This window comes from Lysobacter sp. DMC97 (assembly GCF_056313745.1).
The window spans coordinates 64,883-119,636 of sequence record NZ_JBQUZR010000007.1; the positions used below are offsets into that span (position 1 = coordinate 64,883).

Below are 54,754 nucleotides of genomic sequence, written 5' to 3' on the forward strand. Positions count from 1 at the left end.
GACGTCTCGAAGCGGAACGTCTCGAAGCGGAACGTCTCGAAGCGGAACGTCTCGAAGCGGAACGTCTCGAAGCGGAACGTCTCGAAGCGGAACGTCTCGAAGCGGAACGCCTCGAAGCGGAACGTCTCGAAGCCGAACGTCTCGAAGCCGAACATCTCGAAGCCGAACATCTCGAAGCCGAGCGCGTCGAAGCGGAACGTCTCGAAGCCGAGCGTGCCGAAGCCGCACTCCGCGAACAGGAACTGCTCGACCTCATCCGGATCGAGGACGAGCGCCTCGAAGCCGAGCGTCTGGAAGCCGAGCGTCGCGAAGCCGAACTGCTGGAAGCCGAGCGCCTGCTCGCCGAAGGTGGCGAGCCGGAGCCCGAGGCCCACGTCGAGCTGCCGGCGTTCGCCGACTTCGTCATTCCGGAAGAGCCCGCGCCTGCCGAAGCGACGCCGGTGGAGGCCGCGCTGGCCGAGCCCGCGCCGGCCGCGGACACCGCGCGCGCCGCCGATTCGGTCATCTCCGTGCTGCTGGCGCATTCCGCGGTCACCGACCCGGACGAAGCGCTGGACATGCGCGACCTGGACGAAGACCTCATGGACATCTTCGTCGAGGAAGGCCGCGACCTGCTCGACCACTCCGACCAGTTGCTGGTCAGCCTGCGCGAAGCGCCGGAAGACCGCGAGATCATCGCTGGCCTCCAGCGCGACCTGCACACGCTGAAGGGCGGTGCGCGCATGGCCGGCGTCATGCCGATCGGCGAACTCGGCCACGCGATGGAATCGCTGCTGGAAGCCGCGGCGGAACACCGCCTGCGCCTGGGCAGCGACGACATCCCGCTGCTGGAAACGGGCTTCGACCGCCTGCACACCATGGTCACCCGCGTCGGCGATCGCCGTGCGGTCGCAGTGCCGGATGCCCTGGTCGCCGCGTTCGACACCCGCGCTCTCGGCCACGCGCTGGAACTGCCGGCGCATCTGGCGTCCGCGCCGGAACCGGAGGTCGAGGCCCCGGCCTTCGCCGACTTCGAGGCGCACGCCGAGGCCGCCGAGCCCGTCGCTGCGCACGAGGTCGAGGTCGAGGACGAAGCGATCGAGATCGAGGAAATCGCGCTCGACGCCGCGCCGCTGGACACGGCCTTCGCCGAACCCGTGCCGGCCGAGCCGGTCGCTTCCGAGCCCGCCGCGTTCGAGCCGGTGCCGGTCGAGACCGCGCTGGTCGAAGCCGAGGACTTCGAGATCGCGTTCGCCGAGACCGCGCCCGCCGAGGCGGCGCATGGCGAGTCGACGCACGTCGAGGCTGCGACGCCGGAACCGGCGCTCGCCGAGGCCGAGACGGCCGACGCCACCGACGAAACGACGCTCGAAGCGCAGCCGGAAGCCGCCGAGGTACCGACGTACGCGCCGCTGCCGGGCCTGCGCCCGCTGTCCGCGCCGATGACCTTCGGCGATCGCGACGAGGACGACGCCAGCCTGCGCGGCAACCAGGAACAGGTCCGCGTCCGCGCCGAACTGCTCGATCGCCTGGTGAACTACGCCGGCGAGGTCGCGATCTACCGCTCGCGCCTCGAACAGCAGCTCGGTGCCTTCCGCGGCGCCACCTCCGAAATGGAGCAGACCACCGCGCGTCTGCGCGACCAGCTCCGCCGTCTGGAAATCGAAACCGAAGCCCAGATCATCGCCCGCTACCAGCGCGAGGGCGAGAAGCCGGATGCCGCGTTCGACCCGCTCGAACTCGACCGCTTCTCCACCCTGCAGCAGCTGTCGCGCGCACTCAGCGAAACCGCGACCGACCTTGGCAGCCTCCACACCACGCTCGACGACCTGACCCAGCAGTACGAAACCCTGCTGCTGCAGCAGTCGCGCGTGAGCTCGGAGCTGCAGGAAGGTCTGATGCGCACCCGCATGGTGCCGTTCGATACCGTCGTGCCGCGCCTGCGCCGCGTGCTGCGCCAGGCCGCCGCCGACACCGGCCGCCAGGTGCAGCTCAAGGTCGATGGCGCGCAGGGCGAACTCGACCGCAACGTGCTGGAGCGCATGACCGCGCCGCTGGAGCACATGCTCCGCAACTCGGTCGCGCACGGCCTGGAATCGCCCGCCCAGCGCACCGCCGCCGGCAAGCCCGCCGAGGGCGTCGTCGTCATCGCGGTGCGCAAGGAAGGGTCGGAAGTCGTCCTGCAGATCACCGACGACGGCCGCGGCCTCGACCGCAAGGCGATCCGCGAACGCGGCGAAGCCCGCGGGTTGGTGCGTCCGGGCATGGCGCTGTCGAATGCCCAGCTCGACGCGCTGATCTTCGAGCCCGGCTTCTCCACCGCCGAGGAAGTCACCCGCCTCGCCGGCCGCGGCGTCGGCATGGACGTGGTGTCCAGCGAAGTCCGCCAGCTCGGCGGCACGATCGACATCCGCTCCGAACCCGGCAAGGGCACCGACTTCATCCTGCGCCTGCCGCAGACGCTGGCGGTCACCCAGGCGGCGTTCGTGCGCATCGGCGAGACCACCTTTGCGGTGCCGATCGCTTCGGTCCGCGGCGTCGGCCGCATCCCGCGCGACGAACTCGCCAACGGCGCCACGACCTACCGCTACGGCAACGAGGAATACGCGCTGCACGACCTCGGCAAGCTCGTCGGCGAGACGCCGGCGAAGGCCGAAGGCCAGTTGCAGATGCCGCTGCTGCTCACCCGCTCGGGTGACCTGCACGTCGCGGTGACCGTGGACCAGATCGTCGGCAACCGCGAAATCGTGGTGAAGCCGATCGGCCCGCAGGTCGCGTCGATCCCCGGCATCTTCGGCGCCACGATCATGGGCGACGGCAGCGTCGTCGTGATCCTCGACGTCGCGCCGCTGGTGCGTCGTCTCGCCGCGCAGCCGGTAGAGATCGAGGAAGCGCCGGCCGTCGAACAGCGCGCGGTGCCGCTGGTCATGGTGGTCGACGACTCGATCACCATGCGCAAGGTCACCGGCCGCGTGCTGGAACGCAACAACTTCGAGGTGCTGACCGCGAAGGACGGCCTCGACGCGCTGGAACGCATGGTCGACGTCGTGCCGGACCTGATGCTGCTCGACATCGAAATGCCGCGCATGGACGGCTACGAGCTGGCCACCGCGATGAAGGCCGACGCGCGGCTGGCGAAGGTGCCGATCATCATGATCACCTCGCGTACCGGCGACAAACACCGCCAGCGCGCGATGGACATCGGCGTCGACCGGTATCTCGGCAAGCCGTACCAGGAGAACGAACTCATGCGCAACGTCTTCTCGCTGCTGGAGCCGGTGAGGTCCGATGCCTGAGTTCGCCGCCGCCGCTCCGCGCGTGGTCCTGCTGGCGCGTGCCGGCAAGGCCGCCGACAGCCTCGCCGAGGCGTTGCGCCAGGCCGGCGCGACGCTGCTGATCGCCGCCGATCCTGCCGACACCGATGAACCCGCGCTGCGCGCCTTGGCGCCGGAAGCGGTGCTGGTCGCGCTGGAACCGAGCATCGAGCCCGCGCTCGACCGTCTCGACGGCCTGCTGTCGGATCCCGACCTGACCGTGATCTTCGACGAGGCCGATCTCGCCGCGCATCGCGCCGGCTGGGACGCCGCGCGCTGGGTCCGCCATCTCTCCGCGAAGCTGCGCCGCGATTCCAACGTGCTGCCGCCCGGCGGCGAGGTCGAGCAGGACGACCTGCACCCGTCTCCGGGCAGCGTGCCCAAGCCGGCATCGGCCTACCAGGACTACGATTTCGGCGCCCTGGCGCGCGAAGCCGAAGCCCACGCCGGGCAGGTCCCGGTCGACGGCCTGCCGGTCGAGACGCCCGCGCCCGTGGCGGCGCCGGCAGAAGCGCCTGCGCCCGCACCTGCAGAAGCACCGGCACCGGCCCAAGTGGCCGCCGCGCCCGCGCCGGCCCCCACGCCCGCGCCGCCCGTGGCGGCACCGGTCGCACCGCCGCCGCTGCCCCCGATCGAAATCCCGGCGCCGACGCTGCCGCCGGTCGAGCCGCTGGCCGTCCCGCCGCCCGCGCCGCCGATCGCCATCCCGCCGCCGGCCGAACCGGTCGCACCGCCGCCCGCGCTGCCGTCCGAAGTGCCGCCGACCGTCACTGGCTTCGATCTGTCCGGCTTCGACCTGTCGGGCCTCGAACTGGCCGACTTCGACACGCCTGCCACGCCCGCCGCGCCGGAGCCGCCGCGCGAGCCGTCCGCCACCGAACGACCGTTCGCCACGCTGGGCAACTTCGAGCTGGAGCCGATCGCCCCCGCGCCGGCCGCGCCGGCCGAGGACAACGACATCGAAGAGGCGATGACGCTCGAAAGCATCGACCTCGATGCGGTCGAGCTGGAAGCGCCGGCGGCGCCGAAGCCGCTGCCGTCGTTCGACATCGGCAGCTTCGACGCCAGCGCCTTCGAAGGCCTGGAGATCGAGGAGGTCGCGCTCGACAGCACGTCCACGCCCGCGCAGGACGCGGCGCCGGCGATCGCGCCGATGCGCTTCGACGACGACGCCTTCTTCCTGGAAGAACTGTCCGCGAAGCCGGCCGCCGGGGACGATGCGCCGGCGGTGATCGATCCGCTGCCCGCCGCGTTCGACGCGCCGGCGGACTTCGCCTCGTTCGAGACCACCGCGTTCGACACCGCGCCCGCCACGCCCGTGCCGCCGCCGTTGCCGCGCCAGTCCGGCCCGACCGACGTGCTGTCGTTCGAGGAACTGTTCGCCAGCAGCATCGAAGCCGCGAAGCAGATCCCGGAAGCCGCCTCGCGTACGGTCGACGCCGCGCCCGGGCGCACCGAGGCCACGCCCACGCCGCCGACGTTCTCGTTCGAAGGCCTGTCGCTGGCCACGGACGATGCGCCGGCCGCGCCGGCCGAAGCGCCCCGCGAAACGCCGCGTGCCGCTGATCTCTCCGCGCTCGAAGCCCGCATCTCCGGCCTGTCGCTGGTCGACATGGACGAGCAGCAGGGCGGCGCCGGTGGTTTCGGCGCCGAAGCCGCCGCCGACGGCGCGGTGGTGATCGAGGCCGGCCTCGGCGGGCCCGATCCGACCCGCCAGATACTCGCGGCGCTGCCGGCCGAATTCCCGGCCGTGGTGCTGGTCCGCCTGCACCTGCAGGGCGGCCGCTACGACCGCCTCGTCGCGCAGATGGAGCGCGCCGCGGCGCTGCCGGTGGCGCTGGCCGAAGCTGGCGCGATCGCTTCGCCGGGCACGATCTACTTCCTGCCCGACGGCGTCGACGTGCATCCGGGCGCGGACGGCCTGGCGTTCATCGCCGACCCCGCGCCGGGCGCGCAGTTGTTCGCGACGCTGGCCCCGGGCCGCACCGTGCTGGTGTTCCTCAGTGGCGGCGACCCGCGGCTGATCGACGCCGCGATGGCCGCCTCCGCTGCCGGCGCGCTGCTGATCGCGCAGGCGCCCGAAGACTGCTACGACGGCGAAGCCTGCGCCGAACTGCGCCGCCGCGGCGCGGTCTCGGGCCTGCCCGTCGACCTCGCTGCCCGCCTGGCCGCGCGCTGGCCCAGCCGCGCGCAATCCTGATCGCTGAACTCCTCACCGGAACGGCACCGCACCCGTGAACAGTCCGCACGTCAACGACATCCGAGGCGTCCTCATCCAGATCGCCGGCTCGCAGCTGCTGCTGCCGAACGCCGCGACGGTGGAGGTGCTGTCCTACGCCGACCCGGACCCGATCGGCGACGTCCCCGACTGGCTGCTGGGCCAGATCCGCTGGCGCGGCTGGCGCCTGCCGCTGGTGTCGTTCGCGCGCATCGCCGGCACGCACACCCCGGGCTCGGCCATCGGCACCAAGATGATCGTGCTGAAAGCGCTCGGCGGCGACCCCAAACTGCCGTACTTCGCGCTGGTGGCGCAGGGCTTCCCGCGCCTCGTCACCATCACCCGCGACAACATGATCATCGCGACCGCGCACGAAGAAACGCTGCCCGACGGCATCCGCCTGCGCGTGATGTTCAACGACGACGTCGCCCTCGTCCCCGACCTCGACGCCACCGAACGCATGATCTTGCAGGTGCTGCGGCCGGCGGCCGCGGCGTAAGGTTCTTCGCGGCAAACGCCACGGGCGGCGAGGGCGCGACTGTTCCCGCAGCACCAGAAGTCGATCGCGCCACCTCGGAAGTATGTCCGCTCTTGCAACATTTCCTGTGGGAGCGACGGAAGTCGCGACAAGTCCCGGAAAGCCTTTCCGTAGCCCGTCGCGACTTCCGTCGCTCCCACAGGAAACTCTGTCGAGCATTTCGCGCGCGCCGCACCTGCACAACGCATCCGCCGCAAAAATCTTGCGCGAACCGAGCTTTTCGTAGGAGCGACGTGAGTCGCGACAGATTCCGGAAAGCCTTTCCGCAGCCCGTCGCGACTCACGTCGCTCCTACAAAAGCATGTGCTGTGTGAAGACGGGGTCCACACGCGCATCAGCGGCACACGCGCTCCGGCACGGCACCACGACCAGCAGATTCGCATCCCGCGCCAACAACCAACGCCCGTCGACACGGCGGAACACCGTGAGCGTGTGGCCCGCGCGTTCGATCGGCTCGTCCGCACCGGGCGGCGTCACCGTCACCGACAGCCGGCTCCACATGTAGGCCATGTCGCCCGACACGGCGATCTCCATGATCTCGGACGTGCTCTCGAACCTCGGGCGCGGTGTGCCGGGCAGCACACGCGACAGTTCCGCGAACCCGGCCTTGTCCATCGGCGGACGACCGGGCACGAGGAACACCGCATCGTCGGTCATCAGGCCGAGCACGGTATCGACATCGCCGGCCCGCGTCGCGGCCTGCCAGATGTCGACGAGGGCGCGGATCTGGTCTTCGTCGCTGGGCATGTCTTTCGCGCTCGGGAAGAACCTGATGCCATTCAGCCCTGTGGCGCGCGCACTCAGTAGGGTGGCGGTGAGCGCAGCGAACCCCACCATGGATCGCAGCCCACGTAGGGCGCATAAGCCGAAGGCGTCATGCGCCATTGTGCCTCATAGATGATCGGCGAGTGGCCAAAGGTGAATGACGCTTCGCTTATGCACCCTACCTATGCGCCTTACGGCCTCTGCTACCTGCTAGCTGTTCTGCTCCAAAAGTGTCTGCGGCATCATTGAGAGAAGCTTATTTCTTAGTTCCTGTGAGTCTCGATATATCAATATTTTCTTCGATAGCAGGTCGAATGGAAGGTCTTGGTGTTGGCTCACTAGTATGACGTCTTTGTCTAAAGCATGGGCGATGCCAAGCTCATAGAAAACGTTAGGGTTTCGACCGCTTATGTTTGCAATGACAATTCGTGCTCGGGCAATTGAATCGAGAATGTGAGTAAAAATATCACTATGAATATTTATTTCGTCCCCTCGGCTTGCAGTGAATCCGACGGAGGTGACGGCCTCGCAAATGGCGTCGTAATCCGCAGAGTAGTCTTCATGGAACGGTGTTAGCACAAACACGGATTTCGACATTTCCCGCAGCAACTCTGGATTTACTCCATGGCGAGATAGGAAGTCGTGTTGTCGATTCGGATCGTCGCGTTCAATTCCAGTCTGCGCGGAAATAAGTATGTGGTTGACTTCTTTCCATCGGGCGGGGTCGCCAAGAAACCTATTATTTATATCGGTTAGCTGCCGATCGACGTGTGCCTGAAACTCATCGATTTGAATTCGAGCGGACTTAATTTCTAACTCTTTTATGGAGAGGTACTTTTTTACTAATAAAAAAAGTAAAGCGCTGAAAAAATAGATTCCAAAGAAGATGGTCGCGGCAATATAGATTGATGTCTCTTTCATGGCTCAGCCTAGAAGAGTCGTTGCGAAGTAGAGGCAGGTGCCAGAAAGACTGGCGTTGGCGGTAAAGCAGAAAAAGAACTTCCACCCAAATGATGTGTTCGTCGCTTCATCCGCAAGCCGCCAAAGAAGCGTGCTTATCAGTGTTGCTAATACATATGCAAGAACCAAAGCGTAAAATCGCTCTGTCTGAAGAGTCTTTTCGTTCGCGGCGCGGATGAAGAGTGCTGTAATTATGAACATGATATCCAGTGGCAAGGCCGCTAATGCCTTGATATGTCCAATGAAGTCTGGTCTGTTAAGCACGTAAAGCTTTAGCGCCTGCTTGATCAGGATGAGAATGCAGGCTGCAATAAGGGGCCAGTCGGGGGTCATGTAGTGAGTTGCCGGAAAATGGTAACTACCAATGGGTCCCCGGGTGGGGCATTGCGCGGAGGCTGACATGGGCAACCTCGCCGGTCAATCTGGAAATTCCAAATAAGGCTGTATGGATTCTGTGGCATACGCACTATGTTTCGTTTTTGAGCAATGCGCGGCATCGAACCCCACACCTCTTGCCGTCTTCTGTCGTCCCGGCATGTACTCGCCGCTCTACTTCAATCTGCGCGGTATATCAATTCCGCCCGGTGGGCCAAGGGCCCACCCTACAAATCCCCGAACCGCGCCTGCAACGCCGCGATCGCCGCCAGTCCCGCGGTTTCGGTGCGCAGGACGCGCGGGCCGAGGCGGAGGCCTGTGAAGCCGCGCTCACGCAGCACGGCACGGTCCTTCTCCGACCACCCACCCTCCGGGCCGATACCGATCACCACGGTCGCCGACGCCGGCATCGCCAGCGAGGCCGAGCGGTGTTCGCCCTGCGGGTCGAGCGTGAGTTTCAGTGCGTCCGCCGGCAGCGCGGCGGCGGCCTCGGCGAGATTGCGTGCGGGCAGCAGTTCGGGAATGCGCGCGCGGCCGCTCTGTTCGCAGGCGGAGACCACGACGCTGCGCCAGTGCGCCATGCGCTTGTCGAGGCGGTCGCCGTCGAGCCGCACTTCGGTGCGGTCGGCGAACACCGGCGCGATCGCGGACACGCCCAGTTCGGTCGCCTTCTGCAGGATCAGGTCCATCTTCTCGCCGCGGGCGATGCCCTGCAGCAGCACCAGCCGCAGCGGCGATTCGTTGTCGACCGCGCGCGCGTCGCCGACGACGGCGTCGACGCCACGCTTCGTCGCCGCGGCCAGCGTCGCGTCGTGATCGTGGCCGTCGCCGTTGAACAGCACGCAGGCCTCGCCCTCGCGCAGGCGCAGCACGCGCACGAGGTGCGCGGCCGCATCCTCGGGCAGGGCCACGCGCGCGCCGGGCGCGAGCGGCAGGTCGACGAAGACACGGGTCAGGCGCATCGGGCGGCTTCCTCCAGCGCGGCGGCGGTGGCGTCGGCGAGCAGCGACAGCTGCGCATCGTCGACGCAGTAGGGCGGCATCCAGTACAGCACGTCGCCGAGCGGGCGCAGCAGCACGCCGCGATCCAAGGCCGCGCGGTACATGCGCAGCCCGCGGCGGCCGGCGATCTCGACCGCGTGGCCGTCCTCGGCGTTGTCCGGCTCGGGATGCAGTTCGATCGCGAGGATCATGCCGGTCTGCCGCACTTCGGCGACGGCCGGATGCGCGGCGAACGGCGCCGCCAGCGCGGCCATGCGCGCCGCGGTGCCGCGGTTGCGGGCCAGCACGTCATCGGTTTCGATGATGTCCAGCGACGCCAGCGCGGCGGCACAGGCCAGCGGGTTGCCGCTGTAGCTGTGCGAATGCAGGAAGGCGCGTTCGCGCGAGTCGTCGAGGAAGCCGTCGTAAATCTCATTGGTCGCCAGCACCGCGCACAGCGGCAGGAAGCCGCCGGTGAGGCCCTTCGACAGGCACATCAGGTCCGGTTGGACGCCGGCCTGATCGAAGGCGAACAGCGTGCCCGTGCGACCGAACCCGACCGCGATCTCGTCCGCGATCAGGAACACGCCGTGCTTGTCGCACAGTTCGCGCACGCGGCGCAGGTAGCGCGGGTGGTGCATGCGCATGCCGCCGGCGCACTGCACCAGCGGTTCGAGGATCAGCGCGCAGACCTCGTCGGGATGCGCGTCGAGCAGGGCGGCGAGGGCGTCGGCCGCGGCGTCGGCAAGGCGCTCGGCGTCGGCGGCATCGGTCGCGCCGAAGGCGTCGGGCGAGGGTGTGAACAGCGCCTCCAGCAGCAGCGGCGCGTAGACCCGGCGGTACAGCGGGATGTCGCCCACCGACAGCGCGCCCACGGTCTCGCCGTGGTAGCTGTTGGTCAGCGCGACGAACTTGGTGCGCTTCGGCGCATCGCCGCGGTTGCGGTACCAATGGAACGCCATCTTCAGCGCCACTTCCACGCCCGACGAGCCGTTGTCGGCGTAGAAGACCTTGGCCAGCGGCGCCCGGCCGGGTTCGCGCGGGGCGCGGGCGAGCAGGCGTTCGGCCAGTTCCACCGCCGGGGCGTGGGAGAACCCGGCCAGGATCACCTGCTCCAGCGTCCGCGCCTGGCGGGCGATGGCCTCGGCGATGCGCGGCTCGGCGTGCCCGTGCAGGTTGGTCCACCAGCTGCTGACCCCGTCCAGCACCCGGCGGCCGTCGTGGCCGACCAGCCAGGCGCCGTCGCCGCGGGCGACCGGGAACAGCGGCAGCGCGTGCGGGTGCTCGCGCATCTGCGTGCAGGGGTGCCAGAGCACGGCGAGGTCGCGCGACCGCCAGGCGTCGGCGTCGTTTATCATCGGCGGATGCGTCGTCATCCCCACATTATCGCCCGCGGCGCGGGTGCGCCGTGAGCCGCCCGCTGCCGACCGTCCACGACGTGCGTCGCCGCCTGGGCGACCCCGATCGCGTGGTCGAAGACCTGGACCTGGAGTTCAGCAACGGCGAGCGTCGCCGCTACCACCGCGTGCCGGCCATCGGCCACGGCGCGGTGATCGTGGTGCCGATGCGCGACGACGACACCGCGCTGCTGATCCGCGAATACGCCGCCGGCACCCATCGCTACGAGCTGGGGCTGGTGAAGGGCAAGATCGACGCGGGCGAGACGCCCGAGGAAGCCGCGAACCGCGAGCTGAAGGAAGAGATCGGCTACGGCGCGCGCTCGCTGCGCGTGGTGCGCCGGATCAGCCTCGCGCCGACCTACATGGGCCACGAAACCGTCCTCGTGCTGGCCCGCGACCTGTACGAGGAGCGGCTGCCGGGCGACGAACCGGAGCCGCTGGACGTGGTGCCGTGGCGGCTGGACGCGCTGCACGACCTCATCCTCGAAGAAGACTTTTCCGAGGGGCGGTCGATCGCCGCCCTGTTCCTGATCAGGGAGTTGTTGCGACATGGCGAACCCGCAAGGTGATGTCCTGCTCGACGAGACGATCCGCGAAGGCGTGATCGCGCTGGCGCAGGCCGCCGCCGCCGACATTCTCGAAATCTACGATCGCGGCTTCGAGGTCGAGACCAAGGCCGACGACAGCCCGCTGACGGCCGCCGACCTCGCCTCGCACCGGCGCATCGTCGCCGGCCTGCAGCGGCTCACGCCGGACATCCCGGTGCTGTCGGAGGAATCGGCGGAACTGCCGGTCGCCGAGCGCCGCGCGTGGACGCGGTTGTGGCTGGTCGATCCGCTCGACGGCACCCGCGAGTTCATCAAGCGCAACGGCGAGTTCACGGTCAACATCGCGTTGATCGAGGACGGTGTGGCCACCTTCGGCGTGATCCAGGCGCCGGTGCAGGACACGCTGTGGTGGGGCGACCTCGCGCACGGCGCGTACGTGCGCCGCGACGGCGGCGAGACGGCGCTGGAGACGCGCGTGCCGGCGATCGCGCCGCTGCGCGTCGCCGCCAGCCGCTCGCATCGCGACGCGCGCACCGAAGCGTTCATGGCGCGCATGACCGCCGACACCGGCGAGATCGAGACGATCGGCGTCGGTTCGTCGCTGAAGTTCTGCCGCGTCGCCGAAGGCCTGATCGACCTGTACCCGCGCTTCGGCCCGACCAGCGAGTGGGACACCGCCGCGGGCCAGGCCATCGTCGAGGCCGCCGGCGGCCGCGTGCTCGACCCGCAGGGCCGTCCGTTCCGCTACAACCAGCGCGACACGCTGCTCAACGGCGACTTCATCGCGCTGGGCGACGCGCGGTTGCCGTGGGCGAGCTGGTGCGGGTGAGCATCACGCTGCGCCTCGGTAGAGCGGCCTTCAGGCCGCTGATCTTTCACGTCGATCAAGCAGCGGCCTGAAGGCCGCTCTACCAAGAGCATGCTGCCGATGAGTGATCCGATCCACCGCCTCCTCTCCATCATGGCCCGCCTGCGCGATCCGCAGACCGGTTGCCCGTGGGACATCAAGCAGACGTTCGCGACCATCGCGCCGTACACGGTCGAGGAAGCGTATGAGGTCGCCGATGCGATCGACCGCGGCGATCTCGACGACCTGAAGGACGAGCTCGGCGACCTGCTGTTCCAGGTCGTGTTCCATGCGCGCATGGCCGAGGAGCAGGGCGCGTTCGCGTTCGCCGACGTGGTCGCGGCGATCAGCGACAAGATGGAGCGCCGGCATCCGCACGTGTTTGCCGGCATGAGCATCGCCGACAGCGATGCGCTCAACGCGATGTGGGACGCCGAGAAGAAGCGCGAGCGCATCGCGAAGCACGGCGACGCGCACGATACGTCGGCGCTGGCCGGCGTCGCCCGCGGCCTGCCCGAGTGGCAGCGCGCGGTGAAGCTGCAGAAGAAGGCGGCGACGGTCGGGTTCGACTGGCCCGGACCGGCGCCGGTCATCGACAAGCTGCGCGAAGAACTGGAAGAAGTGCAGGCGGAGTTCGACGCGCTGGCCGCATCGCCCGGCGACGCTGCGGTGCGCGACCGGCTGGAAGACGAACTCGGCGACCTGCTGTTCGTCGCCGCGAACCTCGCGCGCCACGCGAAGGTCGATCCGGGCGCCGCGATGCGCCGCGCCAACCACAAGTTCGAGCGCCGCTTCCGCGCGATGGAGGCGATGGCCGCGTCCGACGGCGTATCGCTGGCGGATCTGCCGCTCGACGCGCAGGACGCCTACTGGAATCGCGCCAAGGCGGCCGAGCGTGCCGCCGCATGCCCGGAGGATCGCGCATGAAGTGCTTCCGCCACCAGGACCTCGACGCCGTCGGCATCTGCCGCGGCTGCGGCAAGGGCGTCTGCGCCGCGCATTGCGGGCAGGACATCGGCACCGGACTGGTCTGCTGCGACGCCTGCCGGTCGCGGGTGGAGGTAGTCGATGCGCTGAACCGCAAGACCGCGGCGTCCTACGGCACGATGGCACGCAACGTCTGGATCGGGCCGCTGTTCTTCGGCGCGATGGGCGGCGTGTTCCTCTTCGTCGGGCTGCGCGATCATCCCGAGCCGCTGAATTTCGCCAGCACGATGGGCGGATTGTTCGTGCTGTTCGCGCTGGTGACGTTCCTGCGCAACCGCCGCTGGGCGGCGCAGCTGAAGTAGGTTGCCGGCATGCACTGCTTCCGCCATCGCGACCGCATCGCCGTCGGCGTCTGCGCGGCCTGCGGCAAGGCGCTGTGCGGCGAGGACTGCGCGCACGACGGTCCGCTCGGCCTGCATTGCGATGCGGCCTGCGCGCGACGGCTGCAGCAACGCGGGCGTTCCGGTGATGGCACCGTGTCGCCGGCGTGGCCGGTGCTGCTGGTCGTGCTGGGCGTCGCGTTGCTGGTCTACGGCTATCGCGTGTCGGAGTGGACGATCAGCGTGCCCAACCTGCTCGGCATGCTGTTCGTCTGGTACGGTGTGGTTCTGCTGCTCCAGCGCATGGCGCGACCCGCCGCGCCGGATGCCGCGGATCCCTGAGTCCGGAGACGCCCATGGCCGGTTTCGCCAGCTTCCGCGAGTTCTATCCGTTCTATCTCGGCGAGCACGCCAATCGAACGTGTCGCCGGCTGCACTTCGTCGGCAGCCTCGGCGCGCTGGGTTTCGCGGGTGCGGCGATCGTGCAGCGTGATCCGCGTTGGGTGCTGGCCGCGCTGGTCTGCGGCTATGCGTTCGCGTGGGTCGGGCATTTCGTGTTCGAGAAGAACCGGCCGGCGACGTTCAAGTATCCGTTCTATTCGTTCGCGGGCGACTGGGTGATGTTCAAGGACATCCTGATCGGGCGCATTCCGTTCTGACGCACTGAATCGCCGATGGCTCGGTAGAGCGGCCTTCAGGCCGCTGCCCTTTCTGGGTGGAATACATGCGCCTTCGACAATGCTGTTACGTCGCGCAAATAGCAGCGGCCTGAAGGCCGCTCTACCGAGTGCCGCCTGCGTCATTCCTTGAAGATCAGCGCTGCGGCGACGAAGATCAGGGCGAAGCCGGCCCAGTGGTTCCACTTCAGCGGCTGGCCGAGGAACCAGGTCGAGAACACCGCGAACACGACCAGGGTGATCGCTTCCTGCATGCCCTTGAGCTGCGGGGCGGAATAGACCGCGCTGCCCATGCGGTTGGCGGGCACCATCAGCAGGTATTCGAAGAAGGCGATGCCCCAGCTGGCGAGGATCACCAGCGGCAGCGAGACCGACTTGAACTTGAGGTGGCCGTACCAGGCGAACGTCATGAAGATGTTCGAGCACAGCAGCAGGACGACGGGGGCGAAACGGTCTATGACCAATGGCATGGAGGCGGTTTCCGGGGAGGTCGTGCGATGATGCGGTGCCGCACCGCGGACGCCAAGAGATGCGCCGAACGCCGGGGATTCCGCAGGGAACCTTCGTGCATTCTGCCTGTCAACCGCTGTTGTCCGGATGCGTTCACTTCCCTTCGACCTGCGATCGGCGACCTCCATGCCTGCTCCGCGTTCCTCCGGTTTCCGCCTCTCCCGTCTCCTGCCGGTCCTGATCGGCCTCGCCGTGGTCGCCGCCGCGCTCTGGTGGTGGAAGGGCCATGGCACCAGCGCCCAGCCGCGGTTCCGCACCGCCGCGGTGGAGCAGGGCGACATCCGCGTGGCGATCTCCGCCACCGGCACGCTCGGCGCGCTGTCCACGGTGGACGTCGGCAGCGAGGTGTCGGGCAAGCTCACCGAGGTGCTGGTCGATTACAACGACCACGTGACCAAGGGCCAGATCATCGCCCGCATCGATCCCAGCACCTTCCAGACCCAGATCGCGCAGGGCGACGCCGCCATCGCCAACGCCCGCGCCGGCCTCGCGACCGCGCAGGCCACGCTGCGCAACGCCGAACTCGACTACGGCCGCAAGCGCGACCTCGCCGGCCGCAAGCTGGTGGCGAAGAGCGACCTCGATCTCGCCCAGGCGCAGCGCGACCAGGCGCGTGCGCAGGTGGCGCAGGCCGAGGCACAGATCCGCCAGCAGCTCGCCTCCACCGAGAACGCGCACCTCAACCTGGCGCGCAGCGTGATCCGCTCGCCGGTCGACGGCGTGGTGCTGACGCGCTCGGTCGAGCCGGGCCAGACCGTGGCCGCCAGCCTGCAGGCGCCGGTGCTGTTCAAGATCGCCGAGGACCTGTCGCGGATGGAGATCCTGCTGTCGGTCGACGAATCCGACATCGGCCAGGTGCGGCAGGGGCAGGCGGTGAGCTTCACCGTCGACGCCTTCCCGGACCGTCGCTTCGTCGGCCAGGTGCGCCAGGTGCGGCTGTCGGCGACGAACACCAACAACGTCATCACCTATCCGGTGGTGGTGTCGGTCGACAACGCCGACCAGGCGCTGCTGCCGGGCCTCACCGCGAACGCGGAGATCGAGGTCAGCCGCCGCGACGGCGTGCTGAAGGTGCCGAACGCGGCGCTGCGCTTCAAGCCGACCGGCGACGATGCCGCGGCGGCCGCGCCCGACGCCGCGTCCGCGCAGCGCGGCGGCGGCATGAACGACGAACTGCCGAAGATCGCGGCGTCGCTGAAGCTCGATGCGACCCAGCAGGCCGCGTTCGACGACGCACTGGCGAAGCTGCGCGAGCGCATGGCCGCGCGCATGGCGGCCGCGCAGTCGGGCGGGCAGCCCAGCGGTGGCAGCGCGCTGTTCGGGCGCCCGCCGGGCGGTGGCCCGGGTGGTCCCGGCGCCGGTGGCCAGAGCGGCGGCAACGACGCCGCCGCGCGCCAGCGTCGCCTGGAGCGCTTCAATCAGCAGTTCGCCGGCTTCCGCGCCGCGCTCACCGACGCCCAGCGCAAGACCTGGGACGATGGGTTGAATGCGCTCGTCAGCGCGCGCCGCGCGCCGGTCTACGTGCTGGCCGACGGCAAGCCGAAGCTGGTGATGGTGCGCGTCGGGGCATCCGATGGCAGCAACACCGAGATCGACGGCGGCCTGAAGGCTGGCGACCAGGTCATCGTCGGCGTGCAGGTGGCGGAGGCCGCGAAGTGAGCGAGCCCGCCGCTGCGTCCGCGGCGCGCGCGTCGTCCCCGGTCGTCGAGACCCGCGCGCTCAGCAAGGTCTACGCCGCCGGCACGCAGGCCGAGGTCGTCGCGCTGCGCAACGTCGACCTGCGCATCGGCCACGGCGAGTTCGTCGCGATCATGGGCCCGTCCGGCTCCGGCAAGTCGACGCTGATGAACCTGATCGGCTGCCTCGACACGCCCAGCAGCGGCACCTACCTCTGCGACGGCGTCGACGTCGCCACGCTCGACGCCGAGGCGCGCGCGGTGCTTCGCCGCGACAAGATCGGCTTCGTGTTCCAGGGCTTCAATCTGCTGGCGCGCATGAGCGCATTGGACAACGTGGCGATGCCGCTGAGCTACGCGCGCGTGCCGCCTGCCGAGCGTCGCCGACGCGCCGCCGACGCGCTGACCGCGGTCGGTCTCGGCGAGCGCATGCATCACCGGCCCAGCGAACTGTCCGGCGGCCAGCAGCAGCGCGTGGCGATCGCCCGCGCGCTGATCCAGGATCCGCCGATCCTGATGGCCGACGAACCCACGGGCGCGCTGGATTCGCGCACCGGGCAGGAAATCCTCTCGCTGTTCGAGCGCCTGCGCGACGCCGGCCGCACGGTCATCCTGATCACCCACGATGCCGAAGTCGCCGCGCACGCGGATCGCATGTGCGTGATGCGCGACGGCGAGCTGTTCGAGGACGCACCGCACGAGGGCGACGCGGCGCCGGTCGATGCGAACGGAGGCCGCGCATGAGCGCCGCCGGTGGCCTGACCTTCGTCGAAGTCCTGCGCACCGCGACCTATGCGCTGCGCGGCAACTGGCTGCGCAGTGCGCTCACGTCGCTGGGCGTGATCATCGGCATCGCCGCGGTGATCGTGATGGTGTCGGTCGGGCAGGGCACGCAGGCGGAGATCGAGAAGCTCGTCTCCGGCCTCGGGTCGCAGCGGCTCGACATCAACCCCGGCGCCGGCCGCGGCATGGGCGGCGTGCGCATCAGCGCCAGCAGTTTCTTCACGCTCAACGAGGGCGATGCCGACGCGATCCGCCACGAAGTGTCGGGCATCGCCTACGTCAGCGGCGTGCTGCGTGGTGGCACCCAGGCGGTGTACGCCGAGAACAACTGGTCGACGAACTGGTACGGCGTGGAGCCGGACTGGTTCTCCATCAACGGCTGGGAGCTGGCGTCGGGCGAAGGCTTCGCGGCCGCCGACTACAGTGGCGGCGACAAGACCGCGATCCTCGGCGAGACCGTGCGCCGTGAACTGTTCGGCGACGAGGAAGCCGTGGGCCAGACCGTGCGCCTCGGCCGCGTGCCGTTCACCGTGGTCGGCGTGCTGAAGTCGAAGGGCCAGGGCGGCTTCGGCCAGGACCAGGACGACCTCGTGGTGATCCCGCTCGACACCGCGCGCCGGCGCATGTCCAGCAACGCGGCGCTGCCGCCGGGCGCGGTGATGCAGATCAGCGTCGGCGTGGCCGACCCGCAGGGCCTGTCGACGGCGCAGGGCGAGATCGAAGCGCTGCTGCGCCAGCGCCACAAGATCCAGCCCGGCGACGACGACGACTTCAACGTGCGCAACCTCGCCGAGATCGTCGCCACACGCACGCAGACGACGAAGCTGATGTCGTGGCTGCTGGGCGCGGTCGCCGGCATTTCGCTGATCGTCGGCGGCATCGGCATCATGAACATCATGCTGGTGTCGGTGACCGAACGCATCCGCGAGATCGGCCTGCGCATGGCGGTCGGCGCCGGCCCGCGCGACATCCGCATGCAGTTCCTCGCCGAGGCGATGCTGATCTCGATCATCGGCGGCGTCATCGGCATCGCGCTCGGCGTGATCGGCGCGCTGCTGGTCGGCAAGACCGGCAGCCTGCCGGTGGCGCTCAATGCGAAGGTCATTGGTTTGGCCGCCGGGTTCTCGATCGCGACCGGTCTGTTCTTCGGCTACTACCCGGCGCGCAAGGCGTCGCTGCTCGATCCGATCGAGGCGCTGCGTTCGCAGTGAGTCCGACGGAACGGTCGCGGCTCGTGTCGCGACCGTCCGTGCGGAACCGCTTCAGGCGTGCGCGGGACGCCGCCGGTCGGCGATCGACAGCACCAGCAGCGCGACGCCCAGCAGCGGGAACAGCAGGCCGCAGACGAGCATCGTCGCCAGCAGCCAGCGTGGCAGCCGGCCGCCTTTCGCGTCGGGCAGGCCGAGCGTGCCCGGCGCGCGCCGTGTCCACCACAGCACCAGCGCCGCGCACGAGGTCAGCGCGAGGCCGAGGCAGACCAGCAGCGCGATCAGCCGGTTCGGTTCGCCGTATTCGCGGCCGACGTGCACTTCCACGCCCCATTCCACCGCCTTCCCGAGCGGGCTGTAGCGCGACCAGCCGATGTCGTCGATGACGCGGCCGTCGCGCGGGTCGAGGTAGATCGTGCGCTGGCCTTCGGCGCGCGACGGCACCAGGCTGATCGTGTACACGCCGCGCGGGCCATCGGGATAGAACACGCGCAGGTTCGGCCCGACGTCGGCGAGCCCGCGCGCGGCGGCGATGGCCATCACCTGCGACAGCGGGATGCGCGTGTCGTCGGCACCGACGTCAAGCTGCGGCGCGACGCTGTGGCGGATCGTCCACGGCAGCTTCGCGACGTCCGCGGTTTCGTGCGCGGGCTTGGCGTGATGCGCGGCATGACCGGCGTGCGGCGATGCCGAAGCGTCCTCGTCCAACTGCGGCGGGTCGCGGAAGTTGGGCGTCGGCATCGTCGCGGCGCTGAGCGTGCCCAGCGCCGCGAGACGTTCGCCCCACAGCCCCGACCACGGCAGGCCCGACAGCACCAGCAGCACCAGCGCCGCAGCCAGCAGTGCCGACGGCACTGCGTGCAGATCGCGCCAGAATGCGCGGCCGCGTGCGCGCAGCCGCGGCACGAACACCGCGCGCAGCCGCCAGCGTTTCGGCCACCACAGTGCGAGGCCCGACACGGCGAGCACGAGGCCTGCGCTCGCCGCCAGTTCCACCACGCCGTCGCCGACGCGTCCCGCCAGCAGTTCGCCGTGCAGGCGCACGATCACCCGCATCAGTCGCCCGTCCTCGGGCAACGCGCCGAGCACGCGCGCCGTCCACGGATCGACGAACACGTTGAGGCGTCCGGCCTGCGGGTCGGCGATCGTCCAGGTCGCGACGTGGGTGTCATCGTGCGGCCATGCGACCGAGGCCAGCGTCGCCTGCGGGTATGCCTTGTGCACCGCGGCTTCCAGTGCATCCGGCGACGCCGGGCGCGGGCCCGGCGTCACGTTCATCAACGGCCCGTACCAGGCGCGCTCGATCTCCGTGTCGTAGAGATAGAGCGCGCCGGTGATCGCGAGCACCAGCATCACCGGCGCGGCCAGCAGCCCCAGCCATGCATGCCATCGCCAGGTTGCGCGATGGGCGTGCGCAGCGATGCGCGGGTCGTGGCGGTCGTGGTCAGAAGGCATACGTCACGCGCAGGGCGACGTGGCGCGGATCGCCCGGCAGCACGCTGAAGGTGTTGCCCGAGGCGGTGTAGTAGCGACGGTCGAACAGGTTGTTCACGGTCAGCCCGAACGACCAGTCGCGCTGCGCGTACTGCACGCCGGCATCGACCAGCGCGTAGCCCGACAGGTGCACGTCGCTGCCGTTCACCAGTCGCCGCGACCCGACGCCGTACACGCCCGCATCGAACGACCACGGCGTGTCCGCCAGTGTGTAGCGCGTGCGCAGCAGGCCGGTGAGCTTCGGCGTGTCGCCGAGTTCGGCGTCCTGGTCGCCGTCGTGGCTGCGCAGCACCTTGCCGTCCATCCGCGATGCGCCCCAGGTCAGCGTCCACGCCTCGCCGAAGCGCGACACGCCCTCGACTTCCAGTCCGCGCACGCGCTGCTCGCCGTCCTGCACGCTGAAGTCGGGATCGACCGGGTCGGCGGTGAGCGCGTCGTAGCGGCGCAGGTCGAACAGCGCGACGCTGACGCGATGGTGGTCGCTGCCGTAGCGCACGCCGGCCTCGACCTGGCGCGAACGCTCGGGATCGAACGCATGGCCGTCGGCCGCGCGCGCACCCATCGTGCTTTCGACGTCGAAGCCGGTGTTCACGCCGCCGAACAGCGACCAGCGATCCGACAGCCGCACGTTCGTCGCCAACTGCCACGTCGTCGCCGCGCTGCTGGAGTCATCGCGCACGCCGTCGTTGGTCTGGGTGTAGTCGAGCCGGCTGTGGCGCAGGCCGACGATCACGTCCCACGCCGGCGACAGCGAGACCAGGTCCTGCGCATACACCGCGGTGCCGTCGCCGAGGCCGGCGAAGTCGAAGGCGTGCACGGTCACCGGCGCGATGGCGGGGTAGGTGTAGACCGGCGCGTAGATGTTCACCGGACCGACGTTGGTGAGGTTGGACTGCACGAAGGTGCTGTCCTCGCGGCTGCCTTCGACGCCCAGCAGCAACTGGTGGCCGACGCGGCCGGTCTCGACGCGGCCGGCGAGATCGAGCTGCGCGATCTGGTAGTCGTCGTCTTCCTTGCCGTAGCGGCCGTTGCGGTTGAGGGTGACGCCGTCGGCCTGCATGCCGCGCACGCGGATCTGGCTGAACTCGGTGCGGAAGCCCTGGTACTGGTAGCGCGGGCTCAGCGTCCAGCGGTCGGACAGGCGGATGTCGGCCCACAGCTGGATCAGCGGCGAATCCGCAGTGAGCGGGCGCAGCGAAGGCTCGCCGAGGAACACGCCGCGGCGCACCGTGCCGTGGCCGTTGCCGACCACCGTGCCGGTCACCGGCTGGCCCGGATAGCCCAGCGTCTCGCGCGAGATGTATTCCGACAGCCAGTGCACCGTCACCGCGTCGGAGACGTTCCAGCGTGCGGCGAGCGCGACGTTGTCGCGATCGAGGTCCTGGCCGTCGACGAACGTGCCCGAGCGCTCGATCTCGCCGCTGAGGCGCGCCGCGAAACGGCCATCGGCCGCAAGCGGGCCGGTCAGGTCGAATGTGCCGACGCGTTCGTCGTTCTGGCCGATGCGCAGCGACGCGCTGCCGCCGAAGGTCGTCTCCGGCCGCTTGGTGATGATGCTGAGGATGCCGCCGATCGCCGACTGGCCGTACAGCACCGACGACGGGCCCTTCAGCACTTCCACGCGCTCGACGTTCGACAGTGCGGACGCGTCGATGTCCTCGTAGTAGCGCTGGCGCATGCCGTTGCGCATCTGGTCGGCGAGGAAGCCGCGCACCTTCAGGCTGAAGCTCTGGTAGCGGGCGACGCGCGAGTTGCCGGGGTTCGCGCTGGGCACGTCGCGCAGCAGGTCGCCGACGCTGCGCACGCCTTCGGTGCGGATCGTGTCGGCGGAGATGACCTGCACGCTCTGCGGCATCTTCGACAGCGGGATGCCGGACTTCGTGCCGAATGCCTCGTCGGTCTTGGTGCCGGTGACGACGACGGTGTCGAGGTCTTCGGGCGAGGCGGACGCGGCCTCGTTGGCGGCGAACGCGGGCGTGGCGAGCAGCGCGGCGATCAGCGCGGGCAGTGCGGCCACGCGCAGGTCGCGACGGCCGGTGGCGGAAGCGGAGGAGAGCAACACGGACAGGGTCTGCATGGGAACTTCGATCTCGGAAAAGGGATGACGCGCGGCATCGCCCGGCGCCCTGGGGCACCGCAGCGGTGTCGCGGGTGATGCGGTCAGGACGGGAAGCGGATCAGTGCTGCGCGGCGCCGGCGCCCATTGCGCGGACGTCGAAGCGCACGGTGCGTTCGCCGCCGTGCTCGAAGCGCAGCGTCGCGGTGACGGTCTGCCCGGCCGCGAACGGATGCTTCGGCCCGATGAACATCAGGTGGTAGCCGCCGGGCGCGAGCGCCAGCGTGCCGCCGGCGGTGATCGCCAGGCCCTCGTCCATGCGGCGCATGCGCATCACGCCGCCGTCCATGCGCATCTCGTGGAGTTCCACCTTGTCGGCATCGGGGCTGCTGGCCGACACCAGACGATCATCGGCCTTGCCGGCGTTGCGTACGACGAGGAAGCCGCCGGCGACCGGCGCGCCCGGCGGCGTCGCGCGCGCCCACGGGTTTTCGATGACCAGCGGGTCGGGCTTCGGCGCGGGCTTGGGCTTCGCGGCGAACGCGGCGGTGGCGATGGTCGCAGCGCACACGGCGGCGAGGGGCAAACGGATGATGAGGTTCATAGTGTGATCTCGATGTCGTCGAGCAGGGTGTGGGTGTGGACGCGGCGGCCGTCGTTCTGGGTCAGTGCCGAGAGCAGGAAGATCGCCCATGCCATGACCCAGACGATCGTGAGGAAAAAGAAGATTTCCATGGTCAGCTTCCTTTCGATGCCGATGTTTCGCGGGCGATGCGGCGTGCGCGTTTGAGGAAGCCCGGAAACATGCCGGCGATGAGGTCGACGGTGTCCTTCGGTGCCCGCTCCGGCGTGCCGGCATCGAACGCCGGCTCCGGTGCGTACTCGGCGAGCAGCTGGATGGCCTCCGCATACGACCGGTCGCGCAGTTCCGCGGCCATGGCGAGTCCGAGGTCGAGACCGGCGGACACGCCGGCACCGGTCATGCGATTGCGGTCGCGGACCACGCGCCGGTCCACGGGAATCGCGCCGAACTCCGCCAGCACCTCGCGCGCGACCCAGTGGCCGGTCGCGCGATAGCCGGTGAGCAGGCCGGCGCGCGCGAGCAGCAGCGACCCGGTACAGACGGAGGTCACCCACTTCGCGCGCGCACCGCGGTCGGCGAGGAAGCCGACGGTCGCGGCGTCTTCCATCGCATCCAGCACGCCCTTGCCGCTGCCCGGCACGAACAGCACGTCCAGGTCGGCGGGGCACTCGGCGAACGTCGCGGTGGGGACGATGGTGATGCCGGTGTCGCTCGTCACCGGCGAGCGGTCCTTCGCGACCAGTTGCACGGTCGCGCCCATCAGGTTGCCGAAGAAGTACTGCGGGCCGACGAAGTCGAGCGCGGTGAAGCCCGGATACAGCAGCATCGCGATCCGGTCCCTGCCCATCCAGGAGGCGGGCATCGCGCTCATGTCGTGTTCGACCGGCGCTTCGGTGGACGCCGGCGTGTCCGCGCGGGGAACGCCGGCGGCGGATGCGCCGCCGGCGACGAGGGTGCCGGCGAGCGCGCCGGCGGTCTTGAGAAACGTCCTGCGATCGGTCATGGCCGTGTCCTCAGTAGTCCAGCCGGAACGTCGCCTTCAGCGTCCGCGGCGCGCCGGGCTGGTTCCAGTCGGTGACGTGCTGGTGGCTGCCGGCGAAGTACGTGCGATCGAAGGCGTTGTCGACGTTGAACTGCACCTGCGCGCGCGCCGTGCCCAACGGGAAGCGATAGGCGGCCATCAGGTCGACGCGGGCGTAGCCCGGCAGGACGAAAGTGTTGCCGCGGTCGCCGGCGCGTCCGCTCTGCGCGAACACGCCACCACCGAAGCTCCAGCGCTCGTCGGGCGCGAAGCGTGCCCAGATGCTGCCGCCGTGGCGCGGCACGTTCGGCAGGCGCTTGCCGGCAAAACCGGCATCGCGCGTCACCTCGCTCTGCGTCCAGGCATACGAGCCGATCACGGACAGGCGTTCGGTCACCTGGCCCGACACGTCCCATTCGAGGCCGCGGGCGCGCGCTTCGCCGATGGCGACCGTGTCGAAGAAGCCGCTGGCGTCGGGCACGTAGTTGGCGATGTTGCGCTTGGTCAGTTGATAGAGCGCGATCGTGGACGCCAGCCCGCCGTCCCCGGACTGCCACTTGTGGCCGATCTCGTACAGCCGCGCCTGCTCCGAATCCAGCGATGCACCCGCGAGGTTGCGGCCGTTGTTGGCGGCCACGCCTGCCTGGTACTGCGCGTACACGCTCTGGTTCGGCGCGAACCGCCACACGGCGCCGAGCCGCGGCGTGGTGAAACCCTGTTCATTGGCGCGGGTGCCGGGCGCGCCGAAGCGCGCGCTGCTGCGGTCGTGGCGGATGCCGACGACCACGTCGACGGTGTCACCGAACGCGAGCTGGTCCTGCACGTAGGCGCTGTCCCAGCGCGTGCGGCCTTCCTGCGCGAACAGCGGCACCGTGGCGACGTCGAGCGCCGGCGCCTGGCCGTAGACGGGATGGCGGATGTCGATGTCCGCGGCCGGCACGAAGCCGGTGGTCTCGCTGTCGAACCGGTCGCGATAGCCGTCGACCCCGACGAGCAGCGTGTGGGCCACGCCACCCGTCGCGAACTTGCCGACCAGGTCGGCGTTGAGCTGGTACAGGTTCCGCTCGCGCCCGAGATCGTCGTTGTAGAAGCGGTCGATCCTGCCGGTGGCGGCCAGGCCGGCCGGGCCTGCGAAGAAGGTCGTCGGGATCAGGTCGTACTGCGCGCCGTCCTGATCGAGCGCCACGGCGTGCAGGTCCAGTGACCAGTGTTCCGACAGCGTCTGCGCGAGCGCGAGACGCACGACGGTGTTGTCCTGCCGCGAGAGCGGGCCGCCTTCGTTGAACTGGTGGTCCGGATCGATGTCGGCCGGGCGATCGCCGATCACCGGGATGCCGTAGTCGTTGCGGAATTTCTGGCGGCTGCGCAGCACGTCGAAGGTCAGCCGGGTGCGGTCGGACGGCACCCAGGCCAGCGCCGCGGAGAGCGCCGAGACGCGGTCGACCACGAAGTCGCGATTGCTCGCGTTGTCGTCGAAGGACACCGCCGCGCGACCCTGCCAATGGCGATCCGCGTCGAGTGCGCCGAAGGCTTCGGCGGCGCCGTGCGCGAGACCGAACGAACCGCCGGTCGCCACGATGCGGGCGCCGCGTCCGGCCTGCGGCTGCCGGGTCACCACGTTGATCAGGCCGCCGGGTTCCGATCGACCGTAGAGCACGCCGGCCGGTCCCTTCACGACTTCCACGGACTCGACATCGCTCATCGCCAGCGGCAGGCCCTGGATCCGGGTGCCGTCGTAGAAGTAGCTCGACGTGGTGGGCCCCTGGGCGCTCATCGAGATCGTCGGGAAGCCGCGGACGATCAGCAGCGGCAGACTGCTGCCGTTGAAGCCGAAATCACTGCCGGTGCCGGCGACGTTGCGCACCGCCTCGGTGAGCGTCTGGGCGTTCTGGTCGTCGAGCACGGCGCGCGGCACCACCTGCACGTTCTGCGGCGTGCGCAATACGGGCGTGTCGGTGCGGGTCGCGGTCTTCGAGGGCGGCGCCTGGTAGCCCGGACGGACGCCGGTGACTTCGACGGTATCGAGGGTGTCCGCGCCGGGGGATGGGGGCGAGGCCGCCATGACCGGCATGGCGGAGGTCATCATCGCCAGCGACAAGGCGACGTGCAGCCGCGATGCGCGCGGCATCGCGGGGGATCGGGTGAACATGGAATGGACTCCGTGGAACGCGGAAGAACGCACCGCGGGGCGGCACGTGTGGCTTGCTATCCGGGATCGGGAGTCAGGCGGGTGGTCCGCGTGCGCCGGGCGCGCCCGGCAGGCGTTCGCGCGGGAACGCCACGGTGACGATCGCGTGCGGCGCGACCGGATGCAGGGCCGGCAACGCGATCGCGATCGCGGGCACGGCCGGCGCGAGTCCGCCGAGCAGCGGACAGTAGGCGCAGTCGTCGGTGTGCGGCGACGGCGCGGAAGGTGCGGGGCGATCGGGTTGCAGCGCCGACTGGAGCTGCGCGGCCAGCTTCGCGGCCGGCGAGGCGGCACCGAGGCCGCTGGGCGAACACAGCGCGGCGACGCCGGCGGCGTCGACCACGTCCCCGCCGCGCAGCGCGGACGCGATGCGCCCGGCGGACGGCAGCAGCGACAGCGCCAGCATCGCCAGCAGGGCGAGGTGGGCGAACGGGCGCTGGAGGCGTGACCGGGACATCGCCGCGGAGTATAGCGGCCCGCCCGGCGCGGGCGCTGCGGTGGATCAAGGCGGCGGGGCACGCCGGGGCTCGTCGCCCGGGCTCATTCCCCGTCTAAGAACGCCGCGCGCCGCCCCGGGTGAAAAGCGACGGCGGACGCAGGGCGCCCGCCGCCGATGCCGCTCATCGAAGTCGGATCACGAGCGCTGGATCACGGACGGCATTCGATGACGTTGCCGCTGGCGTCGTGGCAGGTCGCGGTGCGGTTGTAGCCGTCGTCCTTGTTGCCGGTGACGGTCGCGTCGTAGCTGTTGCCGTTGCGGCCGGTGGCGTCGACGCTGCGGTCGAGCTGGCCGTCGACGAGCTTCGTGTCGGCGTCGTACTGGCCGCCCTGCGCGCCGGTGGCGTGCGTGGTGCGGCCGCCGTCGACGCTGCCGTCGGCGCTGCGGGTGAAGCCGCCCTGGGTGTTGCCGCTGCTGCGCGCGCCGCTCCACTGCGCGCCGGACTGGTGCTGCGCGCTGCCGTCGGCATTCCAGGTGGTGCTGCCGGCGCGCCCGGCGGTGCCGCCGTTCGGGCCGCGCACCGCTGCGCCGCTGGCGGCCTGGCCGTTGCCCTGGCCGTCGGTCTTCACGCCGCGGGCACGGGCGATGCCGCCGCCGTTCGGGCCGCGGGCACCGGAGGCGCGACCGGCGGTGATGCCGCCTTCGGCGTTCTGCACGGCGCCGCGGGCCTTCACCCGGCCGGCGGCGTCGGCATCGTGGGGCGCCAGCGCGAAGGCGGCGGCGAGGGTGCACAGGGCGAGGAGGGTCTTGTTCGGGGTCATGGCGGCGGTTTCCGGAAGGGAGGACGGAGGAGGCGGGGACGTGGAGGGGGCGTGGCGGATGCGGATCAGGACTGCGCGGCGAACATCGACACCAGGCGTTCGCGCAGTTGGGCGAAGCGGTCGAGGCGTTCGGCCATCGCCTTGCGCACGCGGGCCTGCTCGTCGGGCGTCAGCGATTCGTAGAGATCGAGCTGGCGTTCGCGCAGGGCGCGGGCTTCGGCGAGGTGGGCATCGAACTTGCGCTGGGCGTCGTTCGAGAACGCGCGCAGGTCGGGCGCGGGCTGGTCGAGCAGCGTGCGGAATTCGGTGACGCCGCTGCGCAGGTCTTCGCGACCGACTTGGCGCATCGCCGCGGCTTCGCTGCGCAGCGCGTCCCACTGCTTCGCATGCGCCGGCGTCAGCTTCAGCTGCGCCGCCGACGGCGGCAGGAGGGCATTGCCGCGGTTGGCGAGGCGCGGGGCGGAGAAGGCGGTGGTCGCGGCCAGCGACGCGGTCAGCGCGGCGGCGAGGTAGAGCATGTGGCGGGTCTTCATGGCGGGTCTCCGGGAGGAGCGGGGGTGTGGCGACAGCGTGCCGTCCGGCGCCGCGCGAGGCGTGTCGCGATTGCCCGCGAATGCGAGCGAAGGTGTCCGCGGTGCGGCCCGGACACATTCGTTTACAAGTCGGCCGCGCCGGGCCGTCGGTGCGGCGCCGTGGCGGCTTGTCCGGCGCCCGCCGGCGGCGACAATGGCCGCATGAACGCCTCCGCCGATTCACCCCGCGATCCCGATGCCGACGCTCCGTCTTCCGCCGCACCCGCGCCGCGCGTGCTGGTGGTCGACGACGACCTGCGCATGCGCGACCTGCTGCTGCGCTACCTCGCCCAGCAGGGCTTCGAGACGCTCGCCGCCGGCGACGGCCGCGAACTCGACCGCCAACTGTCGCGGCACCACGTCGACCTGATCGTGCTCGACCTGATGCTGCCCGGCGAGGACGGGCTGTCGATCTGCCGCCGGCTGCGCGGGCAGGGCGTGGAGACGCCGGTGGTGATGCTCACCGCGAAGGGCGACGAGATCGACCGCATCGTCGGGCTGGAGATCGGTGCCGACGACTACATGCCCAAGCCCGGCAATCCGCGCGAACTGGTCGCGCGCATCCGCGCCGTGCTGCGTCGCGGGCGCACGCCGCCGGGCGCGCCGCGCGAGGCCGGCGGGCGCGTGACGTTCGGCGGCTGCGTGCTGGATCTCGGTGCACGCACGCTGCATCGCGACGGGCAGGAACAGCGCATGACCACCGGCGAATTCGCGGTGCTCGCCGCGCTGGTGCAGCGGCCGCGGCAGGCGCTGACCCGCGACCAGCTGATGAGCGCCGCGCGCGGCCGCGAGCACGACGCCTTCGACCGCAGCATGGACGTGATGGTCAGCCGCCTGCGCAAGCTGATCGAGGACGATCCCAAGCATCCGCGCTGGCTGCAGACGGTGTGGGGCACCGGCTACGTGTTCGTGCCCGAGGACGCGGCGTGAGGCCGCAGACGCTGCAGGCGCGGCTGGTGCTGCTGCTGGCGGCGGTCGTCGTCGCCGCGCTGCTGGCGGCGACCGCGGCGTTCGGCCTGTCGACGCGCCAGCCCGGCGGCGAACGTCTGGTGCGCACGCTGCACGCGCAGGTGCTCGCCGCCGACGCGCTGCTGGCGGAACGCGATGCCGCCGCGTCGCAGGACGGCCTCCGTGCGCTCGCGATCGACTGGCGCGCGACGCCGCCGGCCGATGAAGGCGCGGGCCTGCCGTTCCTGCAGCGCACCGGGACGCGGCTCGCTGCGCGGCTGCCCGGGCGAGAACTGCGCTGGGCGGGATCGCCGGCGCGGCTGTGGGTGCAGGCGCGGGCGCCGGCGCAGGGCTGGATCGGCATTCCCGTGGTCGGCGCGCGCGAGCCGCTGCGTCGCGGGCTGCTGCTGTCGCTGCTGGCGATCGGCGCGCTGGTGCTCGCGGCGTCGGCGTGGTTCGCGCGCGGGCTGGCGCGGCCGCTGCAGCGACTCGCGGCCGCCGCGCCGGGGATCGTCGCCGGCGAACCGCCGCCGCCGGTGCCGGCGGGAGCCAGCATCGAGATCGCCGGACTGCGCGACGCGCTGGCCGATGCCGCCGAGCGCACCCGCGCCGCCGCGCGCGACCGCGAACTGATGCTGGCCGGCATCTCGCACGACATGCGCACGCCGCTGGCGCGGCTGCGTTACGCGCTGGCGCTGGTGCCCGAGATCGGCGACGACGACCGCGCCGGCATGGAGCGCGACATCGACGAACTGGACGGCATCGTCGGCCAGTTCATCGACTTCGTCCGCGACGGTCGCGACGAGCCCGCGGTGCCGGTCGATCTCGTCGCACTGCTGCAGGCGCTGGCCGCCGACGAGGCCCGCCACGGCCGCGACTGGACACTGCGGCTGCCGGCGGCCGCGCCGCTGCCGGCCCGGCCGCTGGCGCTGCGGCGGGCGCTGGCCAACCTGTTCGACAACGCCGCGCGTCACGGCGCGGCGCCGTTCGAGGCCGCGCTGGAGGCCGTGGACGGCGGCTGGCGGATCCGCGTGTCCGATCGCGGCCCGGGCGTGCCCGACGCCGCGCTGGCCGACCTCGGCCGGCCGTTCCACCGGGTCGACGCCGCCCGCGGCACGCCCGGCAGCGGGCTGGGCCTGGCGAGCGTGGCCCGGGTGGCCGCGGTGCACGGCGGCCGGCTGGCGCTGCACAACCGCGACGGCGGCGGGCTGACGGTGGAACTGGTGCTCGCCGCCGGGCAGCCTGCCTGAGCGTGCGCCCGAACGGGCGCCGCGGCCGGCCCGCCGGACGCGTTGTGGCAGAATGCCGGGCCGTCTCCGCCGAATCGCGCCCGATGCCGCTGCCTCAGTCCCGCGCTTCCGCCATGCCCTGTCCCGCTTTCCCGCATTGCTGGCGAGCCCGCTGACATGGCCGACCAGACCGGACACCTGCCGCGCACGCCGGCCCGCATCTTCAAGGCCGCGAAATGGTCCTGGCAGGGCCTGCGCGCCGCCTGGCTGCACGAGTCCTCGTTCCGCCTCGAGGTCTACCTGCTGGTGGTGCTCGCGCCGCTGGCGTGGTGGCTGGGCGGCACCGCGATCGAACGCGTGCTGATGATCGGCAGCTGCCTGCTGGTGCTCAGCGCCGAACTGTTGAACTCCGCGGTGGAAGCGGTGATCGAACGCTACGGTCCCGAATTCCACGAACTGGCCGGTCGCGCCAAGGACATGGGCTCGGCCGCGGTGTTCGTGCTGATGATGAACGTCCTGCTGGTGTGGGGCCTGATCCTGGGCGAACGCTACCTGTGATCCGCCGCGTGTGCGGTCCGGGATCGGATCGCGCGCTCCGCACCGTGTGTCCCCCTTCGCGTCGAGATGCCTGTCCCCGATGATGTCCCTGCTTGCCGATCCGCAGACGTGGATCACCCTGTTCACCCTCAGTGCGATCGAGATCGTGCTGGGCATCGACAACCTGGTGTTCATCTCCATCGCCGTCAGCCGCCTGCCGCATGACCGGCGCGAACGCGCGCGGAAGTTCGGCATCGCCGTCGCCTGCATCACCCGCATCGCGCTGCTGCTGACGCTGGCCTACCTGGCGGGCATGACCCGCGACCTGTTCACGGTGTTCGGCCAGGGCGTGTCGATCCGCGACCTGGTGCTGATCCTCGGCGGCGTGTTCCTGGTGGTGAAGGGCACGGGCGAGATCCGCGACCTCGTCGAGGGCGAGGGCGAAGCCGAGGACATCGACACCAAACCGAAAGCCGTGTTCTGGGCGGTGATTGCGCAGATCGCGGTGATCGACATCGTGTTCTCGCTGGACTCCGTGATCGCCGCGGTCGGCATGGCCAACCAGAAGCCGGTGATGGTCGGCGCGATCCTGCTGTCGGTGGCGGTGATGCTGTGGGCCGCCACGCCGATCGGCCGCTTCATCGAGCGCAACCCGACGATCAAGATGCTGGCGCTGGCGTTCATCGTGCTGGTCGGCGCGTTCCTCGTGGCCGAGGGCTTCGGCGCCCACGTGCCGAAGGGCTACATCTACTTCGCCATGGGCTTCTCGGCCGTGGTCGAAAGCCTGAACCTCTGGGTCCGCAAGCGCGCCGCCGAGCGGGTGCCGGCCGAATGAGCCGGCTGCGGCCGATGTCCGTCGCGTTCGCCGCCGCAGGGCTGGTCGTCATGCTCGCCGGCTGCGGCCCGCAGTCGCCGCCCGAACCGCCGGCTTCGGCTCCCGCAGCCGCGACGCCGCCACCGGCGTCGCTGCCGCCCGGCCCGCCGATGCGGCCATTCGTGCCGCCGGTCGATCCCGGCGAACAGCCGGTGGAGCCGGTGACGCCGCCCGGTGGCCTGCCGGTGCCGATGCCGCCGGCGCCCGGCACACCGCCGCCGCCGCAGCCGGTGCCCGTGCCGCCGTCGGGCAGCGCGCCCGGTCGCTGAGGCAAGCCGCACGCGCGTTGCGCCTGGGGGGCGGGGGTGCTGCAATGGCGCCTTCGACCTGCCGGAGATCCCCCATGCGCATCGTGCGATTCCTCCTTGCCGCGCTGCTGATCGCCAGCCTGTCCGGCTGCGGCTACAACGAGATCCAGCGTCAGGACGAAGCGGTCAAGGCGTCGTGGTCGCAGGTGCTGAACGTCTACAAGCGCCGCGCCGACCTCATCCCCAACCTCGTGGCGACGGTGAAGGGCTACGCGCAGCAGGAGCAGACCGTGCTGCTGGGCGTCACCGAGGCCCGCGCCAAGGTCGGGCAGATCCAGGTGAACCCCGACGACGCCGATTCGCTGAAGCAGTTCCAGCAGGCGCAGGGCGAACTGTCCGGCGCGCTCAGCCGGCTGCTGGTGGTCAGCGAGAACTACCCGCAGCTGAAGTCGGACCAGGTGTTCCTCGGCTTGCAGACGCAGCTGGAAGGCACCGAGAACCGCATCACCGTCGAGCGCCAGCGCTACATCGAGGCGGTGCAGACCTACAACACCACGATCCGCGAGTTCCCGGTGAACCTCACCGCGAAGATGTTCGGCTACGCGCCGAAGCCGAACTTCACGGTCGAGGACGAGCAGAAGATCCAGGACGCGCCGAACGTCGATTTCGGCGACACCACGAAGCCGGCGGGCGGCTGAGGTCGACGCCGTCGCGCCCGCGATGAACACGTTCGCGCGCCTGCTGCGCCGCGCCGCCGCGCCGCTGCTCGCGGCGCTGCTGTGCCTGCCGGGCGCGGTCGTGCTCGCCGAGACGCTGGCGCCGATCCCCGCGCTCGACGCACCCGTGGTCGACACCACCGGCACGCTGTCCGCGGCCGACGTCGCGCGGTTGCAGGCGCTGGCGCTGGACCTGCAACGGCGCAAGGGCAGCCAGCTCCAGATCCTGATCGTGCCGACCACCGCGCCCGAGAGCATCGAGCAGTACGCGCAGCGGGTGTTCGACCAGTGGAAGCTCGGCCGCCAGGGCGTGGACGACGGCGTGCTGCTGCTGGTCGCGAAGGACGACCACCAGGCGCGCATCCAGACCGGCTACGGGCTGGAGGGCGCGGTCCCCGACATCACCGCCGGGCGGGTGATCCAGGAATACCTCGTGCCGAAGTTCCGCGCCGGCGATTTCGCTGGCGGCCTCGACGACGCCACCGCGCAGCTGGTGCGGCTGATCGACGGCGAAGCACTGCCGGCCCCGATGGCACCGTCGGCGCAGGGCGGCAAGGGCGGCGGCGACGGCCTGTTCCTGCTGGTCTTCCTGATGTTCTTCTTCCGCGGCCTGTTCGGCTGGCTGCCGCGGCTGGTGCGGATGCCGCTGTTCGCCGGCGGCGCGGGGTTCATCGCGTGGGCGATCACCCATGCGCTGCCGTGGACCGCGTTCGCGGCGGTGGCCGGGTTGCTGATCGGCGCCATCGGCGGCGCGCGCAGCGGCTTTGCGCGCGACTCCGGCTGGGGCGGGTTCGGTGGCGGCGGCTGGGGCGGCGGGTCGTCCGGCGGTGGCTGGTCGGGCGGTGGCGGCGGTGGCTGGTCCGGGGGCGGCGGCAGCAGCGGGGGCGGTGGCGCCTCCGGCAGCTGGTAGGGGGACGCATGCGACTCTTCCGCCATCTCTTCGCCCGCTCCGCGCATCGCCTGTTCCCGCAGGCGAGCCTGGAGCGCATCGCCCAGGCCATCGCCGCCAACGAACTGCGCCATCGCGGCGAGCTGTGCTTCGCGGTCGACGCCGCGCTGCCGTGGGCCGCGCTGCGCGCCGGCATGACCGCACGCAATCGCGCCGAGCGCGTGTTCGCCGAACTGCGCGTGTGGGACACCGAGGAAAACAACGGCGTGCTGATCCATCTGCTGCTGGCCGACCGGCGGATCGAGATCGTCGCCGACCGCGGGCTGTCGATGGTCAGCGCCGAACAGTGGCGGGGCGTCTGCCTCGCCATGGAAGAGCGCCTGGCCGCCGGCGAGCCCGAAGCGGCGGTGCTGCGTGGCGTGGCCGCCGCCGGCGACCTGCTGGCCGCGCATTTCCCGCGGATCGAGGGCGTGGCCGACCGCAACGAATTGCCCGACCTGCCGCGCATCCTCGATTGAGGCGCATGGCCGGACCCTCTGCCGGGCGCGCTCCGGCACAATACGCGGACCTCCGCCGCATGCACCGCCGATGACGTTCCTGCACGATCTCGACCCGATCATGGTCCAGTTCCCGGCGTTCACGCTGTTCGGGAACGATTTCCACCCCGCGGTGCACTGGTACGGCGTGATGTACCTGCTCGGCTTCACCGCCGCGTGGTTCCTCGGCCGCAGCCGCGTGCGTGCCGGACGCCTGCCGGGCGTCGACGAGCAGGCCTACGGCGACCTGCTGTTCTACAGCATGCTCGGCGTGATCTTCGGCGCGCGCATCGGCTACATCCTGGTCTACGACCTGTCGAGCTACGTCGCGAACCCGCTGCAGGTGTTCAAGCTGTGGGAAGGCGGCATGAGCTTCCACGGCGGCCTCGTCGGCGTGCTGGTCGCGTCTTTGTGGTGGGCGCGCAAGCACCGCATGCACTACTTCGATGTGGTCGATTTCGTCGCGCCGCTGGTGCCGCCGGGACTGGGCTTCGGCCGCCTCGGCAACTTCATCAACGGCGAACTCTGGGGCAAGTACACGCACGGCGGCTGGGGCGTGATCTTCCCGCGCGCCGAGCCCGAGTTGCAGGCGTACGACGCCGCCACGCTGCAATCGATGCACGCCAGCGGCGCGTTCGATGCGCTGGCGCGGCATCCCTCGCAGCTGTACCAGGCGTCGCTGGAAGGGCTGACGCTGTTCTGCGTGCTGTGGTGGTTCTCGCGCAGGCCGCGCCCGCGCTACGCGGTGGCCGGACTGTTCGCGCTGCTGTACGGCTGCTTCCGGTTCCTCGTCGAATTCGTGCGCCTGCCCGACCCGCAGATCGGCTATCTCGCCTTCGGCTGGCTGACGATGGGCCAGGTGCTGAGCCTGCCGCTGGTCGCGCTGGGGCTCGTGCTGCTGTGGCGTTCGCACGGCGCGCCGACGCTGCAGCCGCAGCCGGTGTCGGCGTCCGCAGCGGAGCCCGCCGCATGAAGGCCTACCTCGACCTGCTGCGCGACGTGATCGAACACGGTAGCGACAAGGCCGACCGCACCGGTACCGGCACCCGCAGCGTGTTCGGCCGGCAGATGCGCTTCGACCTGCGCGACGGCTTCCCGCTGGTCACGACCAAGAAGCTGCACCTGCGCTCGATCATCCACGAACTGCTGTGGTTCCTGAAGGGCGAGACCAACATCGCCTACCTCAAGGCGAACAAGGTCGGCATCTGGGACGAATGGGCCGATGCCGACGGCGAACTCGGCCCGGTCTACGGCAAGCAATGGCGGCGCTGGACCGGTGCCGACGGCCGCGAGATCGACCAGATCCGCTGGGTCGTCGACGAGATCAAACGCAATCCCGATTCGCGCCGGTTGATCGTCAGCGCCTGGAACGTGGCCGACCTGCCCGACATGGCGCTGATGCCCTGCCACACGATGTTCCAGTTCTACGTCACCGACGGCCGCCTCAGCTGCCAGCTCTACCAGCGCAGCGGCGACCTGTTCCTCGGCGTGCCGTTCAACATCGCCAGCTACGCGCTGCTCACGCACATGGTCGCGCAGGTCTGCGACCTCGGCGTCGGCGACTTCGTGCACACGCTCGGCGACGCGCACATCTACGCGAACCATTTCGACCAGGTCCGCGAGCAACTGTCGCGCGACACGCGCCCGCTGCCGACGCTGCGCCTGAATCCCGACGTGAAGGACATCTTCGGCTTCAGTTACGACGACATCGCCATCGACGGCTACGACCCGCACCCGGCGATCAAGGCGCCGGTGGCGGTGTGAGCGTCGCGCTCGTCCTCGTCGCCGCGCTCGATCGCCGCCACGGCATCGGCCGCGGCAACACGTTGCCCTGGCACCTGCCCGACGATCTGAAGCGCTTCAAGGCGCTGACGCTCGGCAAGCCGGTGCTGATGGGCCGCAAGACCGCGGAATCGCTTGGACGCGCGCTGCCGAAGCGGCGCAACCTCGTGCTGACGCGAAGCGGACGGGTTCCGTTCGACGGAATGGAAGCGGTGGCTTCACTGGACGAGGCGCTGGCGCTGGCCGCGCGGGACGGTGCATCGGAACTCTGCGTGATCGGCGGCGGCGAGATCTACGCGATGACGCTGCTGCGGGCGACGCGGCTGCATCTCACGCACGTCGACACCGTCGTCGACGATTGCGATGCGCACTTTCCCGACGTCGATCCCGCGCAGTGGCGCGTGGTCGCGCGCGAAGCGCATGCCGCGGACGAGCGCCATGCGTTCGCGTTCGACTTCGTCGAGTACCTCCGATGCGGTTGATCGCGTCCCTGCGCAGCGGGCTGATCCTCGCGTGCATGCTCTCCCCGGTTGCGTCGGGCCAGGCCATCTCGCCGGGGCAAGGGGATCCGGCCGAAATGCCGGCGCCGCCGCCCTCCCCGATGTCGCCGCCCGGGACTCCGGTGCCGCCCCGGTTGCCTCGCGACCCCGAGGATCTGCGCAGAGAGATCTATGCCATGCCCGCGAAGCACGCCCTCTTCGTTGTCTACGATGCGCTGCCGGAGCGGTCGCGCCCGCAGCGCATCGTCCTCCTGGTGCGTTATGGCGCGGACGGTGTCCTGAGCGATGTGCGGATCGAAGGTGGCTCGGGCAACGTCGGGCTGGATGCGGCGGCGTTGGCCTGGGCGCGCCGGGTGCGGCTGATTCCGAGCGACGAACCCGGCGAGGGCAAGCTTCCGATCGATTTCACCGTCCGGCCGCCGCCGCTGCCGCCACGCGCCCGCCCTGCGGCAGACCCGGCCGGTAGTGCCCGGTGATCGGATACGCGAAGAGGATGTCGTCCTCGCGCGTGCCGTGGCCGATGTTGTGCAGCACCAACGGCGCGTGCGTGAACGGCGAGCGGCGGTCGCTGACGATGCCGATGTGGTCGAGATGGCCGGGCAGCATCCACGTGACGATGTCGCCCGGGCGGTAGTCGTCGTCGCGATCGGTCACCGGCACCGACCACCCTTGGCGGTCGAACCAGACCTGCAGGTTCGGCACGCGGCGATGGTCGATGTTCGCATCCGGTGCGCGCAGCCCCCACTTCTTCGGATAGATCTCGAAGTGCGCCTGCATGTCCTCGTGCACGCGTTGCTGCAGGTCGAGGCCCTGCGTGCGCAGCGCCCGGATGACCACGTCGGTGCAGACGCCGCGGTCCTGCGGCACGTCGCCACCGGGGTAGGGCAGCACGACGTAGGCCGGGTCGTAGCGCAGGGTTACGCCGATCTGCGCGCGTGCCGCGGCGACGAGGGGCGGTGACGCCGGTGGAACGGAAGACGAAGTCGCCGATGCAGTGCCTTGCGGCGAAGTCGCGGGCGTCGTGACCGTGCGGCCGTTGCAGCCGGCCATGGCGATGGCGAGCAGCACGATCGCCGACCACGCCGCGACCGTCGCCCGCGGCATCAGTCCTGCTCCGCTCCCGGGTTGGCGACCTCGCGCCCCGGCACCTGCACGAGGCACAGGTCCTCGCTGTCGAGCCGCAGCGCGGTGAGCTTGCCGCCCCAGACCGCGCCGGTGTCGATGGCGTGCACGCCGTGGCCGATGAACAGGCCCAGCGTCGACCAGTGGCCGCAGACGATCTTCAGATCGCGCTCGGTGCGGCCCGGCACTTCGTACCACGGGTACAGCCCGGCCACCTGCGTGCCCGGCGCACCCTTTTCGTTGAAGGCGATGCGGCCGCGCGGCGAGCAGTAGCGCAGGCGGGTGAAGATGTTGATGATCGCGCGCTCGCGCTCCACGCCGCGCAGCGCCGGCGACCACGCGGGGTAGTCGCCGTACATGTTGCGCAGCAGCTTGCGGCGGCCGTCGCCCTGCAGGCGACGTTCTACCTCGCGGGCGTGTTTCTCGGCGTGCACCGTGCTCCACTTCGGCGCGAGGCCGGCGTGGATCATCATCCAGCCGAGCGTGCGATCGCTGTGCACGAGCGGGCGCTCGCGCAGCCAGCCGATCAGCGCGTCACGGTCGTCGGCGAACAGGATGCGCTGCAGGTCGGTGTTGACGCGCCGCTGTTCGTCCGCGGTGCGCTCGGAAATCGCCAGCAGCGACAGGTCGTGGTTGCCCAGCACCACCGTGCTGTGCTCGCGCAGCGAATGCACCAGCCGCAGCGTTTCCAGCGATTCGCCGCCGCGGTTCACCAGATCGCCGCAGAACCACAGCCGGTCCTGCGCGGGATCGAAGCGGATCTTGTCCAGCAGGCGCTGGGTGGGGCCGTAGCATCCCTGCAGGTCGCCGATCGCCCAGACCGCCATCAGTGCAGCGTCCTGGGGATGCACAGCACGAAGGTCGGGATCGGCGCCTGGAATTCGGTGCCGTCGTCGGCGCGCAGCGTGTACGCGCCTTCCATCGTGCCGTACGGAGTGTTGAAGAACGTGGTCGAGGTGTACTCGAAGCGTTCGCCGGGCCGCAGCCGCGGCTGTTCGCCGACCACGCCTTCGCCCTCGACCTCGCGCAGTGCGCCGACGGCGTCGACCACGCGCCAGTGGCGGGCGATCAACTGCGCGGGGCGCGCGCCGGTGTTGCGGATGCCGATCGTGTACGCGAAGTAGTAGAGGTCCTCGCCGGGCCTGGATTGCTCGTCGAGATAGCGGGTCGCGACGTCGATCGCGATGGCGAAGTCCGGAGTGTCCTGCATGGCGACAGTGTAGGGCCTGTCGCCGGTCTTGCGGACGGTTCTCGTCTGTCCGGGCTCAGTCGCCGGCGGTGGTGTCGGTCCGCGCGAGATTCGCCAGCCGCACGAAATCGGCGACCTCCAGCCGCTCGGCGCGGGCCTGCGGATCGATGCCCGCGGCCTCGATGTCCGTGGTCGAGCACACGCCGCCCAGCGCGTTGCGCAGGGTCTTGCGGCGCTGGCCGAAGGCGGCGCGGACGACCTCGGCGAAGCGCTTCGGGTCATCGATGCCGATCCGGTCCGCCGGTTTCGGCACCAGCCGCACCACTGCGGAATCGACCTTCGGCGGCGGCCGGAACGCGCCCGGCGGCACCTTGAACAGCGCGGTCACCGTGCAATACGCCTGAAGCATCACGCTGAGCCGGCCGTAGACCTTGCTGCCCGGTGCGGCGGCCATGCGATCGACCACTTCCTTCTGCAGCATGAAGTGCATGTCGCGGATCGCTGCGGCGTGGTCCAGCGCGTGGAAGAGGATCGGCGAGGACAGGTTGTACGGCAGGTTGCCGACGAGGCGGATGCGCGCGTCGCCGGCGACCTCGCGGGCCAGCGCGGTGAAATCCACGTCCATCACGTCGGCGTGCACCAGGCGCAGCTCGCCGTGGGCGCGCGCCTGCGCAGTGAGCGGCACCAGCAGGTCGCGGTCGAACTCGATCGCGGTCAGCGCGCCGTGGCGTGCGAGCAGCGGAAAGGTCAGCGCGCCCTGGCCCGGGCCGATCTCGACGAAGGTGTCGCCGGGCCGCGGATCGATCCCCAGCAGCATCTTGTCGATGACGCCGCGCTCGTGCAGGAAGTGCTGGCCCAGCGCCTTCTTGGCGGGGCGGACGAAGGTTTCGTCGTCGTCGTGGCGATCGCTCATGCGTCTCCCGCGCGCATCAGCCGCGTCTTCGCGAGGCGGGTGCAGGTCTCGATCGCGGCGAACAGGCTGGACGGATCGGCCACGCCGCGGCCGGCCAGTTCCAGCGCGGTGCCGTGGTCGACCGCCACCCGCGGGTAGGGCAGGCCAAGGGTGAGGTTCACCGCCTGCTCGAAGCCGCTGTACTTCAGCACCGGCAGCCCCTGGTCGTGGTACATCGCCAGCACCGCGTCGAAGCCGGCCAGTTTCGCCGGCAGGAACGCGGTGTCCGCCGGCAGCGGACCGATCAGCGTCCAGCCCTCGCCGCGCAGGCGGTCGAGCAGCGGAATGATCAGGTCCAGTTCCTCGCGGCCCAGATGGCCGTCCTCGCCCGCATGCGGGTTGAGGCCCAGCACCGCGATCCGCGGCACGGCGATGCCGAAGTCCTCGCGCAGCGCGGTGTGCAGGATGCGCAGCGTGCGTTCCAGTCCGTCGGCGGTGATCGCGTCGGGCACTGCGCGCAGCGGCAGGTGCGTGGTCGCCAGCGCCACGCGGACGACGTCGTTGGCGAGCATCATCACCACCTCGCGGCGGGCCTGCGCGGCCAGCAGCTCGGTGGTGCCGGAATAGGGGATGCCGCCGGCGTTGATCGCGGCCTTGTGCACCGGGCCGGTGACGATGCCGTCGCACAGGCCCTGCAGGCAGGCGCCGGCGGCGGTTTCCAGCGAGGCGATGACGGCGCGGGCGTTGCGTGGCTCGGGATGGCCGAAGGCGGCCGCGACGGCGTGGGGAATCTCGACGTGGGCCAGCCGGCCGGGACCGGCGGCGGCATCGTCTTCGGGGGAGATCAGGCGCAGCGGCAGGCCGACGGCGTCGGCGGCGCGCAGCAGGGTGTCGCGGTCGCCGTAACAGACGAGCCGCGCCTCCCAGTCACGCTGGGCGGCGCGGACGACCAGTTCGGGGCCGATGCCGGCCGGCTCGCCCGGGACCAGCGCGAGGCGGGGCCGGCGGGACATCGCTCAGCCGCCGGCCACGCCGGCGGTGCGGATGTCGATGAAGGCTTCGCCGCGGATCTCGCGCAGGAAGCGGTTCCACTCGTCTTCCAGCTTGCGCTGGCCGATGCTCTCGCGGATCTGGGCGCGGCGGTTGTCGTCGCTGGCCTTGCCCTGGCGGGTTTCCAGCCGCTGCACGATGTGCCAGCCCGCCTGGGTCTTGAACGGCGCGGAAACCTGGCCGTCGCTCAGGCCGGCGACCTGGGCGCCGAAGTCCGGGCCGTAGTCGTCCTGCCCGAACCAGCCGAGGTCGCCACCCTTGGCCTTGCTCATGTTGTCCTGCGAGTTCTCGGACGCCAGCTGGGCGAAATCGGCGCCGCCGGCGACGCGGGCGCGCAGGCTTTCCAGCTTGGCGCGGGTCGCCGTGTCTTCCTTGGCGTCCGCGGTGCGGATCAGGATGTGGCGCGCGTGGTACTGGGTGACGGTGCCGCCGCCGGCCGGGGCGTTGTTGCGGATCTCCTCCAGCTTGATCAGCTGGAAGCCGCTGGGGCCGCGGATCGGGCCGATGATCTGGCCGGCCTGCATGTTGTGGATGGTGTTGGCGAAGCTGGCCGGGATCTGGTCCAGGCTGCGCCAGCCCAGATCGCCGCCTTCCAGCGCGTTCGGGCTGTCGGAGTAGCGCACGGCGGCGGCGCTGAACTCCATCTCGTTGCGGTCGAGCAGGCCCTTGATGCCCTCGATCTTCTTCTGGCCGGTGGCAATCTGCTCGGCGGTGGCGCCCTCGGGCAGACCCACGAGGATGTGTGCGAGGTGGTACTGGGCGTTGCCGCCGGCCTGCGCGGCCATGGCCGCGTCGACCTCGGCGTCGCTGACGCTGATCTTGCTCTGGGCGAAGCGCTGGCGCAGGCGCTGGCTCATGATCTCGTCGCGCAGCGAGGCGCGGAAATCGGCCATCGTCATGCCGTCGCGGGCCAGCTGCTGGCGCATCTGCTCGGCGTTGATGTTGTTCTGGCGGGCGATGTTGGCGACCGCGGCGTCCACTTCCTCGTCGCTGATGCGGATGCCGGTGGTGGCGGCACGGGCGCTTTGCAGGCGCATCAGGATCAGGCGTTCCAGCACCTGGCGCTGGAGCACGTCGGCCGGCGGCAGCTGGCTCTCGCGGCCGGCGTACTGGCCGCGGATGTTGGCGACGGCGCGATCGAGTTCGCTCTGCAGGATGATGTCCTCGTCGACCACCGCGGCGATGCGGTCCAGGGGCTGCTGCTGGGCGAGGGCGGAGACGCTGCCGGCCAGGAGGACGGCGGCGAGAAGGGCGCGGAGCGGTCGGATCATGGGATCGAATCTGAAGAGGGAAGTTCGCCGCCACGCGTCTGGGGGGGCGGCACGAGGGACAGATCCTCGCGGTAATAGCCGAGGATAGCACGGCGCAACCGGCCTTCCGTGTCCGGGCCAGCGGAGCCTAATCCCTTCAGTTCGATCTCCAGCTGAATGGCGTTGTCGAGCTGTTCGCCGCGGTGGCGCAGGTAGCGGCGGTCGACCAGGCGCACGGCGATGCAGCAGCTTTCCCACTGCACGCCGGCGATGCCTTCCAGCAACTGGTTGTCCCGCATCGAGTAGTAGTAGCGGCCGACCAGGCTCCAGTTGGGGTTGATCGGGTACAGGAACGACAGGTCCGCCTGTTCCAGCAGGTCGCGGCGGTAGCGGTAGCCGAGGTTGACGATGCCGTTGTCGCCGATCAGGTAGCGGGTGCGCAGGCTGGCGAGGTCGCGGCGGCCGGACTTCGGGTCCCACTGGTAGGACGCACCGATGGTCCAGCGGTCGTTGGGCGCGTAGTTGACGTCGACGACCCAGGCCGACTTGCCCTGTTCGACCGGCCGCTCGCCCGGCACGGTCACGCGGGCGTCCTCGAAGTAGCGGATCTGGCCGAGGCTGGCGGACAGCTTCTCGTGGCCGTCGCTTTCGCGGATCAGGCGGGTGGACACGGCCAGGGTCAGCTGGTTGCCATCGGCCTGGCGGTCGGCGCCGGAGTAGCGGTTGTCGCGGAACAGCTGGCCCCAGCCGAAGGTCAGCGGGCGGGTGTCGAACAGCGGGATGCCGCTCTGGTCGCGGTAGGGCGCGTTGAAATAGAAGATCCGCGGTTCCAGGGTGTGCAGGTAGTCGTCGCCCCGGAAGCGGGTGTGGCGATCGAAGAACAGCCCCGCGTCCAGGGTGGTGATCGGCAGGCTGCGGGTGGGGCTGTTGTCGCGGCCGGGCAGGGCGCGGTCCTTCTCCAGCGCGTAGCCGGTGTAGCGCCAGCCGAGGGTCGGCTTGACGAACCAGCTCGCGCCTTCCAGCGGCAGGCTCAGGTACGGGTGCAGGTCGATGCGGCTGCCGCCGGCGAACTCGGCGTGGTCGAAGCGCACGGCCTCCGCGTCGACGCCGGTCTCCAGCAGCGGCAGGACGCGCTTCTGCCAGCGCACCTGGGCACGCGGCAGCCGGTTGTAGGGCAGGTTGGCGTCGGTCAGGGTGAAGTCGGCCAACTGCCAGTGGTCGGCCATGATCGTGGCCTCCCAGTCGTGGCCGCGGCCGTACAGCCCGAGGTCGCTGAGGACGAACGAGTTGGCGCCGCCGTTGATGTTGTTGCTGGCGTCGTCCAGGTAGCGGGTGTCGCTGATCCAGCCGAGGTTCGCCCGGGCCTGCCAGTGCGGGCCGAAGTCCTGGCTGCCGGCGAAGCGGGCGAAGCCGCGGTCGTGGGCGCGGCGGTTGGCGACCGGCACGCCTTCGGCGATCTCGGTGTCGCGCTCGCGGTCGGTCAGGTTGTCGGACGGCAGGAACGCGGCGTCGAACACACCGCGGCTGGTCGGGGTGAGGAAGCGGAATTCGCCGCCCAGCTGCAGGCCGCGCTTGCTCATGAAGCGCGGATTGAGCGTGGCGTCGTAGTTCGGCGCGAGATTCAGGTAGATCGGCTGGCGCCAGTCGAACCCGTTGCGCGAGGACTGCGACACCGACGGATACAGCAGGCCGGTGCGGCGGCGGTCGTCGATCGGGAAGCGGAACCACGGCAGGTACAGCACCGGCACCTTGCCCACGCGCAGGGTGGCGTTGCGGGCGGTGCCCATGCCGGCGGCGGTGTCGACGTCGATGCGCTGCGCGCGCAGCTCCCAGCGGTGGTCGTCCGGCGGGCAGGTGGAATAGGTCGACCCGTACAGCGAGCCGATGTCGCCCTTCATCTCGACCCGCTTCGCGCCGCCGTTGCCGCGCCGTGCCACCAGCTGGTAGCGGATGTCCTCGAGTTCGTGCGTGTCCTTGCCCTGGTCGCCGCGGGCGCGGGCCGCGATCAGGCGCATGCCGCTGTCCTGGTAGCGCACGCTGCCTTCGGCCTCGTAGGTTTCCTTTTCCTCGTCGTAGCTGAGGTGGTCGGTCGCCAGCACCTGGTCGCCGCGATGCAGCAGCACGTTGCCGGTGTAGTTCAGGACCTGGCCGACGCTGCCTTCCAGCGAGTCGCCGCCGATCTCGGTGTTCTGCTGCGTGCGGTCCGCGGACGTGCCGGCGGGCGCCTGGCTGGCCGGCAGGTCGGTGAAGGCGGGGACGGCATCCTCCACCGGGCACAGGGCCCAATCCTCCGGACGGTCGTCGGCCGCCTGCGCGGACAGCGACATGGCGATGCAGAGGGGCAACGGCAGCAGGCGAAGGTGTTGGCGCACGCGGTGGACCCGGTCGGAACGAATCGGATTAGCTTGACGCATCCGCCCCGGGGGGGCAACGCGCGACCGGCGCCGCGAGGGCGGCGGCCTTCAGCTCCGCAGCGCGCCGACGTGCGCCACGCTCGCTTCGCGCAGGGCCTGCAGGTCGTAGCCGCCTTCCAGGCTGGAGACCACGCGGCCGTCGGCATGGCGATCTGCGATGGCCACCAGTTCCCGGGTGATCCACGCGAAATCGTCCGCCTCCAGCTGCAGCTGCGCCAGCGGATCGCGGCGGTGCGCGTCGAAACCCGCGGAGATCATCATCAGTTGCGGCCGGAAGGCGTCCAGCTGCGGCAGCAGGCGGTCGCGCCAGGCGGCGCGGAACGCCTCGCCGCCGGCGCCCGGCGGCAGCGGTGCGTTGAAGATGTTGCCGACGCCGCGGTCGGCGACGTGGCCGCTGTCGGGGTACAGCGGCATCTGGTGCGAACTGGCGAACACCACGCGCGGCTCGGCATCGAAGATCGCCTGCGTGCCGTTGCCGTGGTGCACGTCGAAATCGGCGATGGCCACCCGCGACAGCCCGAAGCGTTCGAGCGCGTGCGCCGCGCCCACCGCGATCGAATTGAACAGGCAGAAGCCCATCGGCGCGCAACTGGTGGCGTGGTGGCCCGGTGGCCGCACCGCGCAGAACGCGCGCTTCACCTCGCCGTTGAGCACCATGTCCACCGCGGCCACCACCGCGCCGGCGGCACGCAGCGCAGCCTCGGCCGAGCCCGGCGACAGCACGGTGTCCGGGTCCAGCCACATGCGCTGGCCGGGCCGGGTTTCCAGCACCGCGTGCAGCAGCGGCTCGGTGTGCACCCGCAGCAGCTGGCCGCGGGTGGCGCGCGGCGCCTCGCACCATTCGAGATCGGGGAAGGCCTCGCGCAGACCTGCGGTGACCGCCGCCAGCCGCTCCGCGCATTCCGCGTGCCCCGGCCCGGTGTCGTGGGCGAGGCAGGCCGCATGCGTGAAGACCGGCACGTGCGTCATTGCGGGCGGCGACGCTCGTGCTGCCAGAGGACCTCGCCGTGGCCGTCGTGGCGGGCCAGCACCCGCGCCAGCACGAACAGCAGGTCGGACAGCCGGTTGAGGTAGCGGATCGCCTGCGGCCGCACCGCATCGTGGTGCGACAGCGTCACGCATTCGCGCTCGGCGCGGCGGACGATGGTGCGCGCCAGATGGCAGCGCGCCGCGCCTTCGCCGCCGCCGGGCAGGATGAAATCCTTCAGCGCCGGCAGCGGGTCGTTGTAGTGGTCGAGCCGCTGTTCCAGGCGCTCGATGTCGGCGTCCTGGATCGCGGCGTGGCCGGGGATGCACAGCTCGCCGCCGAGGTCGAACATCTCGTGCTGCACGGTCGTCAGCAGCGTGCGCACGTCTTCGGGGAGTGATTCGACCGCCAGCAGCACGCCGATCGCCGAGTTCGCCTCGTCGACGGTGCCGTAGGCCGACACCCGCGCCGAATCCTTCGCGACGCGGCTGCCGTCGCCGAGGCCGGTCGTGCCGTCGTCGCCGGTCTTCGTGTAGATCTTGGAGAGACGGTTACCCATCGGCCGGATCCCTGTACGGCGTGGCGTAGCCCGGAAACAATGTGATTCCGGGCGCGGGCGGTCAGACCGTCTGCGGGCGCAGCGCCGGCACGCGGGCGCGCAACAGCGCGAAGCCGCCGAACAGCACCGCGGCGTAGAACAGCGTGCCGAGCACGGTGTTCTGGAAGAACGGGATGCCGGCGACGTAGGCGGCGATCAGGCCGGCGCCGGTCTGCGGGTACATCGTGCTGCCGTACCACGCGAAGAAGTTGGTGACGACGAAGAACAGCACCGAGCCCGCGAGCGAAGCACCCAGCACGCGCGCGCCGCCGGCGCGACCGCGCAGCGCGAAGCCCAGCACGGTGCAGAGCGCGATGGAGACGTAGACCGACCAGAACGACAGGCTGGTCATGTAGCTCCAGTAGATGCCGCCGGCGGCGAGGCCGAGGATCAGGTCGGAGGCGAACATCGCCAGCAGCGGCATCGCCAGCGCGAACCCGCGACGGGCGAAGAAGGCGCCGCCGAAGAGGCCCATGGCTTCCACCGGCGAGAAATTCTGCGGATGCGGCAGCAGGCGGCTCAGCGCGGCCAGCGCGATCATGCCGGCGATCAGGAGCGGACCCGGCGCGAAGAGGCTGCGGGCGTCGGAGGCAGGGGCGGTGCGGTCGGCGGGAGCAGTCATCGGCGTCGGCAAGGTGGGGGTGGGCGTCGGGGAATGCAGAGGCGGTAGCATAGCGCAATGTCTTCGCCCGACCCCGTGCCATCGTCCCCGTTGTCCGTCGACGGGCCCGTTCATGATGTCCTGATCGTCGGCGGGGGCCTCGTCGGCGCCAGTCTCGCGATCGCGCTGGACGGCCTCGGCCTCGACGTGGGCCTGATCGAGGCCGCGCCCGCGGGCGCGCTGCCCGCGGTGTTCGACCAGCGCAACCTCAGCCTCGCCGAGGCCAGCCTCCACGCGCTGAAGGCGCTCGACGTGCTGCCGCGGCTGCGCGCGCCGACCGGCGCCATCGCCCGCATCCACATCAGCCGCGCCGGTGACTTCGGCCGCGTCCTGCTGCAAGCCGCCGACCACGGCCGCGCCGCGTTCGGGCAGGTCGTGGTCGCCCGCGATTTCGGCGAAGCGCTGGAGGCGAAACTCGCCGATCTTCCGCGTCTGCGTCGTCATCGTCCCGTGCGCTTCCTCGGATTCGACGACGATGGCCTCGGCCCGCTGCGCCGCATGCGCGTGGCCGATGCCGACGGCGAACGCACGCTGGCCGCGCGGCTGGTGGTCGCCGCCGACGGCACCGCCAGCGCCGTGCGCGAGGCGCTGGGCATCGCGGCCGAACGCCACGACTACCGGCAGACGCTGTTCGTCGCCCGCGTGCGCGGCGAACGCGCACCCGACGGCACCGCGTGGGAACGCCTGACCGACACCGGCCCCACCGCCGTGCTGCCGCGCGGCGACGGCCACTACGGCGTGATCCACGGCGTCGCCACCGACGAGGCCGATGCCGTGGCCGCGCTCGATGATGCGGCCTACGTCGCGCGGCTGCAGCGCGTGTTCGGCTGGCGTGCCGGCCGGTTCCTCTCGGTCGGGCCGCGCAGCGCGTATCCGATCGTGCGCGTGCTCGCCGAACGCCTGGTCGCGCCGCGCGCGGTCGTGGTCGGCAATGCCGCGCAGACGCTGCATCCGATCGGCGCACAGGGCTTCAATCTCGGCCTGCGCGACGCGCTGACGCTGGTCGAATGCATCGCCGCCGGCCGCGCCCGCGGCGAGGACGCCGGCGATGCCGCGGTGCTCGCCGAACACGCGCGTCGCCGTCGCGACGACCGCGCGCGCACGCTCGCCTTCTCGGACGGGCTCGCGCGCCTGACCGCCAATCCGTCGCCGCTGGTGTCGCCGCTGCGCGGCCTCGGCCTGCTCGCGCTCGACCACGACGCCGCGCTGCGCGCGCAGCTCGTCGGCAGCGCGATGGGCTATCGCGGCGACGTGCCCGCCCTCTGCCGTGGAGTTGCCGCATGAGCCGTCGTCCCGTGTCCGGCCGCCGCGCCGATGCCGCCGTCGTCGGCGGTGGCGTGGTCGGCGCCGCCTGCGCGCTGGCGCTGTCGAAGCAGGGCCTGCAGGTCACGCTGATCGAGCAGGCCGAACCGCCGGCGTGGTCGGCCGCCGAGCCCGACCTGCGCGTCTACGCCTTCGCCCCCGACAACGCCGCGCTGCTCGATTCGCTCGGCGTGTGGGACGCGGTGACCGCCGCGCGCGCGCAGCCGTACCGGCGCATGCGCGTGTGGGACGCCGCGGGCGGCGACGAACTGCGTTTCGATGCCGACGCGTTCGCGGTGCCGCAGCTGGGCTGGATCGTCGAACACGCGCTGCTGCAGGACCGGCTGTGGGCGGCGCTGCGCGCGTCGAACGTGACCGTGCGCTGCCCGGCCTCGGTCACGGCGCTGGAGCAGGCCGACGATGGCGCGACGCTGGAACTCGATGACGGCCTGCGCGTGGACGCGCGCATCGCGATCGCCGCGGACGGCGGGCGCTCGACGCTGCGCGACCTCGCCGGCATCGCCACCCGCACCGAGGACTACGTGCAGCGCGGCGTGGTCGCCTACGTCGCCACCGAGCGTCCGCACGAGGACACGGCGTGGCAGCGCTTCCTCCCGACCGGGCCGCTGGCGTTCCTGCCGTGCGGCGCGTGGCCCGATGCACCGCACGTGAGCTCGATCGTGTGGACGCTGCCCGACGCTGAAGCCGCGCGCGTGCTCGCGCTCGACGACGCGGCCTTCGGTGAAACGCTGGGACGCGCCTTCGCCGGGCGCCTCGGCGCGTGCCGGCCGCTGACGCGCCGCGTCGGCTTCCCGCTGCGCCGGCAGCTCGCCGACGCCTATCTCGCCGGCCGCGTGCTGGCGATGGGCGATGCCGCGCATGTCGTGCATCCGCTGGCGGGGCAGGGCGTGAACCTCGGCCTGCGCGATGTGTCCGCACTGGCGGCGACGGTGGCCGATGCGCAGGCGAAGCGCGCCGACTGGGCCGCACCGCATCGCCTGCAACGCTGGGCGCGCGCGCGCCGCAGCGACGCCACCGCCTCGGCGCAGGCCTTCAGCCTCATCAACCGCGTGTTCTCGAATGACGACGTTGCCGCGACCCTGCTGCGCGGCCGCGCGCTGGGCCTCGCCGGCGCGATCCCGCCGCTCGGTCGCGCGCTGTGGCGGCACGCCGCGGGGATCTGACCCGTGCGCCGCCGATGCGCTGTCTCCGCTGTCGCGTGACGTCGGCAGCGCCCTCCTTCCTTCCGATCCGACGCTCCCATGATCCTGCACTGGCATTTCGATCCCGTCCTGTTCTCGCTCGGTCCGCTGACCGTGCGCTGGTACGGGCTGCTGTTCGTCGGCGGCTTCTATCTCGGGCTGATGATGCTGCAGCGCATCTTCCGCAGCGAAGGCCGCGATCCGGCGCAGGCGGAGCGGTTGTTCATGTATGCGCTGCTGGGCACGGTGATCGGCGCACGGCTGGCGCACTGCCTGTTCTACGAGCCTGCGTACTACCTGGCGCATCCGCTGGCGATCCTGCGCATCTGGGAAGGCGGGCTGGCCAGCCACGGCGGCGTGGCCGGGCTGCTGATCGGCCTGTGGCTGGGAACCCGCGGGCTGGTGCCGCGCCCGGCCTTCCTCTGGCTGGTCGATCGCGTCGCCATTCCCGGCGCGTTCGTCGCGGTGTGCATCCGGATCGCGAACTTCCTCAACTCCGAGATCGTCGGGCTGCCGACGTCGGGGCGCTGGGGCGTGGTGTTCGAGGCCGTCGACGCGCAGCCGCGGCATCCCGCGCAGCTGTACGAGGCCGCGGCCTACCTGCTGGTGTTCGGCCTGCTGGCGTGGCTCTACCGACGCTACGGCGCGCGCACGCCGCACGGGCTGTTGTCGGGCGTGCTGCTGGCGGCGATCTTCGCCGCACGCATCGCGGTGGAGTTCGTGAAGACGCCGCAGGCCGCCTACGAAAAGGGCCAGACCTTCACCGTCGGCCAGTGGCTGAGCGTGCCGTTCGTGCTGATCGGCATCGGCATGGTGGCGCGGGCGTTGCGCGGGCCGAAGCCCGTGGCGGACACTGCCGGCGCCGCCTGATCACGCCCGGTACATCCCCATCCTTCACTCGAGAACGCGCATGGACCCACGCAATCCCTATGCCCCGCCGCAGGCGGTGGTCGCCGATGCCGGCCAGGGGGCCGGCGAGCAGGCGCCGCCGCTGTGGAACCCGAACGCCTCCGCACTCTGGGGGCTGGTGCTGACGCCGACGTTCAGCGCGATCCTGCACATGAAGAACTGGCAGGCGCTGGGCGACCCCGCGCGCGCCGCATCGGCGAAGCACTGGGCGATCGGCACGGTGGTCTTCACGGTCGTGAGCGCCGGGCTGGCACTGGTGCTGCCCGAATCGCCCGGGCTGGACCTGCTGTTCCGTTTTTCCGGCCTGGGCGTGCTGCTGGCGTGGTACTACGGCAACGGCAAGGCGCAGGTCGAACACGTCAAGCAGCGGTTCGGCGATGCCTATCCGCGGCGGAGCTGGGCGGTGCCGCTGTCGCTAGGCTTCGCGGCGGTGCTGGCGCTGCTGATCGTGGTGTTCGTGCTCGCGTTCGCCGCCGCGATCGTCGACGCGCAGTCCTGAGGCGACTCACGCGGTCTTCGCGAGATCGCCCCAGTCCTCGTGCAGGCCGCATTCGCGCTTGAGGCCGAAGAAGCGGGTGTCCTCCTCGCGCATGCCGTCCTCCATCCGCCGCGTGGTGTGCACGTCGCCGATCGACACGTAGCCTTCGTGCCACAGCGGGTGGTAGGGCAGCTCGTGCTGGGTGAGGTACTGCCACACGTCGCGATCGGTCCAGTCGGCGATCGGATGCAGCTTCCAGCGACCGTCGCGCAACTGCAGGAAATCCAGCGCTGCGCGCGAATCCGACTGGCCGCGGCGCAGGCCGGCGATCCAGGTGCGCACGCCGAGTTCGCGCAGCGCGCGCTGCATCGGTTCGACCTTGCGCAGCTGGTTGTAGCGGGTGATGCCTTCGACGCCTTCTTCCCACAACCGGCCGTGGCGCGCTTCCATCCAGGCGATGCCGACCTGCGGCCGGTACACCTTGAGGTTCAGCGACAGCCGTTCGGTCAGGTCGTCGACGAAGCGGTAGGTCTCGGGGAACAGGTAGCCGGTGTCGATCAGGATCACCGGGATGTCCGGCTTCGCCTGCGTGGTCATGTGCAGCGCGACCGCGGCCTGCGCGCCGAAGCTGGACGACAGTGCGTGCGCGCCGGCGAGGTGTTCGATCGCCCACGCGACGCGCTCCGGCGCGGTGCGGGTGGCGAGCCAGCGGTTGAGTTCGGCGAGCGCCAGCGGCGACTCGGCGGCGGCGACGGGATCGGGAAGCGTCATGCGACCAACTCCAGAGGCAGCGTCCGGCTGCCGGTGCTGTCGAGGGAAACGATGCCGGCGCGGACGAGGAAGTCGCCGAAGCGCTCGCCGGGGGCGCGTTCGGCGGCATAGCGGGCGAACAGCGGATCGAGCGCCGCGAGGATCGCGGCTTCGTCGATGTTCTCGCGGTAGAGACTGTTGAGCCGGCGGCCGATGTGGTCGGCGCCGAGCATCAGGTTGTAGCGGCCCGGGGCCTTGCCGACCAGCGCGATCTCGCCGAGGAACGGGCGGGAGCAGCCGTTCGGGCAGCCGCTGATGCGGACGTGCAGGTCGGCGTCGGCCAGGCCGTGCGTCGCCAGCAGCGCGTCGATGCGGTCGATGAACGCGGGCAGGTAGCGCTCGGCTTCGGCCATCGCCAGGCCGCAGGTCGGCAGCGCGACGCAGGCCAGCGCGGCGCGGCGCACCGGCGAGGCGGCGACGTGGGTGTCGAGGCCGTACTCGCGTACCAGCGCGTCGATCGCTTCGCGCTGCGCGTCGTCGAGGTTCGCGATCAGCAGGTTCTGGTTGGCGGTGAGCCGGAATTCGGCGCGGGTACCGTCGACGTCCAGCGCGGTCGCGATCGCGCGCAGGCCGGACAGGTGACGCAGGCCGTCGCGGTCCCAGATGCGGCCGGCGAGGATGCGCAGCGCGAGGTGCCACAGGCCGTCGTCGCCCTGCGACCAGCCGAAGCGGTCGGCGTTGTGGTCGAAGGCGAACGCGGGGGCCGGCGCGAACGCGATGCCGGCGCGCTTTTCGACTTCGGCGCGGAACGCGTCCAGGCCGTGGTCGTCGATGGTGTACTTCAGGCGCGCGCGCTTGCGCACCGCGCGGTTGCCCCAGTCGCGCTGGGTGGTGACGACGGTCTCGGCGACGCGGATCACGTCCGCCGGCGCGATGAAGCCCAGCACGTCGGCGACGCGCGGGTAGGTCTCGGGATCACCGTGCGTCGAGCCCATGCCGCCGCCGGCGGTGACGACGTAGCCGGCCAGCGCGCCGTGCTCCACGATCGCGATGAAACCAAGATCCTGCGCGAACACGTCGACGTCGTTGTCCGGCGGCACCGCGAAGCCGATCTTGAACTTGCGCGGCAGGTAGGTGGCGCCGTAGATCGGCTCCTCTTCCTCGCCGCTGCCGGCGATCTTCTCTTCGTCCAGCCAGATCTCGTAGTACGCGCGGCTGTTCGGCAGCAGGTGCTTCGACACCGCCTCGGCCTGCGCCTGCACGTCGGTATGGACCTGCGACAGGTACGGGTTCGCGGCCACGGCGATGTTGCGATTGACGTCGCCGCAGGCGGCGAGCGTGTCGATCATCGCGGCGTTGATCGCCTGCATCGTCTGCTTCAGGTCGCGCTTGATCACGCCGTGGAACTGGAACGCCTGGCGCGTGGTCACGCGCAGGCCGCGCTCGGCGTAGGTGGTCGCGATCGCGTCCAGCTTCAGCCACTGCGCCGGCGACACCACGCCGCCGGGCGTGCGCGTGCGGATCATGAAGGAATGGTCGGGCTCCAGCTTCTGGCGACGGCGCTCGTCGCGCACGTCGCGGTCGTCCTGCTGGTAGCTGCCGTGGTACTTGATCAGCGTCTGGTCGTCCTCGGCCAGCGCACCGGTGATCTGGTTCGACAGCGATTCGACCAGCGTGCCGCGGAGGCGGCCGCTCTGGCGCTTGATGTCTTCGACCGAATGCGTGCTCATCAGTACACGTCCCGCGCGTAGCGGCCCTGCGCCTGCAGCGCGTTGAGGTAGTCGGTGGCGTCCTCGGCGGACTTGCCGCCGTGGGTCGCGATCACGTCCAGCAGCGCCGCGTGCACGTCCTTCGCCATGCGCGTGGCATCGCCGCAGACGTAGAGGTGCGCGCCGTTCTCCAGCCACGCGAACAGTTCGCGCCCGCGCTCGCGCAGGCGATGCTGCACGTAGACCTTCTGCGCCTGGTCGCGCGAGAACGCGAGGTCCAGTCGGTGCAGGCTGCCGCGCTTGAGCGCGTCCTGCCATTCGATCTGGTAGAGGAAATCGCTGCGCGCGTGCGGGTTGCCGAACAGCAGCCACTGGCGGCCGGTTGCGCCGATCGCCTCGCGCTCCTGCACGAAGCCGCGGAACGGCGCCACGCCGGTGCCCGGGCCGATCATGATCACGTCGCGCGAGGCGTCGGAGGGGAGGCGGAAGCGGTCGTTGGCTTCGATGAACACCGGCAGCGTCGCGCCGTCCTCGCGGGTGGCGAGATGGTGCGAGGCCGCACCCCAGCGCAGTTCGTCGCCGTGGCGGTACTCGACGTGGGCGACGGTGAGGTGGGCCTCGTCGCCCACGGCCTTGCGGCTGGAAGCGATGGAGTACAGCCGCGGCTGCAGCGGGCGCAGCGCTTCGACCAGTTGCTCAGGGCTCCACGCGCCCGGATGCTCGCGCAGCAGGTCGAGGATCTGCGACTGCGCCATCAGCGCGGTCAGGCCTTCGCGCTGGTCGGGCGCGAGCAGGCGGTTCAGCGCGTCGCTGCCAGCGTGCGCGGCGTGGGTGGCCACGAACGGGCGGTGCAGGCGGGTGATCTCGCGCTTGCGGCCCAGCCAGTCGCGCAGCGGCAGACTCTCGCCGGCATGCTCGACGGCGGCGTCGGCGTCCAGGCCCAGCGCATCGGTGATCGCCTGCACCAGCGCCGGCGGGTTCTCGATCCACACGCCCAGCGCGTCGCCGGGTTCGTAGTCGAGGCCGCCCTCGGGCAGCGCGATTTCGAGATGGCGGATGTCGCGGTCCGAGCCGTGGCCGGTGATGCGCACGTTCGCCAGCAGCTCGGCCGCGTAGGGGTGCTCGCGGGTCCACGCGACGGGCGCGGCGTGCGGGCGCAGCGGGGTGACGCTGGCCAGCGGCGCCGCGGCCTGCGTTGTCAGTGCCTCACGGGCCTGCACGTACAGGCGGGTGGCCCACGGGCCGGCCACGGTGTCGATGTCGAGGTCGGCGTCACCGCGGTCCAGCCAGCGACGGGCGCCCAGCGCCTCGAAGCGGGCGTCCAGGCGCTGGCCGATCGCGCAGAACTGCGGGTAGCTGGAATCGCCCAGGCCCAGCACGGCGAACCGCAGCTGCGGCAGCTGCGGGGCGCGCTTGCCGTCGAGGAATTCGACCAGCGCGCGGGCGTCGTCCGGCGGATCGCCGTCGCCCTGGGTGCTGATGACCACGGCCAGGAAGCGCTCGTCCTTCAGCTCGCGCACCGGGTAGGCGTCGGCGCGCAGCAGGCGGACCGCCAGGCCGTCGGCCTCGCAGCGGGCGGCCAGGGCCTCGGCCACGCGGCGGGCGTTGCCGGTCTGGCTGCCGTAGACGACGGTCAGGCGCTCGCGGGCGACGGCGGACGCCGCCGGGGCCGGCAGCGTGGCCGCCGCGGCGCCGCCGCGGGCCCGGGCCAGCCCGGCCGCGTAGCCGGACAGCCACCACAGGCCGTTGCCGTCGAGGCCGTCGACGATGCGGACCAGGGGCTCGTAGGCCTCCGCCGCGATCGGCGAGGGGGCCACGACGGCCGGGGCGAGGACGGGGGAGGCGGGCGACATTAGGGGAATCCGCGCGTGTAACGAAACAGGGGGCCAGACTAGGGGGCCGTCGCCCGCGGGCGGAAAGGATCGGTCGTTATGCGCTTATGCCGCCGCGGCCTTTCGGCTGCGCGGAGGGTCGCGGATACTGGACCCCTACCCGTCGTCCGCCGTCGTGCCGTCCTCCTCCACGGGCGCGTCCGGATGCTTCGATCCCCGCCGAGCTCCTCCATCGACGCCGGCGTCGTCCCGGAATCCCCCCACCCATGGTGTCTCCCGCTTTGAACCATCTCGACCGGCTGGAAGCCGAGAGCATCCACATCCTCCGCGAGGTCGCGGCCGAATTCCGCAACCCGGTGATGCTCTACTCGATCGGCAAGGACAGCTCCGTGCTGCTGCACCTGCTGCAGAAGGCGTTCGCGCCGGCGCGCTCGCCCATCCCGCTGCTGCACGTCGATACCGGCTGGAAATTCCGCGAGATGATCGCCTTCCGCGATCGTCGCGCGCAGGAGACCGGCATCGCGCTGTCCGTGCACACCAATCCCGACGGCGTGGCGCAGGGCATCGGCCCGATCACCCACGGCGCCACCGTGCACACCGACGTGATGAAGACCCAGGCGCTGAAGCAGGCGCTGGACGCCGGCGGCTTCGACGCCGCGATCGGCGGCGCGCGCCGCGACGAGGAGAAGTCGCGCGCGAAGGAGCGCATCTTCTCCTTCCGCACCGCGCAGCACCGCTGGGATCCGAAGAACCAGCGCCCCGAACTGTGGAACCTCTACAACACCCGCATCCACAAGGGCGAATCGGTGCGCGTGTTCCCGCTGTCGAACTGGACCGAGCTGGACGTCTGGCTCTACATCTTCCGCGAGAAGATCCCGGTGCCGACGCTCTATTTCGCCGCCGAGCGCCCG

Annotated in this window: 56 protein-coding genes and 2 pseudogenes (1 of these 58 only partly in view); 29 read left to right on the top strand and 29 right to left on the bottom strand. The window is 70.7% G+C overall.

Annotation, left to right across the window (positions count from 1 at the left end; all coding sequences use genetic code 11):
- Positions 1-228 (bottom strand): pentapeptide repeat-containing protein (locus ACT53Q_RS15735; protein WP_476187800.1); only part of this gene is annotated, 228 nt, incomplete at its 3' end.
- A 230-nt stretch (positions 229-458) separates the two neighbouring features.
- Here ACT53Q_RS15735 and ACT53Q_RS15740 point away from each other — a divergent pair.
- The 3 genes and pseudogenes from ACT53Q_RS15740 to ACT53Q_RS15750 form a co-directional block, all read left to right on the top strand.
- A pseudogene (locus ACT53Q_RS15740) lies at positions 459-3,275 on the top strand (response regulator); the annotation flags it as partial.
- Positions 3,268-5,493: a chemotaxis protein CheB gene (locus tag ACT53Q_RS15745; RefSeq protein ID WP_476187600.1), complete on the top strand. Its 2,226-nt coding sequence runs from the start codon at positions 3,268-3,270 to the stop codon at positions 5,491-5,493. The pseudogene ACT53Q_RS15740 and the gene ACT53Q_RS15745, both read left to right, overlap by 8 nt.
- 34 nt (positions 5,494-5,527) lie before the next feature.
- Positions 5,528-6,010 carry a chemotaxis protein CheW gene (locus tag ACT53Q_RS15750; protein WP_476187601.1) on the top strand — a complete coding sequence of 161 codons (483 nt, stop codon included), beginning with the start codon at positions 5,528-5,530 and terminating at the stop codon, positions 6,008-6,010.
- Positions 6,011-6,340: 330 nt separating this feature from the next.
- On the opposite strand, the gene ACT53Q_RS15755 is transcribed toward ACT53Q_RS15750, so the two are convergent.
- The 5 genes from ACT53Q_RS15755 to bioA all read right to left on the bottom strand — a co-directional run bounded on the left by ACT53Q_RS15755 (position 6,341) and on the right by bioA (position 10,505).
- Positions 6,341-6,796 (bottom strand): YybH family protein, encoded by a 456-nt coding sequence (locus ACT53Q_RS15755; RefSeq protein ID WP_476187602.1) that lies wholly within the window; start codon positions 6,794-6,796, stop codon positions 6,341-6,343.
- Between the two features lie 228 nt (positions 6,797-7,024).
- Positions 7,025-7,735, bottom strand: coding sequence for a hypothetical protein (locus ACT53Q_RS15760; RefSeq protein WP_476187603.1), 711 nt, complete (start codon positions 7,733-7,735; stop codon positions 7,025-7,027).
- A 3-nt stretch (positions 7,736-7,738) separates the two neighbouring features.
- Positions 7,739-8,107: a hypothetical protein gene (locus ACT53Q_RS15765; RefSeq protein WP_476187604.1), complete on the bottom strand. Its 369-nt coding sequence runs from the start codon at positions 8,105-8,107 to the stop codon at positions 7,739-7,741.
- A gap of 269 nt (positions 8,108-8,376) precedes the next feature.
- Positions 8,377-9,111 (bottom strand): 16S rRNA (uracil(1498)-N(3))-methyltransferase, encoded by a 735-nt coding sequence (locus ACT53Q_RS15770; RefSeq protein WP_476187605.1) that lies wholly within the window; start codon positions 9,109-9,111, stop codon positions 8,377-8,379.
- On the bottom strand, positions 9,102-10,505 hold the full coding sequence (gene bioA / locus ACT53Q_RS15775; protein WP_476187606.1) for an adenosylmethionine--8-amino-7-oxononanoate transaminase: 1,404 nt from the start codon (positions 10,503-10,505) through the stop codon (positions 9,102-9,104). The genes ACT53Q_RS15770 and bioA overlap by 10 nt, the downstream gene beginning before the upstream one ends.
- A 32-nt stretch (positions 10,506-10,537) precedes the next feature.
- Here bioA and nudE point away from each other — a divergent pair, with 32 nt between their 5' ends.
- The 6 genes from nudE (at position 10,538) to ACT53Q_RS15805 (ending at position 13,890) form a co-directional block, all read left to right on the top strand.
- A complete protein-coding gene (gene nudE / locus ACT53Q_RS15780; RefSeq protein ID WP_476187607.1) occupies positions 10,538-11,098 on the top strand; it encodes an ADP compounds hydrolase NudE in 561 nt (186 codons plus the stop codon).
- A complete protein-coding gene (gene cysQ / locus ACT53Q_RS15785; RefSeq protein ID WP_476187608.1) occupies positions 11,079-11,906 on the top strand; it encodes a 3'(2'),5'-bisphosphate nucleotidase CysQ in 828 nt (275 codons plus the stop codon). Before nudE ends, cysQ begins: the two co-directional genes overlap by 20 nt.
- 90 nt (positions 11,907-11,996) lie before the next feature.
- On the top strand, positions 11,997-12,851 hold the full coding sequence (mazG, locus tag ACT53Q_RS15790; protein ID WP_476187609.1) for a nucleoside triphosphate pyrophosphohydrolase: 855 nt from the start codon (positions 11,997-11,999) through the stop codon (positions 12,849-12,851).
- Positions 12,848-13,213, top strand: coding sequence for a hypothetical protein (locus tag ACT53Q_RS15795; protein WP_476187610.1), 366 nt, complete (start codon positions 12,848-12,850; stop codon positions 13,211-13,213). Before mazG ends, ACT53Q_RS15795 begins: the two co-directional genes overlap by 4 nt.
- Positions 13,214-13,222: 9 nt before the next feature.
- On the top strand, positions 13,223-13,573 hold the full coding sequence (locus ACT53Q_RS15800; protein ID WP_476187611.1) for a hypothetical protein: 351 nt from the start codon (positions 13,223-13,225) through the stop codon (positions 13,571-13,573).
- 14 nt (positions 13,574-13,587) lie between these two features.
- On the top strand, positions 13,588-13,890 hold the full coding sequence (locus ACT53Q_RS15805; RefSeq protein ID WP_476187612.1) for an Mpo1-like protein: 303 nt from the start codon (positions 13,588-13,590) through the stop codon (positions 13,888-13,890).
- A gap of 140 nt (positions 13,891-14,030) precedes the next feature.
- Here the strand turns inward: ACT53Q_RS15805 and ACT53Q_RS15810 are convergent, their stop codons facing one another.
- Entirely contained in the window at positions 14,031-14,378 is a 348-nt protein-coding gene (locus ACT53Q_RS15810; RefSeq protein ID WP_476187613.1) for a DMT family protein, read from the bottom strand.
- A gap of 166 nt (positions 14,379-14,544) precedes the next feature.
- On the opposite strand from ACT53Q_RS15810, the gene ACT53Q_RS15815 reads away from it, so the two are divergent.
- The 3 genes from ACT53Q_RS15815 to ACT53Q_RS15825 are packed head-to-tail and all read left to right on the top strand — an operon-like array spanning position 14,545 to position 18,088.
- Complete coding sequence (locus ACT53Q_RS15815; RefSeq protein ID WP_476187614.1) at positions 14,545-16,077, top strand: efflux RND transporter periplasmic adaptor subunit; 1,533 nt, start codon at positions 14,545-14,547, stop codon at positions 16,075-16,077.
- Complete coding sequence (locus ACT53Q_RS15820; protein ID WP_476187615.1) at positions 16,074-16,838, top strand: ABC transporter ATP-binding protein; 765 nt, start codon at positions 16,074-16,076, stop codon at positions 16,836-16,838. Before ACT53Q_RS15815 ends, ACT53Q_RS15820 begins: the two co-directional genes overlap by 4 nt.
- Positions 16,835-18,088 (top strand): ABC transporter permease, encoded by a 1,254-nt coding sequence (locus ACT53Q_RS15825; RefSeq protein WP_476187616.1) that lies wholly within the window; start codon positions 16,835-16,837, stop codon positions 18,086-18,088. Before ACT53Q_RS15820 ends, ACT53Q_RS15825 begins: the two co-directional genes overlap by 4 nt.
- Before the next feature lie 51 nt (positions 18,089-18,139).
- Here ACT53Q_RS15825 and ACT53Q_RS15830 read toward each other — a convergent pair whose 3' ends face one another.
- From ACT53Q_RS15830 to ACT53Q_RS15870, 9 genes are all read right to left on the bottom strand, one after another.
- Complete coding sequence (locus ACT53Q_RS15830; RefSeq protein WP_476187617.1) at positions 18,140-19,540, bottom strand: PepSY-associated TM helix domain-containing protein; 1,401 nt, start codon at positions 19,538-19,540, stop codon at positions 18,140-18,142.
- Entirely contained in the window at positions 19,530-21,656 is a 2,127-nt protein-coding gene (locus tag ACT53Q_RS15835; protein ID WP_476187618.1) for a TonB-dependent siderophore receptor, read from the bottom strand. The genes ACT53Q_RS15830 and ACT53Q_RS15835 overlap by 11 nt, the downstream gene beginning before the upstream one ends.
- A gap of 100 nt (positions 21,657-21,756) precedes the next feature.
- Positions 21,757-22,239: a copper chaperone PCu(A)C gene (locus tag ACT53Q_RS15840; RefSeq protein ID WP_476187619.1), complete on the bottom strand. Its 483-nt coding sequence runs from the start codon at positions 22,237-22,239 to the stop codon at positions 21,757-21,759.
- A complete protein-coding gene (locus tag ACT53Q_RS15845) occupies positions 22,236-22,370 on the bottom strand; it encodes a hypothetical protein (RefSeq protein ID WP_476187620.1) in 135 nt (44 codons plus the stop codon). Before ACT53Q_RS15845 ends, ACT53Q_RS15840 begins: the two co-directional genes overlap by 4 nt.
- 2 nt (positions 22,371-22,372) lie before the next feature.
- Entirely contained in the window at positions 22,373-23,221 is an 849-nt protein-coding gene (locus tag ACT53Q_RS15850; RefSeq protein ID WP_476187621.1) for a DJ-1/PfpI family protein, read from the bottom strand.
- A gap of 10 nt (positions 23,222-23,231) precedes the next feature.
- Positions 23,232-25,388, bottom strand: coding sequence for a TonB-dependent siderophore receptor (locus ACT53Q_RS15855; RefSeq protein ID WP_476187622.1), 2,157 nt, complete (start codon positions 25,386-25,388; stop codon positions 23,232-23,234).
- 73 nt (positions 25,389-25,461) lie between these two features.
- A complete protein-coding gene (locus ACT53Q_RS15860; RefSeq protein WP_476187623.1) occupies positions 25,462-25,884 on the bottom strand; it encodes a DUF2946 family protein in 423 nt (140 codons plus the stop codon).
- Between the two features lie 191 nt (positions 25,885-26,075).
- A complete protein-coding gene (locus tag ACT53Q_RS15865) occupies positions 26,076-26,687 on the bottom strand; it encodes a hypothetical protein (protein WP_476187624.1) in 612 nt (203 codons plus the stop codon).
- 65 nt (positions 26,688-26,752) lie between these two features.
- Positions 26,753-27,220, bottom strand: coding sequence for a Spy/CpxP family protein refolding chaperone (locus ACT53Q_RS15870; RefSeq protein WP_476187625.1), 468 nt, complete (start codon positions 27,218-27,220; stop codon positions 26,753-26,755).
- Positions 27,221-27,421: 201 nt separating this feature from the next.
- Between ACT53Q_RS15870 and ompR the strand changes: the two genes are divergently transcribed.
- The 12 genes from ompR (at position 27,422) to ACT53Q_RS15930 (ending at position 35,994) form a co-directional block, all read left to right on the top strand.
- Entirely contained in the window at positions 27,422-28,189 is a 768-nt protein-coding gene (gene ompR / locus ACT53Q_RS15875; RefSeq protein WP_476187626.1) for an osmolarity response regulator transcription factor OmpR, read from the top strand.
- Positions 28,186-29,457, top strand: coding sequence for an ATP-binding protein (locus tag ACT53Q_RS15880; protein ID WP_476187627.1), 1,272 nt, complete (start codon positions 28,186-28,188; stop codon positions 29,455-29,457). Before ompR ends, ACT53Q_RS15880 begins: the two co-directional genes overlap by 4 nt.
- A 156-nt stretch (positions 29,458-29,613) precedes the next feature.
- Positions 29,614-29,994, top strand: coding sequence for a diacylglycerol kinase (locus ACT53Q_RS15885; RefSeq protein ID WP_476187628.1), 381 nt, complete (start codon positions 29,614-29,616; stop codon positions 29,992-29,994).
- A gap of 82 nt (positions 29,995-30,076) precedes the next feature.
- A complete protein-coding gene (locus ACT53Q_RS15890) occupies positions 30,077-30,808 on the top strand; it encodes a TerC family protein (RefSeq protein WP_476187629.1) in 732 nt (243 codons plus the stop codon).
- A 14-nt stretch (positions 30,809-30,822) separates the two neighbouring features.
- Complete coding sequence (locus ACT53Q_RS15895) at positions 30,823-31,116, top strand: hypothetical protein (protein WP_476187630.1); 294 nt, start codon at positions 30,823-30,825, stop codon at positions 31,114-31,116.
- A gap of 74 nt (positions 31,117-31,190) precedes the next feature.
- The gene (locus ACT53Q_RS15900; RefSeq protein WP_476187631.1) at positions 31,191-31,793 is read left to right on the top strand and encodes a LemA family protein; all 603 of its coding nucleotides are present in this window, start codon (positions 31,191-31,193) and stop codon (positions 31,791-31,793) included.
- A gap of 22 nt (positions 31,794-31,815) precedes the next feature.
- Entirely contained in the window at positions 31,816-32,721 is a 906-nt protein-coding gene (locus tag ACT53Q_RS15905) for a TPM domain-containing protein (RefSeq protein ID WP_476187632.1), read from the top strand.
- 8 nt (positions 32,722-32,729) lie between these two features.
- Complete coding sequence (locus tag ACT53Q_RS15910; RefSeq protein WP_476187633.1) at positions 32,730-33,218, top strand: TPM domain-containing protein; 489 nt, start codon at positions 32,730-32,732, stop codon at positions 33,216-33,218.
- Between the two features lie 70 nt (positions 33,219-33,288).
- Complete coding sequence (lgt, locus tag ACT53Q_RS15915; RefSeq protein ID WP_476187634.1) at positions 33,289-34,209, top strand: prolipoprotein diacylglyceryl transferase; 921 nt, start codon at positions 33,289-33,291, stop codon at positions 34,207-34,209.
- A complete protein-coding gene (locus ACT53Q_RS15920) occupies positions 34,206-35,000 on the top strand; it encodes a thymidylate synthase (protein ID WP_476187635.1) in 795 nt (264 codons plus the stop codon). Before lgt (ACT53Q_RS15915) ends, ACT53Q_RS15920 begins: the two co-directional genes overlap by 4 nt.
- Positions 34,997-35,500 carry a dihydrofolate reductase gene (locus ACT53Q_RS15925; protein WP_476187636.1) on the top strand — a complete coding sequence of 168 codons (504 nt, stop codon included), beginning with the start codon at positions 34,997-34,999 and terminating at the stop codon, positions 35,498-35,500. The genes ACT53Q_RS15920 and ACT53Q_RS15925 overlap by 4 nt, the downstream gene beginning before the upstream one ends.
- Positions 35,491-35,994 carry an energy transducer TonB family protein gene (locus tag ACT53Q_RS15930; RefSeq protein ID WP_476187637.1) on the top strand — a complete coding sequence of 168 codons (504 nt, stop codon included), beginning with the start codon at positions 35,491-35,493 and terminating at the stop codon, positions 35,992-35,994. Before ACT53Q_RS15925 ends, ACT53Q_RS15930 begins: the two co-directional genes overlap by 10 nt.
- Here ACT53Q_RS15930 and ACT53Q_RS15935 read toward each other — a convergent pair.
- The 10 genes and pseudogenes from ACT53Q_RS15935 to ACT53Q_RS15980 all read right to left on the bottom strand — a co-directional run bounded on the left by ACT53Q_RS15935 (position 35,924) and on the right by ACT53Q_RS15980 (position 45,622).
- Positions 35,924-36,622: a DUF1287 domain-containing protein gene (locus ACT53Q_RS15935; protein ID WP_476187638.1), complete on the bottom strand. Its 699-nt coding sequence runs from the start codon at positions 36,620-36,622 to the stop codon at positions 35,924-35,926. The two genes, ACT53Q_RS15930 and ACT53Q_RS15935, sit on opposite strands and share 71 nt — an antisense overlap.
- A gap of 17 nt (positions 36,623-36,639) precedes the next feature.
- A pseudogene (locus ACT53Q_RS15940) lies at positions 36,640-37,467 on the bottom strand (symmetrical bis(5'-nucleosyl)-tetraphosphatase); the annotation flags it as partial.
- Positions 37,467-37,850: a Co2+/Mg2+ efflux protein ApaG gene (apaG, locus tag ACT53Q_RS15945; RefSeq protein WP_476170260.1), complete on the bottom strand. Its 384-nt coding sequence runs from the start codon at positions 37,848-37,850 to the stop codon at positions 37,467-37,469. The gene apaG and the pseudogene ACT53Q_RS15940, both read right to left, overlap by 1 nt.
- Positions 37,851-37,905: 55 nt before the next feature.
- Positions 37,906-38,742, bottom strand: coding sequence for a 16S rRNA (adenine(1518)-N(6)/adenine(1519)-N(6))-dimethyltransferase RsmA (gene rsmA, locus ACT53Q_RS15950; protein ID WP_476187639.1), 837 nt, complete (start codon positions 38,740-38,742; stop codon positions 37,906-37,908).
- Positions 38,739-39,734, bottom strand: coding sequence for a 4-hydroxythreonine-4-phosphate dehydrogenase PdxA (gene pdxA / locus ACT53Q_RS15955; RefSeq protein ID WP_476187640.1), 996 nt, complete (start codon positions 39,732-39,734; stop codon positions 38,739-38,741). Before pdxA ends, rsmA begins: the two co-directional genes overlap by 4 nt.
- Positions 39,735-39,737: 3 nt before the next feature.
- A complete protein-coding gene (locus tag ACT53Q_RS15960; protein WP_476187641.1) occupies positions 39,738-41,042 on the bottom strand; it encodes a peptidylprolyl isomerase in 1,305 nt (434 codons plus the stop codon).
- Entirely contained in the window at positions 41,039-43,393 is a 2,355-nt protein-coding gene (gene lptD / locus ACT53Q_RS15965; protein WP_476187642.1) for an LPS assembly protein LptD, read from the bottom strand. The genes ACT53Q_RS15960 and lptD overlap by 4 nt, the downstream gene beginning before the upstream one ends.
- A 90-nt stretch (positions 43,394-43,483) precedes the next feature.
- Complete coding sequence (locus ACT53Q_RS15970; protein WP_476187801.1) at positions 43,484-44,395, bottom strand: histone deacetylase family protein; 912 nt, start codon at positions 44,393-44,395, stop codon at positions 43,484-43,486.
- Positions 44,396-44,400: 5 nt separating this feature from the next.
- Positions 44,401-44,961 (bottom strand): cob(I)yrinic acid a,c-diamide adenosyltransferase, encoded by a 561-nt coding sequence (locus ACT53Q_RS15975; RefSeq protein WP_476187643.1) that lies wholly within the window; start codon positions 44,959-44,961, stop codon positions 44,401-44,403.
- A 61-nt stretch (positions 44,962-45,022) separates the two neighbouring features.
- Positions 45,023-45,622: a DUF6580 family putative transport protein gene (locus ACT53Q_RS15980; RefSeq protein WP_476187644.1), complete on the bottom strand. Its 600-nt coding sequence runs from the start codon at positions 45,620-45,622 to the stop codon at positions 45,023-45,025.
- A 57-nt stretch (positions 45,623-45,679) separates the two neighbouring features.
- Here ACT53Q_RS15980 and ubiH point away from each other — a divergent pair, with 57 nt between their 5' ends.
- The 4 genes from ubiH (at position 45,680) to ACT53Q_RS16000 (ending at position 49,573) form a co-directional block, all read left to right on the top strand.
- Positions 45,680-46,945, top strand: coding sequence for a 2-octaprenyl-6-methoxyphenyl hydroxylase (gene ubiH, locus ACT53Q_RS15985; protein WP_476187645.1), 1,266 nt, complete (start codon positions 45,680-45,682; stop codon positions 46,943-46,945).
- A complete protein-coding gene (locus ACT53Q_RS15990; protein ID WP_476187646.1) occupies positions 46,942-48,147 on the top strand; it encodes an FAD-dependent oxidoreductase in 1,206 nt (401 codons plus the stop codon). The genes ubiH and ACT53Q_RS15990 overlap by 4 nt, the downstream gene beginning before the upstream one ends.
- 78 nt (positions 48,148-48,225) lie before the next feature.
- The gene (gene lgt / locus ACT53Q_RS15995; protein WP_476187647.1) at positions 48,226-49,035 is read left to right on the top strand and encodes a prolipoprotein diacylglyceryl transferase; all 810 of its coding nucleotides are present in this window, start codon (positions 48,226-48,228) and stop codon (positions 49,033-49,035) included.
- A 40-nt stretch (positions 49,036-49,075) separates the two neighbouring features.
- The gene (locus ACT53Q_RS16000; RefSeq protein ID WP_476187648.1) at positions 49,076-49,573 is read left to right on the top strand and encodes a hypothetical protein; all 498 of its coding nucleotides are present in this window, start codon (positions 49,076-49,078) and stop codon (positions 49,571-49,573) included.
- 6 nt (positions 49,574-49,579) lie between these two features.
- On the opposite strand, the gene ACT53Q_RS16005 is transcribed toward ACT53Q_RS16000, so the two are convergent.
- The 3 genes from ACT53Q_RS16005 to ACT53Q_RS16015 are packed head-to-tail and all read right to left on the bottom strand — an operon-like array spanning position 49,580 to position 53,864.
- Positions 49,580-50,323 (bottom strand): phosphoadenylyl-sulfate reductase, encoded by a 744-nt coding sequence (locus tag ACT53Q_RS16005; protein ID WP_476187649.1) that lies wholly within the window; start codon positions 50,321-50,323, stop codon positions 49,580-49,582.
- Positions 50,320-52,032, bottom strand: a complete 1,713-nt coding sequence (cysI, locus tag ACT53Q_RS16010; protein ID WP_476187650.1) for an assimilatory sulfite reductase (NADPH) hemoprotein subunit — start codon at positions 52,030-52,032, stop codon at positions 50,320-50,322. Before cysI ends, ACT53Q_RS16005 begins: the two co-directional genes overlap by 4 nt.
- On the bottom strand, positions 52,032-53,864 hold the full coding sequence (locus ACT53Q_RS16015) for an assimilatory sulfite reductase (NADPH) flavoprotein subunit (RefSeq protein WP_476187651.1): 1,833 nt from the start codon (positions 53,862-53,864) through the stop codon (positions 52,032-52,034). Before ACT53Q_RS16015 ends, cysI begins: the two co-directional genes overlap by 1 nt.
- Before the next feature lie 245 nt (positions 53,865-54,109).
- On the opposite strand from ACT53Q_RS16015, the gene cysD reads away from it, so the two are divergent.
- Positions 54,110-54,754 carry the 5' portion of a sulfate adenylyltransferase subunit CysD gene (gene cysD, locus ACT53Q_RS16020; RefSeq protein ID WP_476187652.1) on the top strand. It continues 264 nt past the right edge of the window, so 645 of the gene's 909 nt are visible here — the first part of the coding sequence; the start codon lies at positions 54,110-54,112; the stop codon falls past the right edge of the window.

Coding starts and splice junctions, on each gene's coding strand:
- ACT53Q_RS15745 (WP_476187600.1), top strand. CDS start 3,268: ATGCCTGAGTTCGCCGCCGCCGCTCCGCGCGTGGTCCTGCTGGCGCGT.
- ACT53Q_RS15755 (WP_476187602.1), bottom strand. CDS start 6,796: ATGCCCAGCGACGAAGACCAGATCCGCGCCCTCGTCGACATCTGGCAG.
- ACT53Q_RS15760 (WP_476187603.1), bottom strand. CDS start 7,735: ATGAAAGAGACATCAATCTATATTGCCGCGACCATCTTCTTTGGAATC.
- ACT53Q_RS15765 (WP_476187604.1), bottom strand. CDS start 8,107: ATGACCCCCGACTGGCCCCTTATTGCAGCCTGCATTCTCATCCTGATC.
- ACT53Q_RS15770 (WP_476187605.1), bottom strand. CDS start 9,111: ATGCGCCTGACCCGTGTCTTCGTCGACCTGCCGCTCGCGCCCGGCGCG.
- bioA (WP_476187606.1), bottom strand. CDS start 10,505: ATGACGACGCATCCGCCGATGATAAACGACGCCGACGCCTGGCGGTCG.
- cysQ (WP_476187608.1), top strand. CDS start 11,079: ATGGCGAACCCGCAAGGTGATGTCCTGCTCGACGAGACGATCCGCGAA.
- mazG (WP_476187609.1), top strand. CDS start 11,997: ATGCTGCCGATGAGTGATCCGATCCACCGCCTCCTCTCCATCATGGCC.
- ACT53Q_RS15795 (WP_476187610.1), top strand. CDS start 12,848: ATGAAGTGCTTCCGCCACCAGGACCTCGACGCCGTCGGCATCTGCCGC.
- ACT53Q_RS15800 (WP_476187611.1), top strand. CDS start 13,223: ATGCACTGCTTCCGCCATCGCGACCGCATCGCCGTCGGCGTCTGCGCG.
- ACT53Q_RS15805 (WP_476187612.1), top strand. CDS start 13,588: ATGGCCGGTTTCGCCAGCTTCCGCGAGTTCTATCCGTTCTATCTCGGC.
- ACT53Q_RS15810 (WP_476187613.1), bottom strand. CDS start 14,378: ATGCCATTGGTCATAGACCGTTTCGCCCCCGTCGTCCTGCTGCTGTGC.
- ACT53Q_RS15815 (WP_476187614.1), top strand. CDS start 14,545: ATGCCTGCTCCGCGTTCCTCCGGTTTCCGCCTCTCCCGTCTCCTGCCG.
- ACT53Q_RS15825 (WP_476187616.1), top strand. CDS start 16,835: ATGAGCGCCGCCGGTGGCCTGACCTTCGTCGAAGTCCTGCGCACCGCG.
- ACT53Q_RS15830 (WP_476187617.1), bottom strand. CDS start 19,540: ATGCCTTCTGACCACGACCGCCACGACCCGCGCATCGCTGCGCACGCC.
- ACT53Q_RS15835 (WP_476187618.1), bottom strand. CDS start 21,656: ATGCAGACCCTGTCCGTGTTGCTCTCCTCCGCTTCCGCCACCGGCCGT.
- ACT53Q_RS15840 (WP_476187619.1), bottom strand. CDS start 22,239: ATGAACCTCATCATCCGTTTGCCCCTCGCCGCCGTGTGCGCTGCGACC.
- ACT53Q_RS15845 (WP_476187620.1), bottom strand. CDS start 22,370: ATGGAAATCTTCTTTTTCCTCACGATCGTCTGGGTCATGGCATGGGCG.
- ACT53Q_RS15850 (WP_476187621.1), bottom strand. CDS start 23,221: ATGACCGATCGCAGGACGTTTCTCAAGACCGCCGGCGCGCTCGCCGGC.
- ACT53Q_RS15855 (WP_476187622.1), bottom strand. CDS start 25,388: ATGTTCACCCGATCCCCCGCGATGCCGCGCGCATCGCGGCTGCACGTC.
- ACT53Q_RS15860 (WP_476187623.1), bottom strand. CDS start 25,884: ATGTCCCGGTCACGCCTCCAGCGCCCGTTCGCCCACCTCGCCCTGCTG.
- ACT53Q_RS15865 (WP_476187624.1), bottom strand. CDS start 26,687: ATGACCCCGAACAAGACCCTCCTCGCCCTGTGCACCCTCGCCGCCGCC.
- ACT53Q_RS15870 (WP_476187625.1), bottom strand. CDS start 27,220: ATGAAGACCCGCCACATGCTCTACCTCGCCGCCGCGCTGACCGCGTCG.
- ompR (WP_476187626.1), top strand. CDS start 27,422: ATGAACGCCTCCGCCGATTCACCCCGCGATCCCGATGCCGACGCTCCG.
- ACT53Q_RS15885 (WP_476187628.1), top strand. CDS start 29,614: ATGGCCGACCAGACCGGACACCTGCCGCGCACGCCGGCCCGCATCTTC.
- ACT53Q_RS15890 (WP_476187629.1), top strand. CDS start 30,077: ATGTCCCTGCTTGCCGATCCGCAGACGTGGATCACCCTGTTCACCCTC.
- ACT53Q_RS15895 (WP_476187630.1), top strand. CDS start 30,823: ATGTCCGTCGCGTTCGCCGCCGCAGGGCTGGTCGTCATGCTCGCCGGC.
- ACT53Q_RS15900 (WP_476187631.1), top strand. CDS start 31,191: ATGCGCATCGTGCGATTCCTCCTTGCCGCGCTGCTGATCGCCAGCCTG.
- ACT53Q_RS15905 (WP_476187632.1), top strand. CDS start 31,816: ATGAACACGTTCGCGCGCCTGCTGCGCCGCGCCGCCGCGCCGCTGCTC.
- ACT53Q_RS15910 (WP_476187633.1), top strand. CDS start 32,730: ATGCGACTCTTCCGCCATCTCTTCGCCCGCTCCGCGCATCGCCTGTTC.
- lgt (WP_476187634.1), top strand. CDS start 33,289: ATGACGTTCCTGCACGATCTCGACCCGATCATGGTCCAGTTCCCGGCG.
- ACT53Q_RS15920 (WP_476187635.1), top strand. CDS start 34,206: ATGAAGGCCTACCTCGACCTGCTGCGCGACGTGATCGAACACGGTAGC.
- ACT53Q_RS15930 (WP_476187637.1), top strand. CDS start 35,491: ATGCGGTTGATCGCGTCCCTGCGCAGCGGGCTGATCCTCGCGTGCATG.
- ACT53Q_RS15935 (WP_476187638.1), bottom strand. CDS start 36,622: ATGCCGCGGGCGACGGTCGCGGCGTGGTCGGCGATCGTGCTGCTCGCC.
- apaG (WP_476170260.1), bottom strand. CDS start 37,850: ATGCAGGACACTCCGGACTTCGCCATCGCGATCGACGTCGCGACCCGC.
- rsmA (WP_476187639.1), bottom strand. CDS start 38,742: ATGAGCGATCGCCACGACGACGACGAAACCTTCGTCCGCCCCGCCAAG.
- pdxA (WP_476187640.1), bottom strand. CDS start 39,734: ATGTCCCGCCGGCCCCGCCTCGCGCTGGTCCCGGGCGAGCCGGCCGGC.
- ACT53Q_RS15960 (WP_476187641.1), bottom strand. CDS start 41,042: ATGATCCGACCGCTCCGCGCCCTTCTCGCCGCCGTCCTCCTGGCCGGC.
- ACT53Q_RS15975 (WP_476187643.1), bottom strand. CDS start 44,961: ATGGGTAACCGTCTCTCCAAGATCTACACGAAGACCGGCGACGACGGC.
- ACT53Q_RS15980 (WP_476187644.1), bottom strand. CDS start 45,622: ATGACTGCTCCCGCCGACCGCACCGCCCCTGCCTCCGACGCCCGCAGC.
- ubiH (WP_476187645.1), top strand. CDS start 45,680: ATGTCTTCGCCCGACCCCGTGCCATCGTCCCCGTTGTCCGTCGACGGG.
- ACT53Q_RS15990 (WP_476187646.1), top strand. CDS start 46,942: ATGAGCCGTCGTCCCGTGTCCGGCCGCCGCGCCGATGCCGCCGTCGTC.
- lgt (WP_476187647.1), top strand. CDS start 48,226: ATGATCCTGCACTGGCATTTCGATCCCGTCCTGTTCTCGCTCGGTCCG.
- ACT53Q_RS16000 (WP_476187648.1), top strand. CDS start 49,076: ATGGACCCACGCAATCCCTATGCCCCGCCGCAGGCGGTGGTCGCCGAT.
- ACT53Q_RS16005 (WP_476187649.1), bottom strand. CDS start 50,323: ATGACGCTTCCCGATCCCGTCGCCGCCGCCGAGTCGCCGCTGGCGCTC.
- cysI (WP_476187650.1), bottom strand. CDS start 52,032: ATGAGCACGCATTCGGTCGAAGACATCAAGCGCCAGAGCGGCCGCCTC.
- ACT53Q_RS16015 (WP_476187651.1), bottom strand. CDS start 53,864: ATGTCGCCCGCCTCCCCCGTCCTCGCCCCGGCCGTCGTGGCCCCCTCG.